Origin of the sequence: Streptosporangium sp. NPDC087985, assembly GCF_044741965.1 — a bacterium.
Lineage (GTDB): Bacteria > Actinomycetota > Actinomycetes > Streptosporangiales > Streptosporangiaceae > Streptosporangium.
In genome coordinates this window covers 402,267-458,003 of sequence record NZ_JBIUTQ010000003.1, presented here as the reverse complement: position 1 = coordinate 458,003, position 55,737 = coordinate 402,267, and the positions used below count along the sequence as shown (strand labels likewise).

Genomic DNA, 55,737 nt, shown 5'->3' with positions numbered 1-55,737 from the left:
GTCTGGAAGCCCTCCCCCACCCAGCAGTTCGCCGCGCACTTCACCATGCGCCTGCTGGAGGAGGCCGGGCTGCCGCCGGGCGTCATCAACATGGTGACCGGCAACGGCGCCGCCGTCTCCGAGGTCGCCACGACCCACCCGGAGCTGGCCGGCATCCACTTCACCGGCTCCACCGCGACCTTCCAGCACCTGTGGTCCACGGTCGGCACCAACATCGCCTCCTACCGGTCCTACCCGCGCCTGGTCGGCGAGACCGGTGGCAAGGACTTCGTGCTGGCCCACCCCTCGGCCGACCCCGCGGTGCTGACCACCGCGCTGGTCCGCGGCGCGTTCGAGTACCAGGGGCAGAAGTGCTCGGCGGCGTCGCGCGCCTACGTGCCGCGCTCGGTCTGGTCGCAGATCCGTGACGACCTCGTCGCCACCGCCGAGTCGCTGACCATCGGCGACGTCGCCGCCGACCTGTCCACCTTCATGGGCGCGGTCATCGACGACCGGGCGTTCGCCAAGCACAAGGCCGCGATCGACCGGGCCCGGGGGCTCGACTCGATCAACGTGCTGACCGGCTCCTACGACGACTCCACCGGCTACTTCGTGAAGCCGACCATCCTGGAGTCGGCCGACCCGACCGACGAGATCTTCGTCAAGGAGTACTTCGGGCCGATCCTCGGCGTGCACGTCTACGACGACGCGGACTTCGACTCGGTGCTCGACCAGATGGAGAGCGTCTCGCCGTACGCGCTGACCGGCTCGATCATCGCCCAGGACCGCTACGCGATCGCCTCGGCGTCGGAGCGGCTGCGCTTCGCCGCGGGCAACTTCTACGTCAACGACAAGCCCACCGGCGCGGTCGTCGGCCAGCAGCCCTTCGGCGGCGCCCGCGCCTCGGGCACCAACGACAAGGCCGGCTCGATCTTCAACCTGATCCGCTGGGTGAACGCCCGCACGATCAAGGAGACCTTCGTCCCCCCGACCGACCACCGCTACCCGCACATGGGCTGACATCCCTCAGAGCGGGTGGCAGCAGCCCATCTCGAAAGCTCGGCCGTTCGCACGGCAGCGGCACATAACCCGCAGATGAACGGCGATGCCCGGGTCTCGCATTCGAGACCCGGGCATCGCTCGTCACCGACGTCAGATCAGAAGTCGTTCGGCGAGTTCACGCCACTGACGCAGGGGTGGGGTCTGTGGTGTGGCCGTGACAACGAAGAGGCTCACATGGTCGGCTCCGGCCTCCAGGTGCTCCTCGACGCGGTGTGCGATGGCATCGGCGGACCCGCGACTCACCAGCGCGTTGACAAGCCGGTCGTCGAGGGAGTCGACGTTCTCGAATCTCAGGTCGTGCAGCAGTGCACGACGGTTGGGGAGGAGCGCGGCGGCATAGGAGCGGGCCAGGTCGGCGGTGGCGGAACGGTCCGGGTCCAGGACGACGAGCTGGGTGACGGCCAGCAGCGCATCCGGACCGAGCAGTGCCCTGGCGGTCCTGGTGTGCTCGACCGGCATGCCCAGTGGGTGCGCCCCCCAGGCCCGCTCGCGGGCGAGGGCGAGCAGATCCGGACCCAGCGCGGCGAGCACCCGACGTGGCGCGGCAGGCGAGCCGGGCGGCCCGAACGGGGCGGCGTCCATCGTGTCGAGGTAGCCGCGCATGGTCTCCCGCGGAGGGCCGAAGCGATGGCCGCGGACGTCTTCGGCGAGGCTGGGGTGACTCTCCCAGAGCCCGAGCAGGAAGCGCCCGGGGAACGCCTCATCGAGGGTGCGTTGCGCGGCCGCGGTGCTCACCGCGTCGCGCGCGTAGATGTCGGCGGTGCCGGCGGCCACCACGATCCGCCGGGTGGCCGCCAGCAGGATCCCGGCCTGTGCCATGGCCTCCCGCCCTGCCGTCTCGGGGAACCAGAGTGTCCCGTAACCGGAGTCCTCGATCGCTACCGCCGCCTCGCGGAGGGTGGCCGCGGGGTAGCTGTCGAAATCTCCCGCCCAGATCCCGATGTGCCCGAGATCGAATCCATGGCCGTTCATACGTCCTGCCGAGCGTCGAAGAAGGCTTCGATCTGAGCGGCACCGGTCCGGTCGAGCCAGGTGTGCAGGTCCATCAGGCCGGGGTGGATTCGCCGCGCCGCAGCGATGTCGGCCCGCCAGCCGAGCGTGTTGAGCCACTCGTAGGCGAAGGCGAACTCCTCGCCGACCTGCCGGATCGTCTCGATCGGGAGCCGCACGTACGGCACGGGCCGCCCGATCGCCCCCCCGATGGCCTCGGCGATCCGCCGTGGGGTCACCTCGTCACCGGCCAGGTCGATCGCACTGCCGATCCACTCGTCCGGGCGGGCGAAGGCCAGGGCGGCGAACACGCCGACGTCGTCGACGGCCATGATCTGCTGCGGCACGTCCGGCTCGAACGCGGTGGTCACCGTGCCCTCGTGCAGGTGGTAGCCGCCGGTGTAGTTCTCCATGAAGGAGACCGTCCGCAGGATGGTCGCAGGCAGGCCGAGCTTGGCGATGTGCCGCTCGATCCGCCACTTGCTCACGACGTTGCGCGGCAGCACCTCTTCGTCGTGGCGGCCCGCGCCGGCGACGGAGGTGAAGACGAAGTGCCGGATGCCTGCGGCGCGAGCCGCTTCGGCCACGTTGACGCCCCAGCGGACCTCATCCTCGGCCGTGAAGTCCGGTGGGGTGCCGGGTGAGCCCACGGTGGGCTGGACGCTGAACATGCCGTAGGCGCCCTCGGCTGCCGCGACCAGAGAACCAAGGACCTCCATATCAGCGCGTACGAGCTCGGCTCCCGCCGCGGCCAGGGCCTGCGCCGACGCGCTGTCCGGATCGCGGGTCAGCGCCCGCACCTGCCAGCCGCCGTCGAGCAGGTGCGCCGTCACGACCCGCCCCTGCAGGCCAGTCGAGCCCACCACCACAACAGTCTTTCCCATATACGTACCTCTCCTGAAGAGTGCCATCCACATAAACGGGGAGGCCCTCCACTTATTTTCGGCTAACATATGGGGGGCTACCCCGTTTAGCAAGCCGAGTGGAGATCCAGTGCCTCAAGAAGGTCGCCCGATGCGCGCCGACGCGCGCCGCAACCACGACCGGATCCTCGTCGCGGCCGGCGCGGCCATCGCTCAGCACGGAGCCGAGGCGTCCCTGGAGGAGATCGCCCGACACGCCGGCGTCGGCTCCGCCACCTTGCACCGGCACTTCCCCTCCCGTCAGGCGCTGCTGGAGGCCGTCTTCCGCGACCGGGTGGAGACCCTCTGCGCGAAGGCGTCCGAGCTGACCGCCGACCTCGATCCCGGCCCTGCCCTGTTCACCTGGCTCCGCGCCGTGGGCACACATGCCGCGTCCAACCGCGGCCTGGCCGCGTCGCTGATGCGCGGCGCCTACGACGGCGACCCGACGCTGGGCGCCACCTGCCACACGATGATCGTGAAGGCCGGCGGCGAGCTGCTGGAGCATGCTCGCCAGGCGCACACCATCCGCCCCGACGTCGCCATCATCGATCTGCTCAAACTCGTCAGCGCCATCTCGCTGGCCACCGAGCAGGAGCCCGGTGGTGCGGCCGAGGCCGACCGGCTGCTCGCACTCGCCATCGACGGCGTGCGCCCTCATGAAGGACCTCACACCCACAGCGAGCGGTGAGCCCGCGTTCGTCCTGCGGTGACTGCCGTCCCCCCGACCGACCACCGCTACCCGCACATGGGCTGACATGCCACGGACCAGGTGGCAGCAGCCTGATCCGAAGAAGCTCGGTCACTCCGAAAGCGGCACCGAATAACCACTGCGACGAATGATGTCTGGGCTTTCACAAAGGCTCAGGCATCACCCGTTCCAGCCGCGCTGAGGACGGTTGGAAGAATGGCCGGATGTTCACCGAGAGCGCCATCGCCGTATCCACCGAACCCGCCGTCGACCTGTTCGTCGCGCAGACCCCCGGCCCCGCCGATCGCACCCTGCTGGTGATCCACGGAGGCCCCGACTGGGACCACACCTACCTGCGCGAGCCCCTCGCCGAACTCGCCGACCGGCACCGGGTGGTCCTGCCGGACCTGCGCGGCTGCGGACGCTCCACCCGCGGCCTCGCCGACGACCAGTACACCCCCGCCGCAGCCACCGATGATCTCATCGTCCTGCTGGACACGCTGGGCGTCTCACAGGCCGACGTCCTCGGCTTCTCCTACGGCGGCCTGATCGCCCAGCGCCTGACCCTGGCCGCACCCAAGCGAGTCCGACGCCTGGTGATCGCCTCCAGCAGCGTTCTGCCGGTGCCTCCCGACGCCTTCGACGGCTGGAGCGAACGCGAGGAACGACTCGCCGCCGAAGTCGCCGCGTGGTCCGACCCCGACCTGTCAGGCCCCGACCTCACCCGCGCGGCGGCGTTCGCCTCGGCGGCGGCGAACGTCTGGCGCCCGGACGTCCTGCCCGCCTACCTGGAGCGCCTGGCGGGCGTCCACTTCTCCGCCGAGTGGATGCGTCCCCTGCAGACTGGAACCCTGCCCGCCGCCCGTCACCAGGATACGATCCAGCGGCTCGTCGCCCTCGACATTCCGCTGCTCCTACTCCACGGCCGACAGGACATGACCTTCCCCGCGGCCCTGGCCGAAGACGCCGCGCGACTGATCCCTACTGCCCGCGCCGTGGTGATCGAGGAAGCGGGCCACATGACCCACATCGACCAGCCCCGCATATGGCTCGACACCATCGCGGACTTCCTGTCCTGATCGACCTACCGGATAACGTGCACGAGTCATGTACCGGTCGACGACACATTCACCCAGGTCGCCGATCCCCGTTGTGGATCGCTCTACCGGATAATGGCCTATTATCCGGTAGGTTGGCGACGAGAGCGGAATTGTCGGTACCCATTGCGACACTCAACCTGTCCGATAACAAGACGTAGTTGCACGGCTACGAGCAGCAGGCGAGGCGACGACCGACGACGGCGAGCACCCCAGCTACTTCAGCCCCTCGGTCCTGGCCGACGAGGTCCGGCTGGCCCGGTGGCAGTTCGAGCGCGCCGAGGCGGCCGGCATGTTGCCCAAACCGGGACACGCCCGCGGTTGGTTGCCCGACCAGCTTGACGAGATGCGCCAACTGGTGCCCACGATCGTCAAGAAGGTCGGCGCCGAGCACCCGATCGGCGCCGACCGGTGCGCGGATCGGCTCGGCGAGCGCCTTGGCCTGGACGTCGAGCCCGCCGACATCAGCACCCTCGCCGAGGCGGGCCACCTGGCCGTGGCCGACGTGTTCGAGAAGAAGGGCCGCTCCTACGACCTGTACGCACTGGCGGACATCGACGCCTTGACTCCCGGGCAGGTGCGGCTGGTGATCGAGAAGCGGGCCGCGTGGGCTGGACCGGTCGCTGTCCCTCGACGAAGCCGCGGAATCGCTGGGCTGGCACTACCGCGAGCTAGCCGGGCGTCCCGTCGCGCTCGCTTCGTCGGGCGAGGCGCTGGGCTTGCCCGTTGTGCACATCGCTGACCCACTCCCAGCCAGGCTTAGCCGATGGGCCGACCCGCGGGTCACTGGGAACATGGCCCTCACGCAAGGCGAGCACGTACGCCCGATCCCGCTCGATCCGTGCGTGTACCTCATCAGCTCCGCCGACTGATCCGTGGCCAGGGACAACGACATCGACATCGTCTGCCACACCCTCCAGCAGCCGCAGCGCGGCGAGGTAGTCCTCGATCGGGTCAGCGGTGCCGTTCAAGTCGAGCATCGGAATCAAGACATCAGAGAGCATGTCGCCGGCGACGAGAACCCCGCGTTCTTCGATGAACAGCGCCGCATGGCCCGGTGCATGCGCTTGATGCTCGATGATCCGGACTTGAGGGCCATCCCACGGAATCCGCGCCGTCTCAGCGGGCAGGGCTGTGATGAGGCCGTACAGGTCCAGCGGGACCTGCTCGGCGATGCCCGTCGGTTCCAGGTGGGCGGTTATCTCGGCCTTCGCACCCGGGTCGGACAGCTGATCCCGGACAGTGGCCGCGCAGCGCGCCGTGCCGTAACGAGGGGCCGCGCCGAGCTGGGCGTGCCAGAGTAGGTGATCCCAATCCGGATGCGTCGAGAAGCCCGCCACAACGGTCTGGCCCAAATGGAACAGGTCGCTCGCGAGGCAGGCCATTTCGTGGTCCTGCACCCCGGGGTCGATAAGCAACACGCCGGCGCGGCCTTGCACGACAACGGCGTTGCTCTGCACGAACTCGCTCTCGTGGACCAGCACGCCCTCCGCGACCTGCCTCAGCACGGTGGCCCCTTCCGCTTGTGATTTGCAACCGCTCGTCGAGACGGTAGTACCTGGCGGTGGTAGATTGCAAGCACTATGGGCGAAGCGAATGAGCTGCGGTCGGAGTGCCCGATCAACGCCGCCATCGAGGTGTTCGGGGATCGCTGGAGCCTGATCGTCCTCCGCGACATCGTCTTCGGAGACCGCCGCTATTTCCGAGAGCTGCAGGCCAACTCAATCGAGGGGATCGCCTCAAATATTCTCGCCGACCGACTCAAGCGACTCGTCAAGTCGGGACTGCTCACCCGCGAGGACACACGACCCGGCCAGCGGGCACGCTACAGCCTGACCGAACCCGCGATCCAACTCGTACCCGTGTTCGCGCAGCTGGGCAGCTGGGGACTTCGCCACCGACCCACGAGCAGCGCGCTGAACGCTCGCGCCGTGCTGCTTGAACAAGGCGGCCCCGCGCTCTGGCAAGAGTTCATGGACGAGCTTCGCCGCGAGCACCTTGGCTCCAAACTCCCAGCGCGATCACCGAGTGTTCGCGAGCGCCTGAACGCGGCCTACCTCGCTGCCACCAACTCCTCGTAGCTGCCAGGCCGTCGGCCATGGCCCAAGGCGCCAACCGACGTCGCCCGAGATGATGTCTCACATAGGAACGGCATACGGGACACTCCGCGCGGCCGCCCGAGTGCGCAAGATTCGTGTCGATGTCCTAAGTCGTGTGCACGGCTGTCGCGGAACCTTGGTTTTGAGAGTGGCCGCTCGGCCCGTCAGGCGGAGGGTCCGCCGGGGAACAGGGCGCGCGGTTCGAGGTCCAGCCGAGTGGTCGGCACCGCGTCGGGTGGGTCCAGGTCGAGCACGAGGTCGCCGAGCCGGCGAATGGTATGCGTGATGTACGGGGTGATGGTGGCCAGGTCATCGTGGTCGACCGGGTGCCCCTCGGTGGCCAGCGCGTTCGCCGCGTCGATGATGTCCAGCGCGGTGGATTGAACTCCTCCCCGGCCTGAAGGCCGGAGACTCTCCCGTCGCATCGCGGTCAAGCGGCGCGCGGGGGTTGACGCTTCACCGACCGGGTAACCCCGAGGTCTCCACGTCCTGACACCGGCGTTCCGACGGCGTTGTTGATATTGATCGCGGCGTTGGTATCGGCATGGCCGACCCAACCGCACACGGGGTTGGTACAGGCGAACACGGTTCTGTCGCGGCCGGCCGCATCACGGTGACCGCATCGGTGGCACGTCTGTGAGGTGCCCGGGGCGGGAACCTTGACGACCTGTCCGCCCCGGTCGGCACTCTTGTATTCGAGCAGGGTGACGGTCCGGCCCCACGCCTCGCCGCTGATCGACCGGTTCAGCCCCGCCTTCTGTGCGACGTTCACGCCGGGGCCTCGACCGTGCCCTTGGCCGAGCGGACCATGTTCGTAATCTTCAGGTTCTCCACCTTGATCACGCTGAAGGCGTCGGCGAGTTCGGTGGTGGTCTGGTGCTGCCAGTCGACGGCTCGGCGCTTGGCTCTCGCGCGCAGCCGGGCGATCTGATCGTAGGTACGCTGCTCCCGCCCCGAGGGGCGGGTCTTCTTCGGCCGGGCCGCACGCCGGCGAGCCGACGTCTTCTCCAGCCGGCGCAGGTGTTCTTTCTCCCCCTGCGTGAGCCAGGGTGCGTGCTCACGCATCGTGCCGTCCGACAGGGCCAGCGCGACGGTGAGGCCCCGGTCGATCCCGACCGTGTGGCCCGGGTGCGCGGCCGGAGCCGGCGCGAGGAGAATTTGGGTACGGAACACCACCTGCCAGCCGTGAGCATCCTTGACCAGCCGCGCTCCCGTGATCTGTCCGGCGGGGCCGCCCCTGGTGAGGCCGGGCAGGTCCTTGGTCCAGCGAAACCGCACCCGCCCGACCTTGGGCAGATTGAGCGCGCCCCAGCGCCGGTTGACCCGCTTGATCTGCAGATCGCGGGCTTAGGGGACGTCCACGGCCAACCGGGACCGCACCCGGCCCTTGAACGTGGGCCGCCGGGCGGGGTGGTCGGGGTTGAAGAAATTCGCCCACGCCTGCCGATACGTCTTCAACACCGCCTGGGCGGCCTGGGCGGGCAGTTGTCCCATCCAGTCGATCTCGCGGCGGGCTGTCCGGATCGCCGCGTCGCAGTCCTTGACCGTCGCGAACCGGCCCTGGCGGAAGGTGAAGTACTCATGCAGCAGGTCCAACGAGGCAGCTCGCTGACCCTCATCAAGAAACACGGAGAATCAGCGGACGGTTTCTATGCCTAGACTGGCCACTTGCGGAACCAGGCGGATGGGAGAGCGGCAGTGGCGATGAGCGCCTTCGACGACCCACCCGCCGAGGTGCTGACCGAGGCTGCTGCGGTGTTCGGGCTGCTGGCCTCGCCCGCGCGGTTGCACATCGTGTGGGTCCTGGCGCAGAGCGAGTGCGACGTGAGCGGGCTGGCCGAGCGGGTGGGCGGCGCGCTTCCCGCGGTCAGCCAGCACCTGGCGAAGCTGAAGCTGGCCGGGCTGGTGCGGTCGCGCCGCGAGGGGCGCCGCGTGGTCTACCTGGTCGACGACCAGGACATCGTGACCATGGTCCAGTGGCTGATGGGACGGCTGGCAGAGCGGGTCGGCCGCCCCGAGGCGGTGGGGCGCTTCCGTGGTCTGGGCGCCTGAGGCCCAGGCATCCCCGCCGCGGGATCTGCGGGGCGACGGGCTGCCTGATCGCCTTTCCCCCGCCCATATCTCCGGGCTCACTCTTCTGGAGGTGCTGCGCCTGCTGGAAAGCGGGCCGCGAGGGCTGACGGAGGCGCGGGCCGAGGAGCGCCTGCTGCTGTACGGCGAGAACAGCATCGCCGCTCAGCGGCCGGCCTCCTGGCCCCGGCGGCTGGCCCATAGTTTCCGGGACCCCTTCACGTTGGTGCTGCTCTGCCTCGGGCTGGTTTCGGCGATCATCGCCTCGTGGGGTACGGCCTGCGTCATCATGATGCTGGTCGTGGTCAGCTGCGTGTTGAGGTCCAACGGGGAATACCGGGCAGACCGTTCGACGGCGGCGCTGCGCAGGCTGGTGGCCACCACGGCGACGGTGCAGCGGCGACTCGACGAGCACAGCCCACCCCTGGACAGGGAGATTCCCGTCGACCAGCTGGTGCCAGGCGACGTGATCAAGCTCGGGCCCGGCGACCTGGTCCCTGCCGATCTGCGGCTGCTGCGATCCAGCGGCCTGACAGTCCACCAGGCGGCGCTGACCGGCGAGTCCGTCCCCGTGGCCAAGCGAGCGGTCGACGTTCCCGAGGGCGAAGAGCAGGGTCACCTGTGCTGGCAGGGCAGCAGCGTGGCCTCCGGGAGCGCCCTCGCGGTAATCGTGGCCACCGGTGCCGGCACCCGCTTCGTCGGTGCCCATCAGACGACCGTACGCAGACTGTCGGCCTTCGACCGCTCGGTGAACGGGATCTCCTGGATCCTGGTCCGGCTGATGCTGCTCATCCCGCCGCTCGCCCTCGTGGCCAACACCGTCTTCCACGGTCGTGGTCTGGAGGCCATGCCGTTCGCCGCCGCCGTGGCGGTCGGTCTGACGCCCGAGATGCTGCCCGTCATCGTCACCACGGCGCTGGCCAGGGGGGCCGCCGCCCTCGCGCGGGGCCGAGGCGTGATCGTCAAACGGTTGCCCGCCCTGCATGATCTCGGCGCGGTCGACGTTCTGTGTATGGACAAGACCGGCACCCTCACGCAGGACCGGCCCGTGTTCGACTGCTCCCTGGACCCGGCGGGCCGACCGGATCCCGAGGTGCTGCGCTGGGCGGCCGTCAGCAGCTTCTGGACGCTCCAGCTCGCTGACCTTCCCACACCTGACGCTCTGGACGAGGCGATCCTCCAGGCCGAGCCGGATCTCGGCGACTACGAGGGCGTGGACGTCCTGCCGTTCGATCCGCTGTGCCGCATCTCCTGCGCGGTCGTGCGGCATCCGGCCCGCCCTGCCACGCACGTTGTGGTGGTCAAGGGGGCCGTCGAGGACGTGCTGGAACGTTGCACCCGAACGCGGGAGGCCGACTTCGATCCGGCGGCCAGGCAGCGTGTGCGGGAGCTTGCCGAGCGGCTGTCCGGGAACGGACTGCGGGTGCTCGCCGTCGGGCTGGCCGAGCGGCCCGCTTCCCACCGCCCCGTCGACGAGCATGAACTGACCTTCGTCGGTTTCGTCGGGCTGCTCGACGGGCTCGCGCCCGATGCCGCGGACGCGCTGACCGATCTCGCTGGGCGCGGAGTCGCGATCAAGATTCTCACCGGTGACCATCCGTCCACCGCAGCCCGCGTCTGCCAGGACCTGGGTCTCGACCCGGGCGCGGTTGTCACCGCGGGGAGCCTCGACGGTCTCAACGACGAGGCTCTGGCCGACCTCGCCCGCCAGACGACCGTCTTCGCCCGCTGCACGCCCGCGCACAAGGCCCGGCTGGTGCGGGCCCTGCGGGCAGGCGGGCACACGACCGGCTTCCTCGGCGACGGCGTGAACGATCTGCCCGCCATGCAGGCCGCCGATGTCGGCATCTGCCCACGCGACGCGGTGGACGTGACGCGCGAGGCCGCCGACGTGGTGCTGGCCACCAAGGACCTCACGGCCATCGACCAGGCGATCGTGGTCGGACGGCGCAGCACCGGCAACATCGCCACGTACCTGCGGGTCGTCCTGTCCTCCAACTTCGGCAACGTCATCGCGATGCTCGGAGCCGGGCTGCTGCTGCCCTTCCTGCCCATGCTTCCCGCCCAGGTGCTGGTGCAGAACCTCTGCTTCGACGCCGCCCAGCTGGCGTTCGCCTTCGACCGGGCCGACCCCGCCCTCATGCGCCGTCCCGCTCAGCTGCGGCCACGCGGCATCCTGCGCTTCATCGCCGCCTTCGGTCTGCTCAACACGACCGCTGACCTGGCCACGTTCGCCATATTGCAGTGGGTCGTGCCCGAGGCTGCCCAGGTGGGCGGCCAGGAGGCCTTCCACACGGGCTGGTTCATCGAGAACCTGCTCACCCAGGCTCTGATCATGCTGTTGCTCCGGCCGCACTGGCAGGTGTCACGGCCGCTGTGGGCGGCGACGGGCGCGCTGGCCGCCGTGGGCCTGCTTCTGCCGCTCTCGCCGCTGGCTCCCGCGCTCGGCCTGACCACTCTGCCCGTCACGTACTACCTGCTCCTCATGATCGTAATGACGGTGTACGGCGGGGTGCTCGTGGTGCTCAGCCGTACGAGAGATTGGAGCGGAGATCGTCGTCGGCCGAGCGGGCCTCACCGCTGAGAGTCGAGGGCGGCGCGGTGGGGGCGGGGCTGTTCACGCACGTCGTGCCCAGGGCGACTGTGATGCCGGGTTGTGGTGAGTGCGCTCATGCTTATCTCTCCTCCGGACGATCGCCGCCAGTTGTATAGTTGCGCAATGTAGCAACCGTTGTGGCGGGAGGTGGACATGCGGACAGCGGCTCACCCTCGTGGCGGGACGCAGCGGATGGTTACTGTCATGCTGTGGGCACTGATGTGCCTGCTCGACCTCTACGAGTTGACGCTGACCGGCTTCTAACCGGCGCAGGAGCCGGAAAGCCGGCCGGTCTTGGACACCGGTGCGCAGGTAGGGGCTGAGGGGGGCGCGGCGCCACCTTCGGCTGGATCGAGTCGGCGACGTCGCGAGGCCAGGATCCGGCCATGAAAGAGTACGGCGAAGAGGACACGATCGAGAGGGCACGGCTCGGTGCAGAGCATGCATGCAGAAGTAAAGGCAGGCCACTCACTGATCCGCAGGGTCATCGTGCCACTGGTCTCCCTGACCCTCGCGGCGGTGCTCATCTCGTTTCTGCCGAGCATCGCGGGCACCACCTGGGGGCAGCTCTACGACCGGTTCGCGCAGGTCGGCTGGGGCACGGTGGCCGTACTGACGGCCCTGTGGGCTGCCGGGCTCTGGGCGTACACGTTCGTACTCAGCGCCTCGCTTCCCGGGCTGAGCAAGTGGCGGGCACTGCTGATCAACTGCGTCGGCAGCGGTGTCAGCAACGTGCTCCCGTTCGGTGGCGCCGTGGGCGTGGCCATGACGTTCGCGATGACGACGACGTGGGGTTTCAAGCGCCAGCCGGTGGTGGTGTCGACGGTGGTGACGGGCGTGTGGAACATGCTCTCGCGCTTCCTGCTGCCCGCCGTAGGGCTTATCTGCCTGCTCGGTGCCGGACAGGTGCCTGACCACCGGCTGGCCGTGGCCGCCGGCACCGGTGGCGCCCTGCTGCTCGGAATCGTGGCGCTCCTGTCCGCAGCGCTCTACCGCGAGCACGTGGCCGACCTGCTCGGCCGGGGTATGGACCGGGTGATCGGGGCGTTGCCGATCAAACGGAAGCGACGTATGCGGGAGCTGCTGCTCGACCTGCGCCACTCCACGATCGAGATCACTCGCACCAGGTGGCCGCGGCTCACGCTCGGCATGATCGCCTACATGGGACTGCAGTGTGTGCTGTTCATCGGCTGCCTGCAGGCCACCGGCAGCGAGATCGCAATCCCCGAGGCGATCGCCGCGTTCGCGGTCAACCGGGTGCTGACCACGGCTGTGATCACGCCTGGGGGTTCCGGGATCAGCGAGTCGGCCACCGTGCTGGCACTCCTCGGTTTCGGCGTGGCCCCGGCGGCGGCCACGGCCTCCGTGCTGCTGTTCTGGATATTCGCTCACCTGATCGAGATCCCGGTGGGCTGGCTGGCCTGGACCGTATGGTCGCTGACCACCTGGAAGCGGCCGTGAAGCCTCGTCAGGTGCTGACGCTCGCTACCAAGTCAGCCACCTTCTTGATAAATTACTTGCGCAAGTCGGCATGTGTTTGGTGGCGGTACGGCCTGCGGGCAGTGCTGGTGCCGTAGAGGCAAGGGGAGGCACAGCGGATGTTCAGTGGTGGGCTCAGTCCAACACATTGGCTGATCGTCGCGGTGGTGGTGGTCCTGCTGTTCGGATCAAAGAAACTGCCCGACACGGCCAGATCCCTTGGCCGGTCGCTGCGGATCTTCAAGGCGGAGACGACCAAGCTGCACGAGCCGGAACCGTCGATCGAGGAGCAGGCCCGGGAACTGGAGGATCGGGCGGCGCAACTGCGTGCGCAGGGCGCGGAGCAGCGGAATCAGCAGAAAATTCAGGGGCCGGATCGAGCGCAATGATCCGTGCGGCTTCTTCTGCGTTGACACGATCTTCTTCAAGACCATGAGCGGCTCCTCAGCCTCCGGGCCTCCGGGATCCGCGGCACCGTCCGCGCAGGGCGGGATCGGTGCTCCATGCCCAGGACCCCGGTGATTCGCCGATTCCGTCGCTGCCCGGCTCAGGAACAGAAGTCCGAGATGGTGTCGGTGAGGATGCCGGTCAGGAGGTGCAGGGAGGCGATGTCGGCCCATTCGGTGGCGGCGTGGGCTCCTGCGCCATCGACGCCGATGAGCAGGCAGGGGATTCCGGCGCGGTCCAGGAGGGCGCAGTCGGTCCAGAAGGGTTCGGCACGGATGATGGGCGGATGCCCGAGCGCCCGCTCCGCGTGGCGGAGCACGGTGCGCACGACGGGTGAGTGCGGGTCGGCTTCGAACGGCTCGCGATGCAGGCCGGGGTGCAGGTGGTAGCGGAAGCCGGGGACCGTGGCGGTGAGGTCGTCGAGGATGCCGGTGAGTTCTGCCTGCACGGTCTGGGCGTTCTCACCGGGGACGGTACGGCGCTCGATGGTGATCTGGCAGCGTGCCGGGTAGGTCGAGGCTTCCTCACCGCCGTGGATGACGGAGGCGTGCACGGTGCCGGTGCCCAGTAGCGCGTGTGGCGGGGCTTGAGCGAGGTGGTGCCCCCAGGCCTCGAGGGCGACGAGGAAGTGGCCGGCCTTCGCGATGGCGTCGATGCCCAGCTCGGGGCGTGATCCGTGGGCGGCGCGGCCTTCGATGACCACGTCGAACCAGGCGAAGCCCTTGTGGGCGAGTGTCACTTCGAGGTGGCTCGGCTCGGTGACGATGGCCGCGTCGGCGGTGAAGGAGTCCAGCACCTCCTCGGTCCCGGAACTGGCGTGTTCCTCGTCGGCGACGCAGGCCAGGATGATGTCGCCGCGGAGCGGCCCTCGCTCGACGGCGCGAGCCGCGGCCGTCAGCATGGCCGCGACACCGCTCTTCATGTCGAAGGCGCCCCGCCCGAAGATCTTTCCGTCGTGTGTCCGTGGATCGAGCGGGTCGCCGTCGTAGTCGGCGAGACTGACGGTGTCGAGGTGCCCGTTGAGCATCAGCGACCTTCCGCCACCCGTACCGCGGGCTACGGCGACGATCGACGGGCGGCCGGGGCGCTTTTCCAGGCGGTGGATTTCGAATCCGCGCGTGGTGAGCCATGCGCCGCAGAAATCGGCGATCGCGGTCTCACCCGCGCCCCCCGGCACGAGACCGGGGTTGACGGAGTCGATGGCGATGAGACGGGCGAGAAGCCGGACAGGGTCTTCGCTGGCTGAGGGCACGGTGTCCTTCTGTTCAATTCTGGTCGGCGAGGCGCAGCAGGGTCGTGGCCAGGACGTCGATGCCGTGCGCGCAGGCCTCGGGCGTGGAGTACTCGCGCGGGTTGTGGCTGATGCCGTCGTACTCGCCCCGCACGAAGATCATGGCGGTGGGGCAGAGCACGGCGATCTCCTGGGCGTCGTGGCCCGCTCCCGACAGCAGGGAGATGTGGGCGAGGCCGTGGTCGTCGGCGGCACGGGCGATGACCTTCTGCACGGTGTCGTCGAAGGGGACGTAGGCGGTCTTGGCCATCCGGCGGGTGGAGATGCTCAGGCCGTTCTCTTCCAGCGTGCGGAGGAAGGCCGCAAGGTCCTGCTCGGCGCGGGCCATGTGAGTGTCGTCGGGGTTGCGCAGGTCGACGGTCAGCTCCGCGCGGGCCGGGACGATGTTGGTCAGGTCCGGATGGACGGCCAGGTATCCGACGGTGGCGCGCAGGTCATCGTAGGAGCCGGAATCGACCATGGCGCGCAGATGGACGATGATCTGGGCCGCAGCCAGTCCGGCGTCGGCGCGTAGTTCGGTGGGAGTGGTGCCGGCGTGGGCGGCGCGGCCGTGGATGATGATCTCCTGCCAGGAGATGCCCTGGACGCCGGTGACGACGCCGATCTCGACCCCGGCCTGGGCCAGGACGGGGCCCTGCTCGATGTGGCATTCCACATAGGCGTGCGGCGGATCGAGCCGCTCACCGGCCAGGCCGACGAAGCCGGTGCGGGCCAGTTCGGCGCCGAGGGTGGCGCCGTCGCGGTCGGTCAGGGCGTGGGCGTAGTCCAGGGTCAGGCGGTTGGCGGCGACCGCGCTGCCGAGCATGTCGGTGCCGAAGCGGACGCCCTCCTCCTCGGTGAAGACCGCGACCTCGATCGGGCGGCGGGTGGTGATGCCGCGCTCGTTGAGCGTGCGGAGCACCTCGATGCCACCCAGGACACCCAGGCAGCCGTCGAACGCACCCGCGGTGGCGACGCTGTCGATGTGCGAGCCGGTCAGCACGGGCCGGGCCTCGGGGTCGGCGCCGTCCCGACGCCCGTAGATGTTGCCCATCTTGTCGATGCGCACGGTCAGTCCGGCCTGCTCCATCCAGGAGATGACCAGGCGCCGTCCGGCCGCGTCGGCGTCGGTCAGCGCCAGGCGGTTCACCCCACGCAGCCCGGTGCGTTCATCGTCGTAGGCGCCGATCTCGGCCAGGTCCATCAGGGACCGCCACAGGCGGTCGCGGTTGACCGTGATGATGTCGGTCATGTTGTCTCCTCCAGGGCGTGCGGGTTGGCGGCGGCGCCTTCGGTGCTCAGCAGGACGATGATCGTGTGGGATCCAACGTCCAGGGCGGCACGGCGCTCGGCGTTTCCGGTGCCGGTCAGCGCGGCCCGGACGCCGGCCAGGGAGGCGGCGCCGCAGGGGCCGGAGGACACGCCGAGGGTCGCCAGGTCGCGGACCGCGGCGGCGCTGTCGGCATCGGTGACCGCCACCGCGGCGTCCAGACCGTCACGCAGGTACGGCCAGGCAAGACTGGAGAGCGTGCCGCAGTTCAGACCCGCCATGGTCGTGACACCGGTCTCCACGCTGACCGGCCGCCGCCGGGTCAGGCTCGCCAGAACGCAGGCCGCGGTGTCGGGCTCCACTGACAGCAGGGCGGGGGCCGGCGGGCGGCTGCGGTAGTGCGTGACGGCGGCCTGGGCCAGCGAACCCACCCCTGCCGGGACGACGACCAGCCCGGGCGAGCCGGCATCACTCAACTGCGCGTCGATCTCGGCGAAGAGGGTGGAATAGCCCTCGACGATCCAGCCGGGGATCTGCTCGTAGCCGGGCCAGGCCATGTCCTGGACGAGCACGGCATCCGGCTCGTCCGCGGCTGTGGCCGCCTGCCGTACGGTCTCGTCATAGCTCCCGCGGATCCGCGTCACCCGCGCGCCTTCGGCGGTGATGGCGGCGACGGCCGACCCGTGCACGCCGTCGGGGACGAAGATGTGGGCGCGGTGCCCAAGTAAGCGGGCCATCCGGGCCACGGCGCGGCCGTGGTTACCGTCGGTGGCGGTGACCAGCCGTACGCGGGCTTCGGGCGGTCGCCGCGACAGGGCCCGGTGGATCGCCCAGGAGGCGCCCAGTGCCTTGAACGCGGGCAGGTCCAGGCGGGAGGACTCGTCCTTGACGAACACCCGGCCGACACCGAGATCCCCGGCGAGGGCGGGAAGTTCGGTCAGCGGGGTGGGCCCGTAGCCGGGCAGGCCCGCGTGGAAGTCCCGCACGCCGGCCGGAGCTGGAGCGCAGGTCCAGAGCCGGGCCGCAGGTCGCGTGAACCACGGCGGACCGCTCGGTGCACCGGTAGAAGGGATCACCATCACACACCCAAGGTGCCATCCCACCCTATCTTCGATCCAGCGAATGTTTTCGACTAGTATTCATCAGGAAAACCGACTGATAGAGGGCCCGTGTTCGACCTGCACCGGCTGCGCCTGCTGCGCGAGCTCAAGCACCGCGGCACGCTCGCGGCGGTCGCCGCAGCCCTGTCCTACAGCCCTTCCACGGTCTCCCAGCAACTGTCATTACTGGAATCGGAGGCCGGTGTCCCGCTCCTGGAGCCCGTGGGCCGACGCGTGCGGCTCACCCCGCAAGCCGAGATCCTCGTCGCCCATACCGAGGCGGTCCTGGAACGGCTGGAGCAGGCCGAGGCCGACATCGCCACCTCCCTGACCGATCTGACCGGCACCCTGCATGTCGCCTCCTTCCAGACCGCGGCCCTGTCCCTGCTGCCGACCGCGCTGACCCTGCTGCGCGACGCCCACCCCCGCCTGCGGGTCCAGGTCACCCAGATGGAGCCGGAACGGGCGCTGCCGGCGCTGTTAGCCCGCGACTTCGACCTGGTCATCGCCGAGGAGTACCCGGGCAACCCGAACACCAGGCCCGCCGAACTGGAGCAGGAGGACCTGCGCGAGGACCTGTTGCGGCTGGCCCAGCCCCAGGCCGCGGCCCCGGCTGGCCCACGGGATGCGCTGCGGGCACTGGCCGACCAGCCGTGGGTCATGGAACCGGAGGGCACCGCCGCCCGGCACTGGTCGATGACCCTGTGCCGCAACGCGGGCTTCGAACCCGACGTGCGGTTCGAGTCCACCGACATCCTCTTCCACGTGCGGCTGGTCGAGCAGGGCCACGCCGCCGCACTGCTCCCCGACCTCGTGTGGTGCGGTCGCCCGCCGACCGTCGCCTTGAGCCCGCTCCCGCGCGGCTGGCAGGCACGCCGGATCTTCACCGCCGTGCGCCGCGGGCGCAGCGGGCATCCCGCCGTCCAGGTCTGCCGGCAAGCCCTCCGGCAGGCGGATCACTCGCCGTGAGATCCCGCCCATGAGAACCCGCGAAGCGGGTCAGTGTGTTGCCTGTGATGCTCAGGGATGGCTGCGGTCAGGCACCGCCCGCGACGGGGATGACGACGATGGGGCAGACCGCGTGGTGGAGCAGCGAGTGGCTCACCGACCCGAGGAGCATCCCGGCGACGCCGCCGCGCCCGCGGGACCCCACCACCAGTAGACCGGCCCGGGTGGAGGCTCTCCTCAACACATCCACCGGATGCCCCCGCTCGATGCGCTCCACGAGTTTGACGTCGGGATAGCGCTCCCTCTGGCCCGTGACCACCTCGGCCAGCAGGAGCCGTCTCGCGCCGGCCTTGTCGATCGCGGCCGGCATGACCTCGGACCTGAAGCCGGCGACGGGTTCACCCCAGGCGTGCACGGCGTGCAGTTCGGCGCCGCGCAGATCGGCCTCGGCGAAGGCGAACTCGATCGCCGCCGCGCAGCCTGGCGAGCCGTCGACACCGACGACCACCTCGTTGCGCGGCTGTGCGCGCCCTTCGCGGACGACGACCACGGGGCAGGTCGCCTGACCGGACACACCCAGCGCGACCGAGCCGAGCAGCAGCCCCCGGAAACCGTCCAGCCCGTGGCTGCCGACCACCAGAAGCTCCGCGTCCTTCGAGGCCCTGATCAGGCTGAGCCGGGGGTCTCCCCACAGCAGTTCGGTCTCCACCTCGATCCGGGGCATCTGGCTGTGAGCCCGCCTCAGTGCGTCCGCCAGCACGGACGTGGCGCTCTCACGCACCAGACGGCCCGCGTACGCGTAGGGGGCGTCCTCTGGCGCTTTGTAAGCCCAGGTGGGCACAGCGTTCACGATGCGCACTCCGGCACCACGCATATCGGCTTCGCGCATCGCCCAGTTCACAGCCCTCAGACCGGCTCGCGAACCGTCGACCCCAATCACGATCATGCCGTCCTCCTTCCTCCGGCTCCATCCCGGGGCGGGTACCGGGGCACCCCGTTGATGGGCCCTCACATCAGCGCGCCGGCGTGTCACGGCCCGGGATGGAGCCGCACCGCGGTGACCTTGTACTCGGGGCATGACGTCACGGTGTCCGCGTGGCCGGAGGTGAGGGTGTTCACCCCGCTGGACGGGAAGTGGAAGGCACAGAAGACCTGCCCGGGTGCCATGTCGCCGCTGAGCCGGGCGATCAGCGTGGCCCGGCCGTGGCGGCTCTCCACCGTGACCGGGTGACCGTCGCCGAGACCGTACCTGGCCGCGTCGGCGGGGTGGAGGTCGAGCCAGTCGGCGCTGTCCAGCCGGATGTTGCCCGTGCGGCGGGTCATGCTGCCGGAGTTGTAGTGCGCCCAGCGCCGCCCGGTGACCAGGATCAGGGGGTAGTGGTCGTCCGGCTCCTCACCCGGCGGGAGGTAGGGGCAGGCGGCGAGGTGGGCCAGCCCGTCAGGTGTGGCGAACCGCTCCCGGTAGAGCGTGGCCTCCCCGGAACTGCCGGGGTCCGGGCAGGGCCACGGGACGGCGCCCTCCCGGTCCAGGCGTTCATGGGACAGCCCCGCGAAGAGTGGCGTCACCCGGCCGCATTCGGCCAGCGCCTCGGCCGGCGTCCGGCAGCCCAGGTCCACGCCGAGCGCCGAGGCGAGGGCGTGTACGGCCGCGAAGTCGGTCATGGCCTCTCCCGGCGGGTCCAGCGCGGGACGCACCCGTTGGAACCGGCGGTCGAAGTTGACGAACGTGCCGTCTTTCTCCAGCCAGGACGCGACCGGCAGCACGACGTCGGCACGGCGTGCGGTCTCGGACAGGAACAGTTCCTGGCAGACGACGAGCGGGCAGGCGTCCAGAGCCTCGGCGACCCGGGTGGCGTCCGGGTCGGTGGCGCAGACGTCTTCCCCCACGATCCACAGCGCCCGTAGCGCTCCCGCGCGGGCGGCCGCGAACATCTCCGGGATGCGCATCCCGGGCCGGTCCGGGACCGGCACCCCCCAGACGTCGGCGGCCCTGGCCCGGGCGGCCGGATCGGTCACCTTCCCGTACCCGGGCAGGACGTCGGGTAGCGCGCCCATGTCGGAGGCGCCCTGGACGTTGTTCTGGCCGCGTAGCGGGTTCACCCCGAAGCCGCGGCCGGTCCCGACCGCACCGCACAGGATCGCCAGATTGGCCAGGGCACGCACCCCGTCAGTGCCGTGAAGGTGCTCGGTGACGCCCAGCCCGTAGACGATCGCCGGCCGCTCGGCCCGCCCGTAGAGCCGGGCGGCGGCGGCCACCTCCTCGGCCGGGACGCCGGTGAGGGCGGCCACCCGGTCCGGTGGGTAGTCGGCGAGCAGCGCGGTGAGCTCCGGCAGGCCGTCGGCTCGGCGGAGCAGGAACTCCTCGTCGATCAGGCCCTCAGCAAGCAACATGTGCGCCAGCCCGTGGAACAGAGCGACGTTGGTGCCGGGGCGGGGCCGCAGGTGCACGTCGGCGTAGCGTGCCAGCCCGACGGCCCGCGGGTCGGCGACGATCAGCCGCGTCCCGCGCAGGACCCGCTGGAGCAACCGCGCGCCGACCACCGGGTGGGCCTCGACCGGGTTCGCGCCTACCAGCAGCAGGCAGTCGGCCCTCTCGACGTCGTCGAAGGTATCGGTGCCTCCGGACAGGCCGAACGAGGCGGTCAGCCCGGCGGCCGAAGGGGCATGGCAGAGCCGGGAGCAGTTGTCGATGTTGTTGGTGCCGATGGCGACCCGCATGAACTTCTGGACCAGGTAGTTCTCCTCGTTGGTGGCTCTCGCCGAGGAGATCGCGGCCACCGCGTCGGGACCGCCCGCGGCGACGGCGGCCCGCAGGCCGCGGGCGACGTGGTCGAGTGCCTCCGCCCAGGTCACCGGCTCCAGGCGGCCGTCGCGGCGCAGCAACGGCCGGGTGAGCCGTTCCGGTGAACGGAGGAAGCCGTGGGCGAAGCGGCCCTTGACGCAGGCATGCCCGCGGTTGACCGGGCCCTCGTGGTCCGGCAGGACGGCCGCCACGTGGCCGTCTCGGGTGAGCACCTCCAGGGAGCAGCCGACACCGCAGTAGCCGCATGTGGTACGGGTGCGCGTGGGAACCGCCGTCCCGCCGAGCGGCAGTCCAGGCTCGGTGAGCGCCCCGGTGGGGCAGGTGTCGACGCAGCCGCCGCAGGCGACGCAGTCGGAGTCGGCCCACGCCCCGCCCGTACCGGGGGCGACCACCGTGTCGGCGCCCCGGCCGACCAGGGTGAGGGCGAATGTGCCCTGGACATCGGCGCACATGCGCACGCACCGACCGCAGGCGATGCACAGATCCCGGTCGAGACGGACATAGGGGTGGGTCTCGTCGCGGCCTCGGCCACCACGCCCCCGGGCGGTCTCCGGCGCGATCCCCAGCGAGTGGCAGAGGCGGGCCAGCTCGCCACCGTCCGCGCCGCCGTCCAGAGCGTAGGGCGGCAGGGCCGCGACGATCAGTTCCACGGCGTCGCGACGCAGCGCTCGCAGCTCGCCGTCGGCCACCTCGATCACGGCTCCGTCGACGGCCGGGCTCACGCACGCGGCCACCACGTTCCCACCGGATCTCACCAGGCAGGTACGGCAGGAGCCCGCCGGGGCCAGACGGTCGTCGTGGCACAGCGTGGGCAGCTCGACGCCGGCCGAGCGCACGGCGGTGAGCAGCGAGGCCCCGTCTTCCAGCCGGACGGTGACACCGTCGACGTCGACCCTCACGGATCCCACCTCCTGAGCCGGTCCCCGTAGGCGCGGGCGACGCTGCGCACCGCGGCGGGTACCCGCCGTCCGAAGGCGCACAGACTGGCCTGACCCATCACCCGGAGCAGCCGCGCGTACTCCTCGCCGGGCGGCGCATCGGCCGAGGCGAGCTCCAGTCCCCGGCGGGAACCGACCCGGCAGGGCGAGCAGGCCCCGCAGCTCTCGGCCTCGGCGAACTCCCACACATGCCGCAGCACCTCCTCCGGTTCCACACGCTGGTCGAAGGCGACGAAACCGGCGTGCCCGAGCGCGGCGCCACAGCTCGCCAGCCCGGCCTCGGTCAGCGGCACGTCCAGCCGGCCGGGGGCGAGGAAGCCTCCCAGCGGGCCGCCCACCTGCAGAACGCTCAACTCCGCCCCCTCGCGCAGGCCGCCGCCCAGCTCGGTGACGATGCGGAGCACCGACGTGCCGATTTCGACCTCGTAACAGCCGGGCCGGGCGAACCGCTCAGACAGGCAGACCAGCTTCGTACCGGTCTCGGCCCGGGTGCCGCGGCGGGCGTACGCGGCCCCGCCTCGCCGCACGATCCACGGGACGGCGGCGAGCGTCTCGACATTGTTGACCACGGTCGGGGCGTCCCACAGTCCCCGCTGTGTCGGATAGGGCGGGCGTGGCCGCGCGCACCCGCGGTCCCCTTCCAGTCCGGCGATGAGAGCGGTCTCCTCGCCGGCGACGTAGGAACCGGCGCCCTCCACCACCTGGATGTCAAGGTCGACGTCGCTGCCATGGACCCTCCGGCCCAGATGCCCCTCCGCATACGCGCGGTCCACCGCGGCCCGCATCCGGGCCAGTGCCCGCGGATACTCCGAGCGCACCAGCACCACGGCGCGGCCGGCCCCGCAGGCGTAGCAGGCCAGCGCCAGCCCCTCCAGCACCCGTTCCGGGTCGTCCTCCATCAGCAGCCGGTCGGCGTAGGAGCCTGGATCACCCTCGTCTCCGTTGGCCACCACCACGGTGTCGGGCGAGCCACCCGCGGCGGCCCACTTGGCGGCCACCGGGAATCCGGCCCCGCCCCGGCCCCGCAGTCCGGAGGTCGTCACCTCGGCATGGACCTGCTCTCGGCTGCGGGTGTTCACGGTTTCGGGCCACACCTGCCAGGCGGTTTCCCCGGCGACGACACCGGCGAGCACGACCGGGTCACCGGTGACGTCGGCGGCCGGGATCGAGGGTGCCCGTGGCAGCGCCCGGCCGGAGAGCTGGGCGGCGACGGCCGGGCCGGTGCAGGGCGTGTCGCCGTCGAGGCAGGCGGGGCTCGCGTAGCAGTAGCCGAGGCAGCGGACACCCTGCAGCGAGACCTCGGCCTGCGGGTCGACGCCGTTCACCACGACACCGAGCGCGTTCTCGACCTCGGCGAGGTGCCGGCCCGCGCGGGCGGCGAAGCAGGCCGCGGCGGTACAGACCCGCACGTGACGGCGGCCGTGCCGGGCGGCGAGGTCGGCATAGAACGTGGCCGGCCCCAGCCCCGCGGCCGCCGGCAGGCCGAACTGCCCGGCCACCGCAGGCGCCCACGCCTCCGGTCCATCCGGCGAACCGGCAGCGGCCCCGGCCAGGGCCTCTGTCAATCGGACACCGGGACGTCCGCACCGGTTGGCCAGCGCGCGGAAGGCATCCAGACGGCCGGCCGAACTCATAGTCCCATCTTGAACCTGCCCACCCGCCTCCTCAGTATCCATAGGCCTGCCCAGGAAGGACCTTTGGTCCTTCTCTACCGTTTCTCGACCCTCGACCCTGAAAGCACGGGGAGCGCCCGGACTACCTGAGGGGATGGGACCTCCGTCTCTGTCGGCTCCGCCGTACGGCATCGACAGTGGGGAGGGCGGAGGACCCCGGCGCCGGGGCCGGCACCCGGCGACGGTACGGAAGTCCCCCCACCTCAGGACCTCCTGCCCTATCCAGCCGGAAGGGTTCGGACCAGGTTGAAAGGACGAGCTGACGGGAGGCGATCGTCATGATCACTCTGAGTATCATCAAGGCCGACACCGGAGGGTTCGTCGGTCACTCCGCCGTGCACCCGGACATGATGGCCGAAGCCCACCGTGAGATCGACCGGGCGATGGCTGCCGGGCTCATCATCGACGGGCGCGTCGCCAGTTGTGGCGACGACATCTCCCTCATCATGACCCACACCTACGGCACCGACGCGGGGCTGATCCACTCCTTCGCCTGGGACACCTTTCAGGCCACCACCCACATCGCGGAGGGACTCGGCCTGTACGGCGCGGGCCAGGACCTGCTGTCGGACGCCTTCTCCGGCAATCTGCGGGGCATGGGTCCCGGTTATGCCGAGCTGGAGTTCGAGGAACGCCCCTCCGAACCGATCCTGTGCTTCCTGGCCGACAAGACCGAACCGGGGGCCTGGAACCTGCCGCTGTACAAGATGTTCGCCGATCCCTTCAACACCGCCGGTCTGGTCATCGACGAGAAGATGCATGCCGGCTTCGGCTTCGAGGTCTACGACCTGTACGAGGAGAAGCGCATCGTCTTCGACTGCCCTGCCGATCTCTACGACATGCTGATGTACCTTGGCGCCCCGGCTCGCTACGTGGTTCACAGCGTCCGTTCCAAGACCCTCGGCGAGACCGCGGCCGCGACCAGTACCCAGCGGCTGTCTCTCATCGCCGGCAAGTACGTCGGCAAGGACGACCCCGTGATGATCGTCCGCTGCCAGTCGGGCCTGCCCGCCGTCGGCGAGGTGCTGGAACCCTTCGCCTTCCCGTACGCGGTCGCCGGGTGCATGCGCGGCTCACACCACGCACCGCTCCTGCCGGTCTCGGTCGAACACGCGCACCCGTCCCGGTTCGACGGCCCACCACGCGTGGTCGCCCTGGGCTTCCAGCTCCACGACGGCAAACTGATCGGCCCGCGCGACATGTTCGCCGACCCGGCTTTCGATCGCGCACGCGAACAGGCCAACGAGATCATGGACTACTTCCGCCGCCACGGTCCGTTCGAACCACACCGGCTGCCGCTGTCCGACCTGGAGTACACCACCATGCCCTCCCTCGCCAAGCGCCTCGCGAGCCGCTGGACCTCGATGACCACCGAGGTCGCGATGCCTGTCACATGACGGTGCGGCCGATCGACCGGCGATATCAATCGGGCAGCACGGCACGACGGCTGCGAGATCCCGGCCCGGGAGGCCTGCCTCGCCGCCCGGCACGGGGTCGGATCAGTGACAGAGCAGGCCGAACGCGAAAACCGCGGCACTGACAACGGCGATCAGGGCCTCCGCCTTCGGCAGGGAGACGCGTGCCAGCCGTACGACCAGCAGGTTGACCGCCGAGTGGAGGGGGACAGTGGCCAGGAGCAGCCAGGGCTGCCAGGCCAGCAGAAGGGTGAAGCCGATGTGCAGCAGGCTCACGCTGATCCGTTCCAGCACGGCCCACAGCGGTCCGTCGGGACGCAGCATGCCCTGGGCCTCCAGCAGCCGGCGGGCCTCCAGGGACTTCTCGTCCGTCTTGCCCAGCAGGGAGCGGATGAACAGGGCGCTGACCATGGTGTAGACGATCTCGATCGCGGCCCAGCCGTACCCGGCCCACAGCACCTCGGGGAAGCCGGAGACCAGCAGCAGGACCAGCAGTAGCCGGACGATCTCCTCGCAGGGACCCGAGGCCGCCCCGATGATGGTCGTGGCCCGTTCCCGGGGGAGCTTGGCGACCACGGCGGCGATCGGGCCGCGGAGCACGAGCGCGGCCAGCCAGCCGCCCGCGCCCAGGGCGACCGCGTCCCAGCGGGGGGCGCCGGCCCACAGCGTCAGCGCCGCCGCGAGCAGGACCGCGACGGCGGCCAAGGCGGGCAGCGTCCACAGGGTGGACCGGTGCAGACTCTGGGTGGTGGTTGATTCGATACGTGCCATGGGGATCACTTCTGCTCGGACAGTGGCATGACGACGCGCGCGAACACGCGGCGGCGCCTGTCGGGGGCGGGGGGTTTTTCGGCCGCCTCTGTCACCAGCTTGTTCAGCGTGGTCATGAAGGCGAGAAACTCCTCGTCGGTCAGGTTGACCGTGGAGGTGCGGTAGCCGACGCCGTCGGCCATCAGGTCGATGCCGGGACGGCCCAGGTAGCGGGCGAACTCGCCCTGGAGCGTGGCCAGAAAGGTCGCGAAGTAACGCAGGTGGTCCTCGGGGGTGGCGCCCTCCAGGTCCGTGCCGGTCAGCTCGGCGGAGGCGTCGGGCAACGCGAACACCCGCTCCACCGCGCCCCGGACCCGTCGTTCCTCGACGACCCGCAGCACCTCGGCGGCGGCCAGCGTGCCCAGATGCCGGTACAGCGTCGCCTGCGGCACATCCGGGAGCAGCGCGGCGAGGTCGCGGACCGTCAGGGTCCGCCGTCCGATGAACGCCTGCAGAATGCGCAGCCGTACCGGGTGGAGGACCACTTCAGCTCTTCTCACAATCAAGAACGATAACGATCTCAACTATGAGAATGCAAATCCGGTTCTACCGGAATGTGTCAGCTGCCAAGCCGGTCACGCGGAAGGCCCGATCCACAGCCGATTTCAGCAGGATGGCCATGCCGGCGGTCCCGGGCGTACGCCCGGGACCCGGGTAGGTCCGGGACCCGGGTAGGTCCGGTCTGGAAGGCGTCGACGACGTTCTCACGTGCGTCACCCGTGGAGGCAGGGTGAGCCACACCACTGGTGACTCACCTGCTCACGACCTGTGCCGCAGTGCCCTGGCCTCGGCTTCGGCGGCGTCCATCTCGGCGGCCTCCTCCGGAGTGGGGGCGGTGCCGCCGAGGTGGCGGGGCTGCCACCAGGCGCCCGGGGGGATCTCCGGGTAGGTCCGCTGGGCCTCGTCCAGCAGCGCGGCCATGCGTTCGCGCAGGTCGGCGGTTACCGCGTCGTAGTCGTCACCGCGTTTGGCGTACAGCGGCTCGCCGACCAGGATGGTGATCGGCACGTGCCGCTGGAGCAGCTTCCTGGGACGGCCCTTGGTCCACAGCCGCTGGGTGCCCCACAGGGCGATCGGGATCATCGGCACCTTCGCGCCCACGGCCATCCGGACCGCGCCGTTCTTGATCTCCTTGATGGTGAAGGACTGGCTGATCGTGGCCTCGGCGAACACGCCAACGATCTCACCGGCCCTGAGCGACTTCAGCGCCGCGCCGAACGCCGCGGCACCCGCGGCGCGGTCCACCGGGATGTGGTGCATACCGCGCATCAGCGGGCCGGAGATCTTGTGGTCGAAGACCTCCTTCTTCGCCATGAAACGGACCAGGCGCTTGGCCGGCAGCGCGGTCAGACCGGCGAAGATGAAATCGAGATAGCTGATGTGATTGCTGACCAGCACCGCTCCGCCGGTCCGCGGGATCCGCTCGGCGCCCTCAATGCGGATCTTCAGGTCCAGGGCGCGGAACAGGGTCCGCGCAGCCCCGATGACCGGGGGGTACACGATCTCAGCCATGGCTGAACCGTACCTCAGCCCCTCGACGGGATTCGACCGGCGGCACCGCGACCGCACCGGGCGCTCCCCTGGGGAGCCGGTCCGGCTGGGCCGGTCCGTCCCGATGGGCGGGCCGGTGAGGCGCCCCGGTCAGCCGAGCACAGCGTCCAGGAGCAGGGATCCGGCACCGAGCAGTGCCGTGTCGGGACCCGCACGCGTGACGGCGATCTCCAGGTCGCGGGTGGCCAGGGGCAGGCACCGCCCGTAGACGGCGGCGCGGATGGACGAGATGAGCGGCTCGGCCGCGGACAGGCTGCCGCCGACCACGATGGCGTCGGGGTTAAAGAAGTTCACCAGGACGGTGAGCACCTCGCCGATGAGCCGGCCGGCGTTCCTGACCAGGGCGGTGGCCTCGGGCACTCCGTCGTTGACGGCGGTGACGACGTCAACGGGCCGCCGTACGGCGATGCCCTGGTCGGCCAGGGCGCTCATCAGCGCCGCCCCGCTGGCGTAGGCCTCCAGGCAGTCGGGGTGGCCGCAGGAGCATACGACGGAGGAGTCGGACCTGACCCGGACGTGGCTGATGTCGCCGGCCGCGCCCCTCCCCCGGTGCAGCCGACCGTCGACGATCACGCCGCACCCTATGCCGCTGCCGGCTTTCAGCACCATGAGGTTGTCGCAGCCGGGCCACGCGTGGGCCTCGCCGACGGCCATGAGGTTGGCGTCGTTCTCGACGAGCACCGGCAGGTCGTAGTGGGCGCCGAGATACTCGGCGACGGGGAAGTTGTTCCAGCCGGGCATGCGCGAGGGGGAGACCACACGGCCACTGGCGGGGTCGACGGGCCCGGGAATGCCGGCGCCGACCCCGCGCAGGGGGACGCCGGGCGGTCCATGGGTCAGCAGCAGCTCGTCGAACGAGGCCGCCATCCAGTCGAGGGTCGCCTCCGGGCCCAGCGCGATGTCGCAGGGGCGTTCCTCGACGACCAGCGGGGTGCCGCTGAGGTCGAGCAGGGCGAGACGGGCGTGGTGGGCTCCGAGGTCGGCCACCGCGAGCAGCCCGGCGGTGGGGCTGACCCGCAGCCGTCGTGGCCGCCTCCCGCCGCGGGAGGTTCCGGACCCCTCCTCCACGAGCAGCCCGGCGCCGATCAGCTCCTCGACCCGCAGGGAGACGCTCGACGCGGCCAGGCCGGAGAGGCGGGCCAGTTCGGCACGCGACTCGGCGTGGCCGGTGGCGACGAGGCGCAGGAGCTCGCCCTGGCCCCCCCGCACGGGCAACCTCTCTTTGCCTGACATGAACAGAGGAATACCACGTCTGTACTTACTACAGCAATGTGTTGACTTCAACCAGAATCATCCGTTACGTTCCGGTTTATCTTCGATTTCGAAGGAAGATGGCAATGATTCAGGTACAAGGGCTGAACAAATGGTTCGGCGATCATCATGTGCTGCGCGACATCGACCTTGAGGTGGCGCAGGGCGAGGTCGTCGTGGTGATCGGCCCCTCGGGGTCCGGCAAGTCCACGCTGTGCCGCTGCCTGAACCGGCTGGAGAGCGCGGGTTCGGGCGACATCCTCATCGACGGCGTCCCGGCCCCCGTAGAGGGCCGCGAACTGGCCCGCCTCCGGGCCGACGTCGGCATGGTCTTCCAGTCGTTCAACCTCTTCCAGCACAAGAGCGTGCTGGAGAACGTCATGCTCGCGCCGGTGAAGGTGCGCGGCGTCAGCCGTACCGAGGCGGAGCGGACCGCGCGGGAGCTGTTGGCGCGCGTCGGCATCGCCGAGCAGGCCGGCAAGCTTCCCGCCCAGCTCTCCGGCGGTCAGCAGCAGCGGGCCGCCATCGCCCGCGCGCTCGCCATGCGCCCCAAGGTGATGCTCTTCGACGAGCCCACCTCGGCGCTGGACCCCGAGATGGTCGGCGAGGTCCTGGACGTGATGGTCCAGCTCGCCGCCGACGGCATGACCATGGTCGTCGTCACCCACGAGATGGGTTTCGCCCGCAGGGCCGCCGACCGGGTGGTCTTCATGGACGACGGCCAGATCGTCGAGACGGCCGAGCCGGACGCCTTCTTCGAAGCTCCCAAGACGGACCGGGCCAGGGACTTCCTGGCCAAAGTACTCACTCACTGATCACAAAGGATGGTGGGCCCCGATGGTGTCCATGAAGCGGATGGCCGCTGTCGCCGCCGTGGCGATGATCGGCCTCTCGGCCTGTTCCGGCACGGACTCGGGCGCCTCGGCGGTGCCGGGCGAGGCCAAGGGGACCGGTGACCTGATTGCCAAGGCGCCGGTGGCGGCCGCCGCCGACATCCTGCCCGGCTCCACGATGGAGAAGATCAAGCAGCGCGGCGAGCTGATCGTCGGCGGGTCTCTCGACGCCCCGCTGCTGTCGCAGCAGAACCCGACGACCGGCGAGGTCGAGGGGTTCGACGCGGACATGGGCAAGGCGCTCGCCAAGTACATCATCGGCGAGCCCAAGGTGAAGATCGTCAACTCGGCCTCGGAGACCCGTGAGGCGCTGCTGAGCAACGGCACCGTGGACGTGGTCTTCCAGACCTACACGATCACGCCGGAACGGGCCGAGCAGGTCGCCTTCGCCGGGCCGTACTACTCCTCGGGCCTGTCCCTCGCGGTCAGGAAGGGTACGGCTGGCATCGTCAAGCCGGAGGACCTGAACGGCAAGACCGTCATCGCCGGAGCCAACACCCCGGCCATCTCGGCGATCAAGAAGCTCGCGCCGCAGGCGAAGATCGTGACGTTCGGCAGCGACCCCGAGTGCATGCAGGCGCTCAAGCAGGAGCGCGGCGACGCCTACGTCCAGGACGAGATGCTGCTGGTCGCCAACGCCCAGAAGGACCCGTCGGTCCAGGTCGTCGGAGCGCCGTTCACGACCGACCCGTACGGCATCGGCCTCAAGCACGGCGACGAGCAGTTCAAGACGTTCGTCAACGACTGGCTGAAGAAGATCCAGGCCGACGGCACCTGGCAGCAGACCTGGAAGAACTCCCTCGGCACGGTCGTCAAGGGCGAGGCTCCCACCCCGCCGCAGATCGGATCGGTTCCGGGCTCCTGATGTCGGCGATCCTGGATCACCTGCCCGAGTTCTGGCAGGGCCTGGTCGTCACCCTCCAGATGACCGCGGCGTCGTTCGCCGGCGCCGCGGTCATGGGGGTGGTGATCACGGCCATGCGGGTCAGCCCGGTCGGCGTACTGCGCGGGATCGGCACGGCCTACGTGGAGACCTTCCAGAACCTGCCCCTGCTGGTGCTGCTGGTGCTCGCCGTCTTCGGCCTGCCGGAGATCGGGATCAAGGCCGACCTGCTGGTGACGGCCATCGTGGTCATCGCGCTCTACCAGGCCGCCTACATCGCCGAGGCGCTGCGCTCGGGTGTCAACGCCGTCTCGGCCGGGCAGGGTGAGGCGGCCCGCGCGCTCGGGCTGAGCTTCGGCCAGTCCCTGCGCCACGTGATCCTGCCGCAGGCGCTGCGCACGGTGATCCAGCCGCTGGGCAACGTCTTCATCGCGCTGACGATGAGCACCTCGCTCGCGGCCGCGGTCGGTGTGGTCGACCTGACCGCCGCGGCCAACCGGGTGAACCTGACGGAGGCCCAGCCCATCCCGATCTTCGTCGGGGCGGGCCTGGCCTACGCGCTGATCGCCGCCTGTGCCGGATTCGTCACCGGGCGGCTCGAACGACGGCTGGTGATGGTCCGTTGAGCAGCCTGCTCTTCGACGAGCCCGGGCCGCGGGCCCGCCGCAGGATCCGCGTCGCGACCGTGGTTGGTGCGGTCGCGGTGCTGGGCCTGCTGGCGCTGGCCGTACGCCAGTTCGCCGCCGCCGGCCAGCTCGACGCCGACCGCTGGCAGCCGTACGCGACGTGGCCGATGTGGCGCTACCTGCTCGACGGGCTCTGGTCCACCGTGCTGGCGGCGGTCGTCTCGGCCGTACTCGCGATGGCGGCCGGACTGGCGCTGGCCCTCGGGCGGCTGTCGCGGCGTCGCTGGGTGCGCGCGCCCGCCGCCACGTACGTGGAGGTCGTGCGGACCATCCCGGCGCTGCTGCTGGTCTACATAGTGCTGTTCGCGCTGCCCCGCTACGGGCTGGACCTGCCACTGTTCTGGAAGCTCGTGGTGCCGCTGGCGGTCTCGAACGCGGCGGCGTTCGCGGAGATCTTCCGGGCCGGGATCCTGTCCGTCGAGCGCGGCCAGAGCGAGGCGGGCCTGGCGGTCGGGCTGACCCACGGTCGGACGATGCGCATGATCGTGCTCCCGCAGGCGGCCCGGCGCGTGCTGCCCTCGATCGTCAGCCAGTCGGTCGGCCTGCTGAAGGACACCTCGCTGGGCTTCGTGGTCAGCTACGCCGAACTGCTCTACAGCGGCAAGGTCCTGGCGACCTACAACGGCCTGCTCATCCAGACCTACATCGTCGTCGCGCTGATCTACCTGGTGGTCAACGCGTCGCTGTCCAAACTCGCCCGTACCCTCGAAGCCCGCCAGCGGCGAACCCGCCAATCACGAAGGAGAATCACCCGTGCCTGAACTGGTCCCGCCCGCCGGGGGAGGTTCCGGATTCGTCCCGCTCGCCGAGGTGGTGCGCTCCGGATTCACCGAGAGCGTGCACTTCGGGAGCGCCGTCGGTCTCGCGCCCGACGGCGGCGCGGTGGTCACCCGCGGCCCGGTCGGCGCGCCGGTGCTGCCGCGCTCGTCGGCCAAGCCGTTCCAGGCGCTCGCGTGCCTGCTGTCCGGAGCCGATCTGCGCGGCCCGCGCCTGGCCATCGCCGCCGGCAGCCACACGGGTGAGGACTTCCACGTGCGGCTGGTCGCCGAGATGCTCGGCGAGGCGGGGCTGGGATTCGACGCCCTCGGCTGCCCCGCCGACTGGCCGGAGGACGAGGCCACCCGGCACGCGCTGATCCGGGGCGGCCTGACCGCCTCCCGGGAGCGGATGAACTGCTCCGGCAAGCACGCCGCGATGCTCACCGCGTCGGTGGCCTCGGGCTGGGCGGTCGACTCCTACCTCGACGCCGGCCATCCCCTGCAGCGACGGGTCCAGGACGTGGTCGAGGAGCTGTCGGGAGAGAAGACGGCCCACGTCGCCGTCGACGGATGCGGCGCGCCGCTGTTCGGGCTGTCGCTGACCGGGCTGGCGCGGGCCGTACAGGGCCTGGTCCTGGCCGCGCCCGGCACGGCGCCGCGGGCGGTCGCCGACGCGATGCGCGAGCATCCCGAGTACGTCGGCGGGACCGGACACATCAACACCTCGCTGATGCGGGCGCTGCCGGGGGCGGTGGCAAAGGGCGGGGCCGAGGGCGTGCTCGTCGTCGCGCTCGCCACCGGGCACGCGGCGGCGGTCAAGGTCATCGACGGGAGTCCGAGAGCCACGACCGCGATCGCGCTGGCCACGCTCCGGGCGGCGGGGGGCGAGGTCACCTCTGCCGAGGAGTTCGCGCGTGTTCCGGTGCTGGGCGGGGGCGTCCCGGTCGGCGAAATCCACACTTTGGGGGATAAATGAGCCTTACCTATGAGATCTGCATTGACAGTACGGCAGGCGCGCTGGCGGCCGAGCAGGCCGGAGCGCACCGGGTCGAGCTGTGCTCGGCCCTCTTCGAGGGCGGCCTGACCCCGACCCTCGGCACCGTCGAGGCGACCCTCACGGCGGTCTCGTCGATCCGCGTCCACGTGATCGTCCGCCCCCGGGGCGGGGACTTCATATACGACGGGTACGAGATCGCGGCCATGGAGCGCGACGTGGCCGCCATCCGGGACGCGGGCGCGCAGGGCGTGGTGATCGGAGTGCTGACGCCGTCGGGCGAGGTGGACGTCGAGGTGGCCAAGCGGCTCATCGCCGCGGCCGGGGATCTCTCGGTCACCTTCCACCGGGCCTTCGACATGACCGCCGACCCTTTCGCCGCCCTCGACACGCTCACCTCGCTGGGCGTCGACCGGGTGCTCACCTCCGGCCAGGACACCACGGCGCTGGAGGGCGCGCCGCTGATCGCCTCCCTGGTCGAGCGGGCGGGTGACGGCCTGATCGTCATGCCCGGCGGCGGCATCACCCCCCGCAACGTGAGCCGCGTGGTCGAGGCGACCGGGGTCAAGGAGATCCACTTCGCCGCTCTCGTGGACGCTCCCAGCCCCGCCGTCCACCGCAACCCCCACCCGTTCATGGGTGGTGAGCTGCGCCGCCCCGAGTACGCCCGCCTGGTCACCTCACCGGGCCTGGTCTCCGAGGTGATCGCCTCCTCCGGAGCCTGAAAGGCCGCGGGCTCACACGCCGGTGGGCATGGTCTCCAGCTCGCCGCGGCTCTCCCGCTCCAAGTGCAGCGGCTGCAGCGCGGAGGTCCTGGTGATCCAGCACAGGGCGTCGTAACGGTCGCCCATCGTGCTGGGCACGTAGTTACGCCGCTCCCGTATCGGGTCGTACACCACGCCGATGGCGCGATGTCCCAGCCGGGTGGTCAGCCAGTGGGCGTCCGGCTGGTCGGAGAAGACGAACAGCGCCCGGTGGTCCAGATCGGTCTCCATACTGCAGAGCAGCCCTTCGAGGGTGTCCCTGGGCGGCGGAGGCACCGACATGACCTCCATGGACGCCCCCCACCGCGGAGCCGCGATCACCTCGCCGTAGGCGGTGGCGAAGCCGACCAGCACGACGCCGTCCGGGCCGTGCCGCTCCCTGGCGAGCTGGCCGAGGTTGACGATCCCGCCCCGCGCCATCTCGGTGGCCCTCGCATCGCCGATGTGGGTGTTGTGGGCCCACACGACCACCTTCGCGTCCTCGCCGTGGAAGTGCAGCAGCCGGTCCAGGGTGTCGGCCATATGGGTGTCGCGGACGTTCCATGACTCCGCGCCGCCATTGATCATGGACCGGTAGTAGCGCGCGGCGGCCACCGCCACCTCGGCGTTCTGCCAGATGTTCAGCCTCTCGACCGGATCGTTGGAGTCGGCGGAGACCGCCTGCCGTATCCGGCTCAGCAGCGTGGCCACCTCCTCCTCACACCCCTCGGGCACCAGCCGGGTGCTCCGGGCGTACGCCTGCGGGTCCTCGTTGTACGGCTCGAAGCACCGGTAGGCCTCAAGCGCGTGCTGCATGTAGTCGGGGTGGTACTCGTGCAGGTAGAGGACAATGGCCCGCAGCGACTCCCACAGGCTGTAGACGTCCAGGCCGTAGAAGCCCACCCGCTCCTCGGGCGGCAGGCTCGCATTGTGGCCCCGTAGCCACCGGCAGAAGTGCGCGGTCTCCAGGTTGGCCCACATCCAGGTCGGCCAGCGCCGGTAGGCGTCCAGCACCTCCTGCGGATCCTCCGGCGCGCCGTCCGCCAGCACGACCGAGCGGTTGACCTCCCAGCAGTCCGGCCAGTCCCCCTCCACCGCCACGAAGGAGAAGCCGCGCTCATCGATGAGCCGGCGGGTCAGCGCCGCCCGCCAGGCGTAGAACTCGTGGGTCCCGTGACTGGCCTCGCCGACCAGCACGCACCGGGCCTCGCCGATGCGGTCTATCAGCGGGTCGAGGTCGGCCACCTCCCCCAGCGGAAGGGCCATCCCCCGGACTTCATCCGTTTCATCCATGTGACATCCGTTCCAGCAGCTCGGGCTCCGGCCTCCCCCGGTGACGGGGAACGCGCAGCCGCGACATGCGTGTCGGCGGCGCCGTCCGGCGCGCTCGAAGCCCGTAGATCGGGAGGTGCCCTCTTCCGACTCGTTCCCGGTCCACGAAATTCAATCCCTGTTTGTGGAGGTTTATCGCTACTTACGAAGTTCGGCGCGGCAGCTCGCCAAGGGAAGGGAATGCCGTAGGTGAGGAAGTGGTTGCCTACTCGCTGGACGGCCACGTCGCGTGTGGGCCGAGTCCGGCGTTGCTGTTCACGCTCAACCCGCAAGGAGAACTTCCTCACGTGACGACGACAACGACCTCGGGGGGCGTCGGCCTCAGGTCGGAGCGCGGTCCTGTACTCGCCGCCATCATGCTCTGCACCGGTCTGGTGGCACTCGACAGCACGATCATCGCGACGGCGGTGCCGTCCGTCGTCAGCGACCTGGGAGGTTTCTCCCAGTTCCCCTGGCTCTTCTCGATCTATCTGCTCGCCCAGGCGGTGACCGTCCCCCTCTACGGCAAGCTCGCCGACCTTTTCGGGCGCAAGCCGGTGATGTTCTTCGGCATCGCCGTGTTCCTCCTGGGCTCGGTGCTGTGCGGGGCCGCCTGGAACATGCCGGCGCTCATCGTCTTCCGCGCCCTGCAGGGCATCGGTGCCGGAGCCGTACAGCCCATGAGCGTCACGATGGTGGGCGACCTCTACTCCGTCGAGGAACGCGCACGCGTGCAGGGGTACATCGCGAGCGTCTGGGGCGCCTCCTCCGTGATCGGGCCCACCCTCGGCGGCCTCTTCTCGGAGTATCTCTCGTGGCGCTGGATCTTCTTCATCAATCTGCCGCTCGGCGCCGTAGCCGCCTGGGTGCTCGCCCGGCGCTTCAAGGAGCGGGTGACCCGGAGCTCCCACCGGATCGACTACCTCGGAGCGACGTTGCTCATGGTCAGCTCCTCCCTGATCATCCTTGGCCTGCTCGAAGGCGGGGTGGCGTGGAGCTGGGGATCCGTTCCGAGCCTGCTCGTCTTCGCGGCCGGTGCCGTCACGGCGGTCGCGTTCGTCCTCGTGGAGCGCAGGGCAGCCGAGCCCATCCTGCCGCTGTGGGTGTTCCGTCACCGCACGCTCGCCGGTGGCAACCTCGTCGGGCTGAGCGTCGGCGCGCTCATGATCGGCCTCAGCTCGTACGTGCCGACCTACGCGGAGGGGGTCCTCGGCACCGGCGCCCTGGTCGCCGGCTTCGCCCTGGCCGCGCTCACCGTCGGCTGGCCCATCGCCGCGACCCTGTCGGGACGCGCCTACATGCGCATCGGCTTCCGTGACACGGCGCTCATCGGCAGCGGCCTGGTCGTGGCCGGCGCCCTCCTGTGCGCCCTGCTCACCCGGCACGCCCCGATAGGGGCGGTCGCCGGAGCGTGCTTCGTCGTCGGTGCCGGTCTGGGGCTCGTGTCGAGCCCGACGATGGTCGCCATCCAGTCCGTCGTCGGATGGGAGCGCCGCGGCGTCGTCACGGCGACCAACATGTTCTGCCGCTCCATCGGCAGCGCGGTCGGAGCCGCGGTTCTCGGAGCCATCGCCAACGCCACACTGGCCGACCGCTTCGCCCATCCACCGGCCTCGGTGGCCGGCCGGCTGCCCGACAGTGTCGACGCGACGAGCCTGGTGCTCGGTGGCCAGGGTCCGGGCGTGGAGTCAGCCGTGGCGTCCTTCATCCGCACGGCCCTCTACGATGCCACCCACAACATCTTCCTCGCGCTCGTCGTGGTGGCCGTGCTGATCGTGGGCGCCCTGCTGCTCATGCCCAGGCGTACCGAACAGCTCACGTTCAGCTGATGGAGCCACCGGCCGGCGTTCTCCGCAGGTCGGCGGGGCGAAACGGTCCGGGAAAACGTCGGTGCGATCTTCTAGGCTGGGCCCATGGCACGTGCTAACGACGCCGTGGCGTCCGCTCTGGAGGAGTACGCCGAGCTGTTCGCGATGACGGGGGGCGACCCGTTCCGGGTGCGCAGCTACCAGAAGGCGGCCAAGGCGATCGCCGGTTTCCCCGAGGACATCGCGACCACGGCGGTGCGGAGCGTGCCGGGGGTGGGCGAGGCGATCGCCAAGAAGGTCGAGGAATACCTGGAGAGGGGGAGCTTCCGCCAGCTCGACGACCTGCGCGGAAAGGTCCCCGACGGGGTGCGGAGGCTGACCAGGATCGCCTCGCTCGGACCGAAGAAGGCCGTCTTCCTCTTCCAGGAGCTCGGCATCGACTCCCCCGAGGCCCTCGCCGGAGCCATCGCGCAGGGGCGACTCAAGGGCCTGAGGGGCTTCGGCCCCAAGACCGAGGAGAACCTGCTCAAGGGCATCGAGCAGCTGGAGCAGACCAGCGCCAGGGTGCACGTCGGCGTGGCCATGGACCTGGCCGAGCGGATCATCGCCTCGCTGCCCGCCGAGCGGATCGCCTACGCCGGATCGCTGCGCCGGATGAAGGACACCATCGGCGACATCGACATCCTGGCGGTCGGCCCGGGGACCCTGATGGACGACTTCAAGAGCCGTCCATACGTCGCGGAGGTCATCGCCTCGGGCGAGAAGAAGACCTCGATCCACACCACCGAGGGCATCCAGGTCGACCTGCGCCTGGTTCCGGCCGAGTCGTGGGGCGCCGCGTTGCAGTATTTCACCGGTTCCAAGGAGCACAACGTGCACCTGCGTGAGATCACCGTGAAGAAGGGCTGGAAGCTCTCCGAATACGGCCTGTTCGACGGTGACCGGGTGATCGCGGCCGAGCGCGAGGAGGACATCTACCAGGCGCTCGGCATGCCGTGGATCCCCCCGACGCTGCGCGAGGACAGCGGAGAGATCACCGCCGCGCTCAGAGGCGAGCTGCCCGTGCTGGTCACCGTGGGCGACCTCCGGGGCGACCTGCACACCCACACCGACCTGACCGACGGCATCGCCTCCCTGGAGGACATGGTCGCGGCGGCCCGTGCGCGCGGCCACTCCTACTACGCGGTGACCGACCACGCGCCCGACCTGGCGATGCAGCGGATGACCCTGGACAAGGCACTGGAGCAGCGCGAGCGGCTGCGCCGGCTCCAGCCGGGCTATCCGGAGATGAGACTGCTGCACGGCACCGAGCTCAACATCGCCCCCGACGGCTCGGTCGACTGGCCGGCCGAGGTGCTGGCGGGTTTCGACGTGTGCGTGGCGAGCGTGCACTCGCACTTCACCCAGTCGCGCGAGGAGATGACCCGCCGGTTCATCACGGCGTGCGAGAACCCGCACGTGCACATCATCGGCCATCCCACCACCCGCAGGATCGGCAGGCGTCAGCCGGTGGACGCCGACTGGGACGCGGTGTTCCGCGCCGCCGCCCGCACCGACACCGCGATGGAGATCGATTCCTTCCCCGACCGCTCCGACCTACCTGCCGATCTGGTGCGTCTGGCGCGCCACCACGGTGTAACGTTCTCCATCGACAGCGACGCCCATGCGGTGCCCCACCTGGACAACCAGCGGTTCGGCGTGGGCATCGCCCAGCGCGCCTGGCTGACCGCCGACGACGTGATCAACACATGGCCGCTGGGGCGGCTGTTAGCCTTCTTGGGTCGCTGAGGGTTACAGAGGTTTCTCCCCCCTCCGTAAATTACATGTTTTTTTGGTAGGAAATATGTGTAGGCGGAGAAGGGGTGTCGAATGCTGCACGAGGACCTGAACGACGAGGCCGGCCACCAGCGTGCTCGCGCCGAGCGGCCCGCCGGGGACAGGTGCGACCGGCTCCGGCTCGCGGCCGTCGGCGGAGAGCCGGTCTCCGGGGAGGGCACCCGGGGGATCGTCAAGCCGCTGCTGCCGGAGACGTTCATCGCGCACGGGACCAGCGCCGAGATGCGCTGGGAGGCGATGCGCGACGTCGGCTACCACGTGCCCAACGACCGTTTCTTCGTGCGCAGCCACACCTCGACCCCGATCATCGACGCGGCGACCTGGCGGCTGGAACTGCACGGCACAGGGCTGCGCAACCCCCGGAGCTTCGGCTACAAGGAGCTCCTCGAACTCCCCGCGGTGACGATGGACGTGGCCATCGAGTGCGCGGGCAACGGCCGGAGCCTCTTCGCCACCCAGCAGGGCCAGAAGGTCTCCGGAACCCCCTGGCGGCTGGGCGGCATCGGGGTCGCCCGCTGGCGCGGGGTGCCGCTGGCCACGGTGCTGGAGCGGGCCGGGCTCACCCCTGACGCCGTCGACGTCATGCCGCGGGGACTCGATCCCGACTACGTGGCCGACGGGATCAACCTGGGCCGGGTGCGCCGCCCGATCCCGGTGTCCAAGGCGCTCAGGGACGTGATCCTCGCCTACGAGATGAACGACCGGCCGCTCCCGCCCGACCACGGCTATCCGGTGCGGCTGGTCGTCCCCTCCTGGATCGGCCTGGCCTCGATCAAGTGGGTGGGCGACATCGAGGTCTCCACCTCGCCGCTGACCTCACCGTGGAACACCGAGCTCTACCGGATGTTCGGCGCGGCCTACCCTCCGGAGGGCAGTGCCCCACTGACCGTCCGGGGAGTCAGGAGTGCCTTCGAACTGCCCTGGGAGGCCCGGCTCATCGCCAGGCGGACGCACCTGCTGTACGGGCGGGCCTGGTCGGGCAACGGCCGGATCGCCGGGGTGGAGGTGAGCTTCGACGACGGCGTCACCTGGCACCGCGCCCAGCTGCAGGGCCCGCAGATCGGCCCGGCCTGGACCCGCTGGCACATCACCTGGAACCCCCCGCAGACCGGCCCGCACGTCCTGCTCGCCCGGGCCACCGACGAGACCGGCGCGGTCCAGCAGATGCGCACCACCCCCAACGACCACGGCTATCTTTTCGACGCCGTCGTGCGCCATCCCGTGACGGTCGTGAGCGGGTAATCACCACCGCCGTCACCCCTGCCCCACCAATCACAGATCAATTCCGTACGCGACTCTTACTTCTCCGAACCGGCGTACGGGCTCCCTATACGACACTCTCATTACGGGTGACCAGGCAACATTCCATATCGAAATCCACGGCCGGGCCACCGGACTTCATCCAGAAAAATCCCCACGTCGCTCAGCGGAAACACGGCGGAAACAGACCCGGGCGATGATGGCCAGGTCCTTTCATATCCACCTTCCATCAGGAGCTCAATCGATGCGCCAGCTGACCGCACTCGACGCGCAGTTCCTGCACGCCGAATCAGCGACCACCGCGGCCCACGTCGCCGGGGTCGCGATTCTCGACCCGGCCTGGGCTCCCACGGGTCTCATCACACGCCAGGCACTGATCGAGCTGATGCGCGAGCGGTTGCATCTCGCCCCGGCGCTGAGCCTGCGCCTGACCGGCGTGCCGTTCGGCCTCGACCATCCGTACTGGACGGAGGTTGCCGATCTCGACGTCGCCGACCACATCTACGAGATAACCCTTGCCCTGCCCGGCGACGAGGCGCAACTCGCCAAGGAGATCGCCCGGCTCCACGAGCGCCGGCTGGACCGGACCCGTCCCCTCTGGGAGATGCATCTCATCCAGGGCCTGACGGGCGGCCGGGCCGCCCTCTACGCCAAGGTCCACCACTGCGCCATCGACGGCGTGTCGGGCGCGGACACCCTGGCGGCCCTGCTCGACCTCACCCCCGAGCCCCGGGTGGTCGAGTCACCCGCACCGCCTCCCGAGACCACGGTTCCCTCCCCCGCCGCCATGTTCGCCTCGGCTGTGACCCGGTCGATGACCCACCCCGTCAGAGCCCTGCGCTCACTGGTCAGGATGGTGGCCGACCTCGACACGATCCCGGTGGTCGCGGCTCTTCCTGGAGCCCGGGCGATGGCCGCGGCCACCCGGACGATCTGGATGGACTCCGGAGAGATGCCGGAGATGCCGTCCCTATCCGCACCGCGCACGCCTTTCAACGGCCCGATCAGCGCCAGGCGGCACTTCTCCTACGGCTCGATCCCGCTCGCCGACGTCAAGCAGGTCGCCAAGACCTTCGGAATCAGCGTCAACGACGTGGTCATGACCCTGTGCGCCTCGGCGCTGCGTTCCTGGCTGCACGAGCGTGACGCCCTGCCGGACCAGCCGCTGATCGCCGCCATCCCGGTGGCGGTCCGCACGTCGAGCGCGCAGGACACGGTCGGCAACCAGCTCTCCGTCATGATCGCCCCGATGCCGACCGACCTGGCCTGCCCTCTCGACCGGCTGCGGGTCATGGGGAAGACAATGCTCACGGCCAAGCGGCGCTTCGCCGGCTCCCCCGCCACCTGGCTGAGCGAGCTGTCCTCGATGTTTCCCGCGGCCGTCACCGCGCTGGCGACCTCCACCGTCTTCCGGCTGGCCTCGATCGTGCTGCCGCCGATCAATCTGATCATCTCGAACGTTCCGGGGCCGCAGCTCCCGCTGTACCTGTGCGGCGCCCGGGTGCTCGGCTACTACCCGATGTCGGTGCTGACCGACCTGAGCGGCGGGGTCAACATCACCTGCTTCTCCTACGACGGCTCGCTGAACTTCGGCATCCTCGCCTGTCCCGACCGGGTGGAGGACGTGTGGCGGCTGATGGGTCACCTGCAGGAGGCGATGGAGGAGCTGATGGAGCTGGCCGCCCCCGCTCCGAGCATGGAGGGCGTGGAGGGCATGGAGGCGGTCCCGGCCTGAACGGGGCTCACCCCAGGGCGTGGGCGATCAGCTCGGCGACCGCGTCGGGGTCGATGTGGTGACCGGTGAGCTGGCAGAGGTTCTCCTGGTAGAGCAGCACCGCGGCGAAGGTCACCGCGGCCACCTCCAGCCGGGCGGCGTCGCCGCGCGCCGTGGGCAGCGCCAGCTCCAGTGCGAAGCGTGCCCGCCGGATGATCTCGCTGTTCAGCCGGCCGAGCCGCTCACGGACCGAGCCGTGCGTGTCGACCTCGCGGAACAGGATGCGGCGCATCGCCGGGGACGCGCTGAGGGGCAGGCGGCGGGCCAGCCGCGACAGGGCGCCCGCGGCATCGCCAGGGACGGCCTCCACCTCGGGAGACTCCTCCACGTGCGTGCGCTCGTCGATCAGCGCGACCAGCACGTCGATCTTCTTCGAAAAGTAGTGGAAGACGAGGCCCTTGGGCACGCCGGCCAACCGGGCGATCTCCGCCGTGGGGGTCGCCTCGTAACCGCCCCCGGCGAACAGCTCCTCCGCGGCGTCGAGGATGCGCGTGCGCGCATCAAGGTCAGAGGTGTCGCGCGTGCGCCTGGACGTACCGGAGCGCTGCCTGAAGCTGCTCACAGTCCCGACCATAGCCTCTGACCGGGCCGGATGCCCATGCCGCTACGGAAAGAGTGCCGTATGCGGGCCGTCCAGGACGCGCGGGCACCGGGGAGGCCGGGGAAGTGCCCCGTTACCTGGCAAATAGAGTGAAGACCATGAGTCTTTCCGAGCTGAATCTCTTCCCTCTCTGCCTGGGCGGCAACGTATTCGGGTGGACCGCGGACCGTGACGCCTCGTTCGCCGTCCTGGACGCCTATGCCGAGGCGGGCGGCAACTTCATCGACACCGCCGACGTCTACTCCGCTTGGGCCCCCGGGCATTCCGGCGGGGAGTCGGAGACGATCATCGGCGAGTGGATGGCCTCCCGCGGCAACCGCGACCAGATCGTGGTGGCCACCAAGGTCGGCTCGCTCGACAGCCGTCCAGGGCTGTCGGAGGCCAACATCCGCGCGGCCGTCGAGGACTCGCTGCGGCGGCTCCAGACCGACCACATCGACCTGTACTGGGCGCACATCGACGACGCCGGGACTCCGCTGGAGGAGACCCTCGGTGCGTTCGACGCCCTGATCCGCGAGGGCAAGGTCCGTAACATCGGGGCCTCCAACTACGGTCCCGAGCGGCTGGCCGAGGCGCTGGCGATCTCCGACCGGGACGGCCTGGCCCGGTACGGCGTGCTGCAGCAGCGCTATAACCTGATGGAGCGCGACTACGAGGGCGCGCTGCGCGACGTGGTTCTCTCTGCGGGACTGACCAGCGCGCCGTACCACGGCCTGGCCAGCGGCTTCCTGACCGGCAAATACCAGCCGGGGGTCGAGGTGGACAGTCCTCGCGCGGAGCGGGCGTCGGCTTACCTGGCGACCGAACGCGGTCCCCGGGTGCTGGAGACCCTGGACAAGGTGGCCGCCTCCCACGGCGTCACCCCGCCCGCCGTCGCACTCGCCTGGCTGGCCGCCCAGCCCACGGTGGCCACGCCGATCGCCAGCGCCCGCAACGTCGAGCAGCTCACGCCGTTGCTCGCAGTCGCCGAGCTGACCCTGACCGACGACGAGCTGGCCATGCTGGACGAGGCGTCCCGCTGAAAGCGGTACGGCCGGGCAGCACGCCCGGCCGTACCCACCCGGGGCCGGGCCCGTAACCGCGGCCGTATCCCGCGCGGTCACCACGTCCGCAGGGGCCCGGCCGCACCACGGCCGGGCCCCTTCTCCGGTTCCGCTGAGGGGCGCCCGGTGCCGGGTGCCCCTCCCGGTGTCGGTTGACCGACCGGCTCAGTGCTGGGCGGCCTTCTCCGCGCCGATGCCGGTGAGGGAACGGACCTCGATCTCGGCGTACTTGCCGGCGTTGTACTCCTTGCTGAGCCGGGCCCCGATGAACCCGGCCAAGAAGCCGATCGGGATCGAGATGAGGCCGGGGTTGCTCAGCGGGAACCAGGCGAAGTCCGCGTCCGGGATCAGCGAGGTGGCGCTGCCCGACACGACCGGCGAGAAGATCACCAGGATCAGCGCGGAGACCAGGCCGCCATAGATGGCTGAGATCGCCCCTGCGGTGTTGAACCGCTTCCAGAACAGGCTGTAGAGGATCGCCGGCAGGTTTCCGGAGGCGGCGACCGCGAAGGCCAGCGCGACCAGGAAGGCCACGTTCTGCCCCTGCGCGAGGATGCCGAGCCCGATGGCGACCGCGCCGATCACGAAGGCGGCGATCCTGGCGACCAGGACCTCCTCCTTGTCGGTGACGTTGCCGCGCTTGAACACGTGGGCGTAGAGGTCATGGGCGAAGCTGGAGGAGGAGGCCAGCGTCAGACCGGCGACGACCGCCAGGATCGTGGCGAAGGCGACCGCCGCGATGATGGCCAGCAGGATCGTCCCCCCCACCTCGCCGAAGATGGCCGTGCCGACCGCCTCGGCGAGCTGCGGGGCGGCGGTATTGCCCGCCTTGTCCTGCGCCACGATCGCCTTGCCGCCGACCAGCGCCGCGGCGCCGAACCCCAGCACGAGGGTGAGCAGGTAGAAGACACCGATGATGCCGATGCCCCAGAGGACCGACTTCCGGGCCTCCTTCGCGGTGGGCACCGTGTAGAAGCGGATCAGGATATGCGGCAGGCCCGCGGTGCCGAGCACCAGCGCCAGGCCCAGGCTGATCAGGTCGAGTTTGCCCGCGATGCCCTGAGCCTCGGTGCCGTACTTCAGGCCCGGGTTGAGGAACGCGTCACCCTTGCCGCTCTGCGTGGCGGCGTCTCCGAGCAGACCGGAGAGGTTGAACCCGTACTTGCCGAGCACCAGCAGGGTGATCAGGGTCGCGCCGGTCATGAGCAGCACGGCCTTGACGATCTGCACCCAGGTGGTGCCCTTCATTCCGCCGACCACCACATAGACGATCATCAGCAGGCCGACGCCGACGATGGTGAGCGCCTTGCCGGTCGGCGAGGTGACGCCGAGCAGCAGGCCGACGAGCGCGCCCGCGCCGACCATCTGGGCCAGCAGGTAGAAGATCGACACGACGATGGTGGAGACACCCGCCGCGGTGCGGACCGGCCGGGGGCTCATCCGGAAGGCCAGGACGTCGGCCATGGTGAACTTACCGGAGTTACGCATCAGCTCGGCGACCAGCAGGAGCGCCACCAGCCAGGCGACCAGGAAGCCGATCGAGTAGAGGAAACCGTCGTATCCCGACAGGGCGATGATTCCGGCGATGCCCAGGAAACTCGCCGCCGACATGTAGTCGCCGCCGATCGCCAGGCCGTTCTGCGCGCCGCTGAAGGACCGGCCGCCGGCGTAGAAGTCGGTGGCATCCTTGTTGCTGCGGCTCGCCCGGAAAGTGATCCCCAGCGTTATCGCGACGAAGAGCAGGAACAGGATCGTGGACAGCGTCTGGTGGCTCATTCGGTCTTCCCCTCAACCTCGTGGCGGATCTCGTCGGCCACCGGGTCAAGCTTCTTCTCGGCGTATCGGGAGTAGGCCCAGGCGATCAGGAACGTCGACACGAACTGGAGAAGACCGAAGATCAGTGCCACGTTGATGTGGCCGAACACCTTGGTGCTCATGAAGTCACGTGCCCAAGCGGACAACACCACATAGAGCAGGTACCACGCCAGGAACGCCGCGGTCATCGGGAACGCCCAAGACCGGAAGCGCCGCTTCAGTTCCTGGAATCTCTCCTCACCCTGGATCTGTTCATAAACCGATGCGTCATGTTGCCTGGTGGTCACGGGACCTCCCACGGATGTGATCTGGATCACGGCTAACGTAGGAGGGGAAGGTACCCCGCGAGGAGGTCCAGAGGCGGACTCTTCGCCCAGGCGGCTCCGGGTCGCGGCCAGTTGAACATGGCCTGCGCTGAAAGGTCCGTTCTGTACGCTGAACGGTCCACCGCCGCGCCCCCTCCCCTGCGCTGCCGGTGACGGCGACGGCGACGATGTCCGGGCCACCGGCATCGGCGTGTCGGTGCGGCTCCGCGGGGAGCCTGAGGCGATGATCGACGGTCTGCGCATTCGACCGAGGGGAAGAGTGGAAACCATGGAGGAAGAGACGGCCAGGCTGGCGGGCCTGCTGTACGAGATCGGACTGCTCAAGCGTTACAAGCGCACAGGCTGGCTGGTCGCGGGCGTGCGCGACCCCGAGAGCATCGCCGACCACTCGTTCCGGACAGCGGTCATCGCGAGTGTGATCGCGGCTCTGGAGGGCGGGAATCCCGAACGCGCCGCCTTCATGAGCCTGTTCCACGACTCCCAGGAGACACGGATCACGGATATCCCCTACCTTGCCAAGCGCTACCTCAAGGCGGCGTCCAACGAGGAGGTGACCGCCGAGCAGATGCGCGGTATCCCCTCTCCCATCGCGGACGCCATCACCGGCGCGGTCGGCGAGTACGAGGAGAAGACCAGCCTGGACGCACAGTGCGCCCGGGACGCCGACAAGCTGGAATGTCTCATCCAGGCTGTCGAGTATCGCGAGCAGGGCCACCAGAACGTCCAGCCGTGGATCGACAGCTCCCTGGCCGCCCTGCAGACCGCCACGGCGAAACGCCTCGCTGACGAGGCCCTCCGTACCGGCTCGCTGGAATGGCTGGGCCACGTCCTCAACGGAGACCAGACCATCTGAGACCCGCCGTGACGTCCCGGCGCGGGATCAAAGCGCTTCCGCGTACACCCAGTTGCCCGCATGGCGGACGAAGCGGCTGTGCTCGTCCAGCTGTCCGGCGTTCCCATGTTCGAGATAGTGGGCGCGGAAGCGCACGGTGCCCTCGGTGTGGAAGGCACTGCCGCCGGTCGTCTCAAGGATCTCCAGGCGTACCCACCGCAGCGCCCTGTCGAGATCGACGCGCGGCGGGCGCGTTGCCGGGTGCCAGGTACGGAGGAGGTATCCGTCGTCACCGACGCTGAAAGCGCTGAACCGTGAGCGCATGAGCAGCTCCGCGGTGGGCGCGACGGCCTCTCCCCGGTGCAGCCGCCCGCAGCAGTCCCGGTAGGACGCGGGCAACCCGCACGGGCACGGAACGGCAGCGGCAGGAAGGCTTCGAGATCGTGAGTTACGTCGGGACACACCCCCATTGTGCCTGGTGACGATGCCCGTATCCGGTCATGGACCTCCAGGACGGTCCCCTTGCCCGGAACCCAGCAGCCTCCCGCGATCGACATCCGCCGCCGTATCCGGGACGCACCTGGGTCTTCACCGAGCCGGGGAGATCCATCCTCACTGGGGTTGTGAACTGTTGATTGCTTCATCAGTGTTTATCGGTTCTTCTCTGGATTCTTCCGTCCGGTGGGGTGAGTGGTCGGCCCTTGGGTCAGCGGGGTGCCGAAGGGGCCCGCGGGCGGTGCCGGGATGCGGTGCGGGTTTTTCCGCCGGTCCGGTGGCTGTCGATCACCTCCTGAAGATGAGCTCACCGTTATTGGTTGACAGCGGTGAGTAAAGAGCGGGATGGGGGGTGGGGTGGTGCGGGTCCATCAGGCCTACCGCTACGCCCTGGACCCCACCCCCGAGCAGGCCGTGGCGCTGGCCTCGCACTGCGGGGCGGCCCGGTATGCGTTCAACTGGGGTCTGGGCCGGGTCAAGGCGGCCTTGGAGCAGCGGGAGGCCGAGAAGACCTACGGCGTTGCCGCCGAGCTGCTGGCCGAGGTGCCGTGGTCGCTGTACGGCCTGCGCAAGGTGTGGAACGCCACCAAGGACGCGGTCGCGCCGTGGTGGGCGGGAGCACTCCACGGAGGCCTACAACACCGGCCTGGGCGGTCTGGCGCGGGCGTTGAAGAACTGGTCGGCCTCCCGTCAGGGCACCCGCAAAGGACCGAAGGTCGGGTTTCCCAGGTTCAAGTCCAAGCACCGCACCACGCCGTCGTGCCGGTTCACCACCGGCACCCTCCGGGTCGAGGCCGACCGCCGCCACGTCACCCTGCCCCGGCTGGGCACCCTCCGTACCTGCGAGTCGACCCGGAAGCTGGCCCGGCATCTGGAGCGGGGCACTGGGCGGATGCTGTCGGCCACCGTCCGCCTGCAGGGCGGCCTCTGGTCGGTGACGCTCCCCGCCTCAGCAACCCGATCCCCTTGTGATCGACTGGTCCGACCTGCAGTTCTGATCAATCTCGAAGGTCAGATATCCGTCGTCGTCGAGTGTGCCGAGGTCCCCGGTGTGCAGCCAGCACCAAGCCGACCGCCGCCTGCTGGATCTCCTCAAGTCCCACGGACCGTTCCCAATCAATCGATTGACAGGTAGTCAACGACCCCCTCCTGAGGGAGAGGGCTTGAGGTGCGGTAATGCACCTTGAAGCCCCGCGTTGACCAGCCCCAGCCATCAGCTCAGGGAGGTGCATTTTTGATGGCTACGTTGAATACAAGATCGCAGACCGACCTTGGGGTGCTTCCTCAGCCCCAAGCTCTGGAATCCGTGGGAGCAGACACGCCCGAGGGTGGGCACGAAACGGCTCACGGACACCGCCGCCAGGCGGTACCTGGTGTTCAACCTGGGCGAGGGGAGATCGAGCGGACCGGCACCCGGTCTGCTCGGCGTCACCCCGAGGACGCTTCGACGTCTGAGGGAGCCAACCGTGAGGTTCACCCCGTCGTGTTTGTCCTGGACAGGCACGGCCACCCGCTCGACCCCTGCCATCCCGCCCGTGCCCGTCGCCTGCTGGCAGCCGGGCGGGCGGTCGTGGCCCGTCACACCCCGTTCGTCATCCGTCTCAAGGACCGCGACGCGGCGACCTCGACCGTCGAAGGCGTGCAGGTCGGCATCGACCCTGGCAGCAAGCACACCGGCCTGGCGGTGTTCACCGAGCGCGACGGGAGCCGGACCGGCAGGTACGCGCTCCAGCTCGACCACCGAGGCGCGGCGATCCGCGACCAGCTCACCGCCCGCTCGCAGTATCGACGTCGGCGCCGCAGTAAAAACCTGCGTTACCGCGCCCCCCGGTTCCTCAACCGCACCAAGCCGAAGGGGTGGCTGGCGCCGTCGCTGCGCCACCGCCTCGACACCACCCTGTCGTGGGTGGTGCGGCTCACCCGGTGGGCGCCGGTGCGGGCCGTGCACGTGGAACGGGTCTCCTTCGACACCCACGCCCTGTCGGCCGGGCGACCGCTCCAAGGGGCGCAGTACCAGCGGAGCACCCTCGCCGGGTACGAGGTCCGCGAATACCTGCTGGCCAAGGGCAACCGCAGGTGCGCCTACTGCGGTAAGCAGGACGTGCCGTTGAACCTCGACCACATCCACCCGCGTTCCCGGGGCGGCTCCGACCGGATCAGCAACCTGACCCTGGCGTGCATCCCGTGTAACCAGGCCAAGAACGCCACCCCGGTGGAGGAGTTCCTGAAGGGCCGGCCCGCGCTGCTGGCGAAGATCCTCCGGCAGGCGAAGGCTCCGCTGCGCGACGCCGCCGCCGTCAACGCCACCCGGTGGGCGCTGTGGCGGGCCCTGAAGGCCACCGGCCTGCCCGTTCACCCCGCCTCCGGCGGCCGCACGAAGTGGAACCGCTCCCGCACCGGCGCCGCCAAGTCCCACACGTTGGACGCGTTGCACGTCGGCGAACTGGAGACCGTCACCGCCTGGCCGTCGACGGTCTTGGTGGTCAAGGCGGCCGGGCGCGGCACCTACTGCCGTACCCGTACCGACCGCTACGGTTTTCCCCGGCTGCGGCTGCCCCGGACCAAGCAGGTCAAGGGGTTCGCCACCGGCGACCTGGTCCGCGCCATCGTACCCAGCGGCAAGAAGACCGGTGTCCACCGCGGCCGCGTCGCGGTCCGCAGCACCGGCAGTTTCAACATCACCACCCGGCACGGCACGGTGCAGGGCATCCACCACCGCCACGTCCGCCTGCTCCAGCGAGCCGACGGCTACGGCTACACCCCCCACCCAGAAGTACGGCACCGAGCCGCGTTTCCTCCCGGCCCTGAAGGACCGGGTCTCCACGCTGGAGGTAATTGATGAACCACGGCGGCACCGTCCCGTCAAGACCGTTTCGCGCGGGATGACGGGAAGTGGTTCTTCGCCGTGTCCTCTCTCCTGGCCGCGGGTTTTCCGCCGTCACGGCCCGGAGCCGGCAGGCCGCTCCCGGCGGAAGGCGCGCCGGTAGCCGGTGGGAGTCACTCCGATGTGGATGCTGAAATGCCGGCGCAGATTGGCCGCGGAACCCAGTCCGCTGTGCTCGCCGACCTGGTCCATCGACAGATCGGTTGTTTCGAGCAGACGCCGCGCACGGATGAGGCGCTGGTTGAGCAGCCACTGTAACGGCGTGGTGCCGGTCGCGGCGTGAAAGCGCCGAGCGAACGTCCGTGAGCTCATCCCGGCCCGACGGGCCAGTCCGTCCACGGTCAGCTGCTGGTCGAGACGGGTGCCGGCCCACTGCAGCACCGGCCCGAGACTGTCGTCATCGGTCTCCGGCATGCAGAGGTCGACGTACTGCGACTGGCCGCCGACGCGGTGCGCGGGCATCACCATCCGGCGGGCGACCTGGTTGGAGACCTCCGCGCCGAGATCCTTACGCACGATGTGCAGGCACAGGTCCAGCGCCGCACCTCTGCCCGCGCTGGTCAGCACGTCGCCGTCGTCCACATAGAGCACCGACGCGTCCACCCGCACCTCCGGGTGCAGCAGGGAGAGCGTGCCCGCGTACAACCAGTGAGTGGCCGCCCGTCTGCCGTCGAGGAGTCCGGCAGCGGCCAGGGCGAAGGCTCCGGTACACAGTGAGACGATGCGCGCCCCCGCGGCTCCGGCCTCGCGGAGAGCCTCGATCAGCGCCTGGGGAACGGGCATGCCGGACTGCACACACGCGTACGGCAGGGCCGGGACGATCACGGTGTCCGCCCTGGCCAGGGCGTCCAGACCGTGGGTCGCGTGCTGGAGGAAGCCGAACTCGCTCCGGGTGCCGGCCGGGTCCGCCGCGCACCGTCGCAACTCGTACCAGGGCTCGGCGAGGTCGGTCCGTTCCGGGCCGAACACCTCGCAGGCGATGGCCACTTCGAACAGGGGCATGTCGTCGACCAGGGCCAGTGCGACGGAACCAGCGCTCACCGCCCCAGCGTATGGCAGGAAATTTGCGAACAGTGGCACTCCTGCCACTCGCCGGGAACTTCTGGCGTTGGCATCGTTCAGGGCATGAACGTCATCGAACTCAGGCAGTACACCTTGCGCCCCGGACAGCGGGACCTTCTGATCGACCTGTTCGACCTGGAGTTCGTGGAGAGCCAGGAAGCCCTGGGAGCGCGTGTCGTCGGACAGTTCCGCGATGAGGACAATCCCAACCGTTTCGTATGGATCCGCGGCTTCTCGACCATGCAGGCTCGACGCGAGGCGCTGACCGCGTTCTACGTCGAGGGCGAGGTCTGGAAGGCACACGGACCCGCTGCCAACGCCACCATGCTGGACTCCTCGGACGTCCTCCTCCTCCGTCCGGCCGGCCCGCACTCCGGATTCCCGGAGCCGGCCTCAGCCCGGCCGCCGAAGGGCGCACATACTCTTCCTTCCTCCCGTGTGGTGGCAACGATCTATCACCTGGACGCGCCGGCCGATGAGGAGTTCATCCGTTTCTTTTCCGATCGCGTGGCACCTCTGATGGCTGAGACGGCCGGGCCGCCTCTGGCCGGCTTTCAGACCGAGCACGCCGAGAACACGTTTCCCCGGCTGCCCGTCAGGACCGGAGAGAATGTCTTCGTCTGGTTCTCCTCGTTCGCCGACTCCGATCACCATCGCGAGCACACCGAGCGGCTGGCGCAGTCGGCGGAGTGGAACGAGAGCGTGCTGCCCGAGCTGTCGGCGCGGCTGAGCGCTCCACCCCGGCACCTGAGGCTGGCCCCCACGGCAAGGTCACAGCTGCGCTGACACCGGAAGATCGGCGCCCAGGTCCGCTCAGGAGGAGCGGGGGCGCCAGTCTCCCCGGTTGAGGTCGAGGGTCTCGGGGGTGTGCAGGCGGACCATGGTCCGGGCCACGCCGGCCGGGATGCGGGCCGGGGTGAGCAGGGAGACCACGACCATGACGGCGAAGGCGACCGGCACCGTCCAGGCGGCCGGCTGGGCGAGCAGGGCTCCGGTCAGGCCGGTGTACGGTCCCCCCACGATGGTCGTCAGGACCGCGCCGCAGGCCAGTCCGCCCCCGACGAGCAGCCCGGCCATCGCACCGGTGGAGGTCAGCCGCCGCCACCAGATGCCCAGCACCAGCAGCGGGCAGAAGGAGGACGCGGCCACCGCGAACGCCAGCCCCACCACGTCGGCGACCGGCAGTGAGCGGGCCGAGGTGGCCAGGGCGAGCGGCACGGTCACCGCCAGCAGGGCCGCCTTACGGAACGAGCGCACCCCGCCCCTGAGGATGTCCTGCCCGATGACACCCGCCACCGAGACCGTCAGCCCGGAGGAGGTGGACAGGAACGCCGCGAACGCCCCCGCCGTCACCAGTGCGGTCAGCAGGTCCCCTGCCACTCCCCCCACCAGCCGGCCCGGCAACGTCAGCACCACCATGTCGCTGCCCTGCAGCTCCGGGAGGTAGATCCGGCCCAGCGTGCCGTAGATCGCGGGCAGCAGGTAGAAGGCGCCGAGCAGCGACAGGACCACCAGTGTCGTACGGCGCGCGGCACGGCCGTCGGGGTTGGTGTAGAAACGGACCAGCACGTGCGGCAGCCCCATGGTGCCCAGGAACGTCGCCAGGATCAGCGAGTAGGTCGAGTAGAGGCCGTACTCCCTGCCGCTGGCCAGCGGCAGTGCCCAGGTGGCCGCGTCCCGCGCGCTCAGCCCGGGCGCGCCACCCGAGCGCCAGGCCAGCAGCAGGAACACCAACGGCACGGCCAGCGCGGTCAGCTTGAGCCAGTACTGGAAGGCCTGCACGAACGTGATGGACCGCATGCCACCGGACATCACGTTCACCACGACCACAGCCGCCACCAACAGCCCCCCGGCCCAGTCCGGGGCACCCGTGATGGCCCTCAGCACCAGGCCGGCGCTCTGGAACTGCGGCATGAGATACAGCCAGCCGATCAGTACGACCAGCACGCCGGCCAGACGGCGGACGGCCATCGACTCCAGCCGCGCCTCGGCGAAGTCGGGCAACGTGTAGGCGCCCGAGCGGCGCAGCGGCGCGGAGACCAGGACGAGCAACACCAGGTAGCCGCCGGTCCAGCCCACCGGCAGCCAGAGCATGTCGGCGCCGTAGGTGAGAATCAGCCCTGCGATGCCCAGGAAACTCGCCGCCGACAGGTACTCCCCGCCGATGGCGGAGGCGTTCCACAGCGGAGAGACCGTGCGGGAGGCCACGTAGAAGTCGGAGGTCGTGCGCGACAGCCGGATGCCGAACGCCCCGATCAGCACCGCCGCCAGAACCACCAGCACGACCGCGATCACGTCATACACGGTGTTCATCGGGCCCGGTCCACCAGTTCGGAGAAGTGACGCTCGTTCCGTTCCGCCTGCCGTACGTAGAGCCAGGCGCCGATCACGAACGCGGGGTAGATCAGACCGGCCAGTACCACCCAGGGCAGGGGGATTCCGAGCAGTCCCACCTCGCGCAGCTCCGGCACGAGCAGGAACAGCACCGGCAGACCGCCGACCACACAGCCAAGCACGGTGCAGACGAACAGAGCCAGCCGGAACTGGGTGCGGATCAGCGAGCCCATGTAGACCTCGCCCAGCCGGGTCTGTTCGTCGATCTCGCGGGTCACCGGATAGCGGGGGTGGCGGGTGGCGGTGGTGCGCGGACTGGTGACGACCTCACGGCGCGGCCGGTCGGTCTCCTTCCTCGGCCGTTCCAGCGCGCGGGCGAGCCGGTCGATCTCCTTGCGCGCCCGCTCCCCCCTTTCGGTCTCCTTGCGCGGCCGTTCCACCGCGCGGGCGAGGCGGTCGGCCATCCGGCGCCGCGGCTCCGCCTCTCCCCGGGTTTCGGGCTCCCGGCTCTCCCGGCTCTCCCCGCTCTCCCGGCTCATTCGGGGCGCCCCTTGCGTGCCCGGCGGACCAGCAGGTCGCGCAGCTCGCGGGTATGGCGGCGGCTGACCGGAATCTCGGTCTCGCCGATGCGGACCACGCAGCGGCCAGAGTCGATGTGCAGCTCGTCGATGTGCTTGACCGCGACCAGGTGGCTGCGGTGCACCCGGACGAATCCGGCCGAGGACCAGCGCTCCTCCAGCGTGGCCAGCGAGATGCGTACCAGGTGGCTGCCCGTCGCGGTGTGCAGGCGCGCGTAGTCACCCTGCGCCTCGACGTAGCGGACCTCGGTGCTGGCCACGAATCTGGTGACGCCGCCGAGCTCCACCGGGATGGTGCCGGGGTCGGTACGGCCCGCAACGTCGTTCTCCGTGAACTCGGCCGAGACGCACACCCGCCGGATGGCCTCGGCCAGCCGTTCCGGCCGGACCGGTTTGAGCAGGTAGTCCTCCGCCTTGATCTCGAAGGCGTCCACGGCGTGTTCCTCGTAGGCGGTGACGAACACCACCCGGGGCGGATTGGCGAACTGCGACAGCAGCCTGCCGAGCACCACCCCGTCCAGGCCGCGCATCCGGATGTCGAGAAAGACCGCGTCGATCGGCCGTCCCTCGGCGATCGCCCGGTCCAGAGCCCGCAGCGCGGCAGCCCCGTCCCTGGCGAGGGAGACCTCGCCGATGCGAGGGTCGTCACGCAGCAGGTAGGCCAGGTCCTCCAGCGCAGGGAGCTCGTCGTCCACCGCCAGGACACGCAGGCCGGTCACGGTCACTCCTCCAGTTCGCGCACGAGGGAATCCCTAGAGGGTGATCAATCAGGCATCAGGTGTCAACAGTTCCGGATCCTTCAAGGGCGTCGATCAGTACCGTCAGTGCGCGGAGACGCCCGAGCGATACTTCGGCAGGCGGACGCTGACCTTGGTCCCCGCTCCCTTACCGGTCTCGACCACCAGCCCGTACTCGTCGCCGTAGACCTGGCGCAGCCGTTCGTCCACGTTGGCCAGGCCCACTCCCCCGCCTCCGGAGCGCTCGTCGGCGTCGCCGGCCAGGATGCGGCGCAGGCGGTCGGGCTCCATGCCGACGCCGTCGTCCTCGACGCTGATCCGGCACTCGGCGCCCGCGTCCTCGGCGGTGATCGAGATGCGCCCGGTACCGGTCTTGCTCTCCAGACCGTGCTGGACGGCGTTCTCCACCAGCGGCTGCAGGCACAGGAACGGCACGGCGACCGGGAGCACCTCCGGGGCGATCCGCAGCGTCACGTGGAGCTGGTCGCCGAAACGGGCGCGCTCCAGGGTGAGGTAGCGGTCGATGGAGCGCAGTTCCTCGGCCAGCGTGGTGAACTCGCCGTGCCTCCGGAAGGAGTAGCGGGTGAAGTCGGCGAAGTCCAGCAGCAGTTCGCGAGACCGGTCGGGGTCGGAGCGGACGAAGCTCGCGATGGTCGTGAGCGAGTTGTAGATGAAGTGCGGAGAGATCTGCGCGCGTAGCGCCCGGACCTCGGCCTCCATCAGCCTCGTCCGGGACCGGTCGAGTTCGGCCAGTTCCAGTTGGGAGTCCACCCAGCTCGCGACCTCGTGGGTGGCCCGCACCAGGCCCGCCGAGGCGTGCCCGCCGTAGGCGGCCAGCGAGCCGACCACCCGGCCGTCGGTGGTCAGCGGCACCACGACCGCGAACCTGATCGGGCACTCGGGCAGATCGCACGAGACGACTTCGGGGCCGAGGACCTGGGTCCGGCCACCCGCGAGGGTCTTGGCGGCATGGGTGAACGCCTCCCTGGCGTGATGGTCGCCCTCACCGTCATAGACCAGCAGCCGTTCCTCGTCGGTGATCGCCAGCGCCGGGGAGCCGAGCAGCTCCCGCAGATACCGGGAGGCCTTCTGGGTGCCGGCCTCGGTCAGCCCGGCCCGTAGCGGCGGTGCGGCGAGCGAGGCGGTGTGCAGGGTCTCGAACGTGGCCCGCTCGGCCGGGCTGGTGCCCAGCTCCCGCCTGCCGCGTAGCACTCGCCACAGGACCAGGGCGGGGACACCCACCAGGGCGGCGATCAGCAGCAGGGTGACAAGGGGTTCCACGTCCCGGACCCTATCCGTCCAGATCCGCGGGCGTCTCCTCGACGGACTGGACCCCGGAGGCTCGGTGGCTCAGCGGTCGGGTCCGAGGGCCGCGCGGATGCGGAGGGCGTAGGCCTCGGCCTCGGCGGGGTCGCCGTAGGTGGTGCGGGGCCAGAAGAAGCCGCGCAGGCCGTCCTTGTGGTTGCGGGGGACGACGTGGACGTGCAGGTGCGGGACGCTCTGGCTGATCCGGTTGTTCATCGCGACGAACGTGCCGCCTGCCTCCAGGCCCTGCTCGACGGCGGCGGCGACGGACCGGACCCGTTCGAAGAAGGGGCCGACCGCCGGCACCGGCAGGTCGGGGAGCGTCTCCACGTGGGTCC

54 protein-coding genes (2 of these 54 running past the window's edge) are annotated in these 55,737 nt (G+C 69.9%); 26 read left to right on the top strand and 28 right to left on the bottom strand.

Annotated features, from left to right (window positions below; all coding sequences use genetic code 11):
* A protein-coding gene (gene pruA / locus ACIN94_RS10935; RefSeq protein ID WP_400702868.1) for an L-glutamate gamma-semialdehyde dehydrogenase crosses the window boundary here: on the top strand, positions 1 to 999 show its 3' portion. It extends 627 nt beyond the left edge of the window; the window shows 999 of its 1,626 coding nt (coding positions 628-1,626); its start codon lies beyond the left edge, outside the window; its stop codon occupies positions 997 to 999.
* 132 nt (positions 1,000 to 1,131) lie between these two features.
* Here pruA and ACIN94_RS10930 read toward each other — a convergent pair whose 3' ends face one another.
* Both ACIN94_RS10930 and ACIN94_RS10925 read right to left on the bottom strand, forming a co-directional pair.
* Complete coding sequence (locus ACIN94_RS10930; protein ID WP_400702865.1) at positions 1,132 to 2,013, bottom strand: TIGR03620 family F420-dependent LLM class oxidoreductase; 882 nt, start codon at positions 2,011 to 2,013, stop codon at positions 1,132 to 1,134.
* Complete coding sequence (locus tag ACIN94_RS10925) at positions 2,010 to 2,915, bottom strand: NmrA/HSCARG family protein (RefSeq protein ID WP_400702862.1); 906 nt, start codon at positions 2,913 to 2,915, stop codon at positions 2,010 to 2,012. The genes ACIN94_RS10930 and ACIN94_RS10925 overlap by 4 nt, the downstream gene beginning before the upstream one ends.
* A 130-nt stretch (positions 2,916 to 3,045) precedes the next feature.
* On the opposite strand from ACIN94_RS10925, the gene ACIN94_RS10920 reads away from it, so the two are divergent.
* The 3 genes from ACIN94_RS10920 to ACIN94_RS10910 all read left to right on the top strand — a co-directional run bounded on the left by ACIN94_RS10920 (position 3,046) and on the right by ACIN94_RS10910 (position 5,463).
* A complete protein-coding gene (locus ACIN94_RS10920) occupies positions 3,046 to 3,624 on the top strand; it encodes a TetR/AcrR family transcriptional regulator (protein ID WP_400702859.1) in 579 nt (192 codons plus the stop codon).
* Between the two features lie 224 nt (positions 3,625 to 3,848).
* Complete coding sequence (locus ACIN94_RS10915; protein ID WP_400702856.1) at positions 3,849 to 4,703, top strand: alpha/beta fold hydrolase; 855 nt, start codon at positions 3,849 to 3,851, stop codon at positions 4,701 to 4,703.
* Between the two features lie 310 nt (positions 4,704 to 5,013).
* Positions 5,014 to 5,463: a hypothetical protein gene (locus tag ACIN94_RS10910; RefSeq protein WP_400702853.1), complete on the top strand. Its 450-nt coding sequence runs from the start codon at positions 5,014 to 5,016 to the stop codon at positions 5,461 to 5,463.
* On the opposite strand, the gene ACIN94_RS10905 is transcribed toward ACIN94_RS10910, so the two are convergent.
* Complete coding sequence (locus ACIN94_RS10905) at positions 5,393 to 6,229, bottom strand: MBL fold metallo-hydrolase (RefSeq protein WP_400702850.1); 837 nt, start codon at positions 6,227 to 6,229, stop codon at positions 5,393 to 5,395. The two genes, ACIN94_RS10910 and ACIN94_RS10905, sit on opposite strands and share 71 nt — an antisense overlap.
* Before the next feature lie 75 nt (positions 6,230 to 6,304).
* On the opposite strand from ACIN94_RS10905, the gene ACIN94_RS10900 reads away from it, so the two are divergent.
* Complete coding sequence (locus tag ACIN94_RS10900; protein ID WP_400702847.1) at positions 6,305 to 6,802, top strand: winged helix-turn-helix transcriptional regulator; 498 nt, start codon at positions 6,305 to 6,307, stop codon at positions 6,800 to 6,802.
* 182 nt (positions 6,803 to 6,984) lie between these two features.
* Here ACIN94_RS10900 and ACIN94_RS10895 read toward each other — a convergent pair whose 3' ends face one another.
* The 4 genes from ACIN94_RS10895 to ACIN94_RS10880 form a co-directional block, all read right to left on the bottom strand.
* Complete coding sequence (locus ACIN94_RS10895; protein WP_400702844.1) at positions 6,985 to 7,245, bottom strand: hypothetical protein; 261 nt, start codon at positions 7,243 to 7,245, stop codon at positions 6,985 to 6,987.
* Positions 7,246 to 7,250: 5 nt separating this feature from the next.
* Positions 7,251 to 7,592 carry a zinc ribbon domain-containing protein gene (locus tag ACIN94_RS10890; protein WP_400702842.1) on the bottom strand — a complete coding sequence of 114 codons (342 nt, stop codon included), beginning with the start codon at positions 7,590 to 7,592 and terminating at the stop codon, positions 7,251 to 7,253.
* Entirely contained in the window at positions 7,589 to 8,098 is a 510-nt protein-coding gene (locus ACIN94_RS10885; RefSeq protein ID WP_400702839.1) for a transposase, read from the bottom strand. Before ACIN94_RS10885 ends, ACIN94_RS10890 begins: the two co-directional genes overlap by 4 nt.
* A 69-nt stretch (positions 8,099 to 8,167) precedes the next feature.
* On the bottom strand, positions 8,168 to 8,416 hold the full coding sequence (locus tag ACIN94_RS10880; protein ID WP_400702836.1) for a hypothetical protein: 249 nt from the start codon (positions 8,414 to 8,416) through the stop codon (positions 8,168 to 8,170).
* 108 nt (positions 8,417 to 8,524) lie between these two features.
* On the opposite strand from ACIN94_RS10880, the gene ACIN94_RS10875 reads away from it, so the two are divergent.
* The 4 genes from ACIN94_RS10875 to tatA all read left to right on the top strand — a co-directional run bounded on the left by ACIN94_RS10875 (position 8,525) and on the right by tatA (position 13,354).
* Positions 8,525 to 8,872 carry an ArsR/SmtB family transcription factor gene (locus tag ACIN94_RS10875; protein ID WP_400703057.1) on the top strand — a complete coding sequence of 116 codons (348 nt, stop codon included), beginning with the start codon at positions 8,525 to 8,527 and terminating at the stop codon, positions 8,870 to 8,872.
* Positions 8,856 to 11,474, top strand: coding sequence for a magnesium-translocating P-type ATPase (gene mgtA, locus ACIN94_RS10870; RefSeq protein WP_400702833.1), 2,619 nt, complete (start codon positions 8,856 to 8,858; stop codon positions 11,472 to 11,474). The genes ACIN94_RS10875 and mgtA overlap by 17 nt, the downstream gene beginning before the upstream one ends.
* 453 nt (positions 11,475 to 11,927) lie before the next feature.
* Complete coding sequence (locus tag ACIN94_RS10865) at positions 11,928 to 12,947, top strand: YbhN family protein (protein WP_400702830.1); 1,020 nt, start codon at positions 11,928 to 11,930, stop codon at positions 12,945 to 12,947.
* Between the two features lie 137 nt (positions 12,948 to 13,084).
* Positions 13,085 to 13,354: a Sec-independent protein translocase subunit TatA gene (tatA, locus tag ACIN94_RS10860; RefSeq protein WP_400702827.1), complete on the top strand. Its 270-nt coding sequence runs from the start codon at positions 13,085 to 13,087 to the stop codon at positions 13,352 to 13,354.
* A 158-nt stretch (positions 13,355 to 13,512) separates the two neighbouring features.
* Here tatA and ACIN94_RS10855 read toward each other — a convergent pair whose 3' ends face one another.
* Genes ACIN94_RS10855 through ACIN94_RS10845 form a run of 3 tightly spaced genes read right to left on the bottom strand, consistent with a single transcriptional unit; the run spans position 13,513 to position 16,938 of the window.
* The gene (locus tag ACIN94_RS10855; RefSeq protein ID WP_400702824.1) at positions 13,513 to 14,664 is read right to left on the bottom strand and encodes an ArgE/DapE family deacylase; all 1,152 of its coding nucleotides are present in this window, start codon (positions 14,662 to 14,664) and stop codon (positions 13,513 to 13,515) included.
* Positions 14,665 to 14,677: 13 nt separating this feature from the next.
* Positions 14,678 to 15,934, bottom strand: coding sequence for a M20 family metallo-hydrolase (locus ACIN94_RS10850; protein ID WP_400702822.1), 1,257 nt, complete (start codon positions 15,932 to 15,934; stop codon positions 14,678 to 14,680).
* Positions 15,931 to 16,938 (bottom strand): diaminopropionate ammonia-lyase, encoded by a 1,008-nt coding sequence (locus ACIN94_RS10845; protein WP_400702820.1) that lies wholly within the window; start codon positions 16,936 to 16,938, stop codon positions 15,931 to 15,933. The genes ACIN94_RS10850 and ACIN94_RS10845 overlap by 4 nt, the downstream gene beginning before the upstream one ends.
* Positions 16,939 to 17,121: 183 nt before the next feature.
* Between ACIN94_RS10845 and ACIN94_RS10840 the strand changes: the two genes are divergently transcribed.
* A complete protein-coding gene (locus ACIN94_RS10840) occupies positions 17,122 to 18,021 on the top strand; it encodes a LysR substrate-binding domain-containing protein (protein ID WP_400702817.1) in 900 nt (299 codons plus the stop codon).
* Positions 18,022 to 18,088: 67 nt separating this feature from the next.
* On the opposite strand, the gene ACIN94_RS10835 is transcribed toward ACIN94_RS10840, so the two are convergent.
* From ACIN94_RS10835 to ACIN94_RS10825, 3 genes are all read right to left on the bottom strand, one after another.
* Complete coding sequence (locus ACIN94_RS10835) at positions 18,089 to 18,946, bottom strand: universal stress protein (protein ID WP_400702814.1); 858 nt, start codon at positions 18,944 to 18,946, stop codon at positions 18,089 to 18,091.
* Positions 18,947 to 19,029: 83 nt separating this feature from the next.
* Positions 19,030 to 21,702, bottom strand: coding sequence for a formate dehydrogenase subunit alpha (gene fdhF / locus ACIN94_RS10830; protein WP_400702811.1), 2,673 nt, complete (start codon positions 21,700 to 21,702; stop codon positions 19,030 to 19,032).
* Positions 21,699 to 23,375, bottom strand: a complete 1,677-nt coding sequence (locus ACIN94_RS10825; protein WP_400702808.1) for an NAD(P)H-dependent oxidoreductase subunit E — start codon at positions 23,373 to 23,375, stop codon at positions 21,699 to 21,701. Before ACIN94_RS10825 ends, fdhF begins: the two co-directional genes overlap by 4 nt.
* A gap of 317 nt (positions 23,376 to 23,692) precedes the next feature.
* On the opposite strand from ACIN94_RS10825, the gene fbp reads away from it, so the two are divergent.
* Positions 23,693 to 24,811, top strand: a complete 1,119-nt coding sequence (gene fbp / locus ACIN94_RS10820) for a fructose-1,6-bisphosphate aldolase/phosphatase (protein ID WP_400702805.1) — start codon at positions 23,693 to 23,695, stop codon at positions 24,809 to 24,811.
* Between the two features lie 102 nt (positions 24,812 to 24,913).
* On the opposite strand, the gene ACIN94_RS10815 is transcribed toward fbp, so the two are convergent.
* The 4 genes from ACIN94_RS10815 to ACIN94_RS10800 form a co-directional block, all read right to left on the bottom strand.
* Positions 24,914 to 25,600 carry a hypothetical protein gene (locus ACIN94_RS10815; protein ID WP_400702802.1) on the bottom strand — a complete coding sequence of 229 codons (687 nt, stop codon included), beginning with the start codon at positions 25,598 to 25,600 and terminating at the stop codon, positions 24,914 to 24,916.
* Positions 25,601 to 25,605: 5 nt separating this feature from the next.
* The gene (locus ACIN94_RS10810) at positions 25,606 to 26,139 is read right to left on the bottom strand and encodes a helix-turn-helix domain-containing protein (protein ID WP_400702799.1); all 534 of its coding nucleotides are present in this window, start codon (positions 26,137 to 26,139) and stop codon (positions 25,606 to 25,608) included.
* A 259-nt stretch (positions 26,140 to 26,398) separates the two neighbouring features.
* Positions 26,399 to 27,151, bottom strand: coding sequence for a lysophospholipid acyltransferase family protein (locus tag ACIN94_RS10805; RefSeq protein WP_400702796.1), 753 nt, complete (start codon positions 27,149 to 27,151; stop codon positions 26,399 to 26,401).
* 129 nt (positions 27,152 to 27,280) lie between these two features.
* Positions 27,281 to 28,423 carry an ROK family protein gene (locus tag ACIN94_RS10800; RefSeq protein ID WP_400702793.1) on the bottom strand — a complete coding sequence of 381 codons (1,143 nt, stop codon included), beginning with the start codon at positions 28,421 to 28,423 and terminating at the stop codon, positions 27,281 to 27,283.
* Between the two features lie 104 nt (positions 28,424 to 28,527).
* On the opposite strand from ACIN94_RS10800, the gene ACIN94_RS10795 reads away from it, so the two are divergent.
* Genes ACIN94_RS10795 through ACIN94_RS10770 form a run of 6 tightly spaced genes read left to right on the top strand, consistent with a single transcriptional unit; the run spans position 28,528 to position 33,380 of the window.
* On the top strand, positions 28,528 to 29,256 hold the full coding sequence (locus ACIN94_RS10795) for an amino acid ABC transporter ATP-binding protein (RefSeq protein ID WP_400702790.1): 729 nt from the start codon (positions 28,528 to 28,530) through the stop codon (positions 29,254 to 29,256).
* A 22-nt stretch (positions 29,257 to 29,278) separates the two neighbouring features.
* Positions 29,279 to 30,199 (top strand): glutamate ABC transporter substrate-binding protein, encoded by a 921-nt coding sequence (locus tag ACIN94_RS10790; RefSeq protein ID WP_400702787.1) that lies wholly within the window; start codon positions 29,279 to 29,281, stop codon positions 30,197 to 30,199.
* A complete protein-coding gene (locus ACIN94_RS10785) occupies positions 30,199 to 30,843 on the top strand; it encodes an amino acid ABC transporter permease (protein WP_400702784.1) in 645 nt (214 codons plus the stop codon). The genes ACIN94_RS10790 and ACIN94_RS10785 overlap by 1 nt, the downstream gene beginning before the upstream one ends.
* Positions 30,840 to 31,664, top strand: a complete 825-nt coding sequence (locus ACIN94_RS10780; protein WP_400702781.1) for an amino acid ABC transporter permease — start codon at positions 30,840 to 30,842, stop codon at positions 31,662 to 31,664. The genes ACIN94_RS10785 and ACIN94_RS10780 overlap by 4 nt, the downstream gene beginning before the upstream one ends.
* Positions 31,657 to 32,637, top strand: coding sequence for an asparaginase (locus tag ACIN94_RS10775; RefSeq protein WP_400702778.1), 981 nt, complete (start codon positions 31,657 to 31,659; stop codon positions 32,635 to 32,637). The genes ACIN94_RS10780 and ACIN94_RS10775 overlap by 8 nt, the downstream gene beginning before the upstream one ends.
* Positions 32,634 to 33,380, top strand: coding sequence for a copper homeostasis protein CutC (locus ACIN94_RS10770; RefSeq protein ID WP_400702775.1), 747 nt, complete (start codon positions 32,634 to 32,636; stop codon positions 33,378 to 33,380). Before ACIN94_RS10775 ends, ACIN94_RS10770 begins: the two co-directional genes overlap by 4 nt.
* A 12-nt stretch (positions 33,381 to 33,392) precedes the next feature.
* On the opposite strand, the gene ACIN94_RS10765 is transcribed toward ACIN94_RS10770, so the two are convergent.
* Positions 33,393 to 34,691, bottom strand: coding sequence for an erythromycin esterase family protein (locus tag ACIN94_RS10765; RefSeq protein ID WP_400702772.1), 1,299 nt, complete (start codon positions 34,689 to 34,691; stop codon positions 33,393 to 33,395).
* A gap of 326 nt (positions 34,692 to 35,017) precedes the next feature.
* On the opposite strand from ACIN94_RS10765, the gene ACIN94_RS10760 reads away from it, so the two are divergent.
* The 4 genes from ACIN94_RS10760 (at position 35,018) to ACIN94_RS10745 (ending at position 41,348) form a co-directional block, all read left to right on the top strand.
* The gene (locus tag ACIN94_RS10760) at positions 35,018 to 36,538 is read left to right on the top strand and encodes an MDR family MFS transporter (protein WP_400702769.1); all 1,521 of its coding nucleotides are present in this window, start codon (positions 35,018 to 35,020) and stop codon (positions 36,536 to 36,538) included.
* An 84-nt stretch (positions 36,539 to 36,622) separates the two neighbouring features.
* Entirely contained in the window at positions 36,623 to 38,305 is a 1,683-nt protein-coding gene (gene polX / locus ACIN94_RS10755; RefSeq protein WP_400702766.1) for a DNA polymerase/3'-5' exonuclease PolX, read from the top strand.
* Between the two features lie 81 nt (positions 38,306 to 38,386).
* A complete protein-coding gene (locus tag ACIN94_RS10750; RefSeq protein ID WP_400702763.1) occupies positions 38,387 to 39,595 on the top strand; it encodes a sulfite oxidase in 1,209 nt (402 codons plus the stop codon).
* A gap of 262 nt (positions 39,596 to 39,857) precedes the next feature.
* Positions 39,858 to 41,348, top strand: a complete 1,491-nt coding sequence (locus ACIN94_RS10745; protein WP_400702760.1) for a wax ester/triacylglycerol synthase family O-acyltransferase — start codon at positions 39,858 to 39,860, stop codon at positions 41,346 to 41,348.
* A 7-nt stretch (positions 41,349 to 41,355) separates the two neighbouring features.
* Here the strand turns inward: ACIN94_RS10745 and ACIN94_RS10740 are convergent, their stop codons facing one another.
* The gene (locus ACIN94_RS10740; protein WP_400702757.1) at positions 41,356 to 41,949 is read right to left on the bottom strand and encodes a TetR/AcrR family transcriptional regulator; all 594 of its coding nucleotides are present in this window, start codon (positions 41,947 to 41,949) and stop codon (positions 41,356 to 41,358) included.
* 137 nt (positions 41,950 to 42,086) lie between these two features.
* Between ACIN94_RS10740 and ACIN94_RS10735 the strand changes: the two genes are divergently transcribed.
* On the top strand, positions 42,087 to 43,010 hold the full coding sequence (locus ACIN94_RS10735) for an aldo/keto reductase (RefSeq protein ID WP_400702754.1): 924 nt from the start codon (positions 42,087 to 42,089) through the stop codon (positions 43,008 to 43,010).
* Positions 43,011 to 43,196: 186 nt separating this feature from the next.
* Here the strand turns inward: ACIN94_RS10735 and ACIN94_RS10730 are convergent, their stop codons facing one another.
* The gene (locus tag ACIN94_RS10730) at positions 43,197 to 44,807 is read right to left on the bottom strand and encodes a cation acetate symporter (RefSeq protein ID WP_400702751.1); all 1,611 of its coding nucleotides are present in this window, start codon (positions 44,805 to 44,807) and stop codon (positions 43,197 to 43,199) included.
* The gene (locus tag ACIN94_RS10725) at positions 44,804 to 45,358 is read right to left on the bottom strand and encodes a DUF485 domain-containing protein (protein WP_400703054.1); all 555 of its coding nucleotides are present in this window, start codon (positions 45,356 to 45,358) and stop codon (positions 44,804 to 44,806) included. Before ACIN94_RS10725 ends, ACIN94_RS10730 begins: the two co-directional genes overlap by 4 nt.
* Positions 45,359 to 45,440: 82 nt before the next feature.
* Between ACIN94_RS10725 and ACIN94_RS10720 the strand changes: the two genes are divergently transcribed.
* Positions 45,441 to 46,025, top strand: a complete 585-nt coding sequence (locus ACIN94_RS10720; protein WP_400702748.1) for an HD family hydrolase — start codon at positions 45,441 to 45,443, stop codon at positions 46,023 to 46,025.
* Between the two features lie 27 nt (positions 46,026 to 46,052).
* Here ACIN94_RS10720 and ACIN94_RS10715 read toward each other — a convergent pair whose 3' ends face one another.
* Positions 46,053 to 46,466 (bottom strand): YchJ family protein, encoded by a 414-nt coding sequence (locus ACIN94_RS10715; protein WP_400702745.1) that lies wholly within the window; start codon positions 46,464 to 46,466, stop codon positions 46,053 to 46,055.
* Positions 46,467 to 46,859: 393 nt separating this feature from the next.
* Between ACIN94_RS10715 and ACIN94_RS10710 the strand changes: the two genes are divergently transcribed.
* Positions 46,860 to 47,471, top strand: a complete 612-nt coding sequence (locus ACIN94_RS10710) for a helix-turn-helix domain-containing protein (protein ID WP_400702742.1) — start codon at positions 46,860 to 46,862, stop codon at positions 47,469 to 47,471.
* A 511-nt stretch (positions 47,472 to 47,982) separates the two neighbouring features.
* Positions 47,983 to 49,338 carry an RNA-guided endonuclease IscB gene (gene iscB, locus ACIN94_RS10705; RefSeq protein WP_400702739.1) on the top strand — a complete coding sequence of 452 codons (1,356 nt, stop codon included), beginning with the start codon at positions 47,983 to 47,985 and terminating at the stop codon, positions 49,336 to 49,338.
* A gap of 99 nt (positions 49,339 to 49,437) precedes the next feature.
* Here the strand turns inward: iscB and ACIN94_RS10700 are convergent, their stop codons facing one another.
* Positions 49,438 to 50,424, bottom strand: a complete 987-nt coding sequence (locus ACIN94_RS10700) for a helix-turn-helix domain-containing protein (protein WP_400702736.1) — start codon at positions 50,422 to 50,424, stop codon at positions 49,438 to 49,440.
* An 84-nt stretch (positions 50,425 to 50,508) separates the two neighbouring features.
* On the opposite strand from ACIN94_RS10700, the gene ACIN94_RS10695 reads away from it, so the two are divergent.
* A complete protein-coding gene (locus ACIN94_RS10695; protein WP_400702733.1) occupies positions 50,509 to 51,231 on the top strand; it encodes an NIPSNAP family protein in 723 nt (240 codons plus the stop codon).
* 27 nt (positions 51,232 to 51,258) lie between these two features.
* Here ACIN94_RS10695 and ACIN94_RS10690 read toward each other — a convergent pair whose 3' ends face one another.
* From ACIN94_RS10690 to ACIN94_RS10670, 5 genes are all read right to left on the bottom strand, one after another.
* A complete protein-coding gene (locus ACIN94_RS10690; RefSeq protein WP_400702730.1) occupies positions 51,259 to 52,758 on the bottom strand; it encodes a cation acetate symporter in 1,500 nt (499 codons plus the stop codon).
* Positions 52,755 to 53,318 carry a hypothetical protein gene (locus tag ACIN94_RS10685; protein WP_400702727.1) on the bottom strand — a complete coding sequence of 188 codons (564 nt, stop codon included), beginning with the start codon at positions 53,316 to 53,318 and terminating at the stop codon, positions 52,755 to 52,757. Before ACIN94_RS10685 ends, ACIN94_RS10690 begins: the two co-directional genes overlap by 4 nt.
* Complete coding sequence (locus ACIN94_RS10680; protein ID WP_400702724.1) at positions 53,315 to 54,076, bottom strand: LytR/AlgR family response regulator transcription factor; 762 nt, start codon at positions 54,074 to 54,076, stop codon at positions 53,315 to 53,317. The genes ACIN94_RS10685 and ACIN94_RS10680 overlap by 4 nt, the downstream gene beginning before the upstream one ends.
* 102 nt (positions 54,077 to 54,178) lie before the next feature.
* A complete protein-coding gene (locus tag ACIN94_RS10675) occupies positions 54,179 to 55,375 on the bottom strand; it encodes a sensor histidine kinase (RefSeq protein WP_400702721.1) in 1,197 nt (398 codons plus the stop codon).
* Between the two features lie 69 nt (positions 55,376 to 55,444).
* Positions 55,445 to 55,737: the 3' portion of an HIT family protein gene (locus ACIN94_RS10670; RefSeq protein WP_400702718.1), read on the bottom strand. It continues 136 nt past the right edge of the window; the window shows 293 of its 429 coding nt (coding positions 137-429); the start codon falls outside the window, past its right edge; the stop codon is at positions 55,445 to 55,447.

What these genes read in the sequence shown, in the direction of transcription:
- ACIN94_RS10930 (WP_400702865.1), bottom strand. Translation starts at nt 2,013, where the DNA reads ATGAACGGCCATGGATTCGATCTCGGGCACATCGGGATCTGGGCGGGA.
- ACIN94_RS10925 (WP_400702862.1), bottom strand. Translation starts at nt 2,915, where the DNA reads ATGGGAAAGACTGTTGTGGTGGTGGGCTCGACTGGCCTGCAGGGGCGG.
- ACIN94_RS10920 (WP_400702859.1), top strand. Translation starts at nt 3,046, where the DNA reads ATGCGCGCCGACGCGCGCCGCAACCACGACCGGATCCTCGTCGCGGCC.
- ACIN94_RS10915 (WP_400702856.1), top strand. Translation starts at nt 3,849, where the DNA reads ATGTTCACCGAGAGCGCCATCGCCGTATCCACCGAACCCGCCGTCGAC.
- ACIN94_RS10910 (WP_400702853.1), top strand. Translation starts at nt 5,014, where the DNA reads ATGTTGCCCAAACCGGGACACGCCCGCGGTTGGTTGCCCGACCAGCTT.
- ACIN94_RS10900 (WP_400702847.1), top strand. Translation starts at nt 6,305, where the DNA reads ATGGGCGAAGCGAATGAGCTGCGGTCGGAGTGCCCGATCAACGCCGCC.
- ACIN94_RS10895 (WP_400702844.1), bottom strand. Translation starts at nt 7,245, where the DNA reads ATGCGACGGGAGAGTCTCCGGCCTTCAGGCCGGGGAGGAGTTCAATCC.
- ACIN94_RS10875 (WP_400703057.1), top strand. Translation starts at nt 8,525, where the DNA reads ATGAGCGCCTTCGACGACCCACCCGCCGAGGTGCTGACCGAGGCTGCT.
- ACIN94_RS10865 (WP_400702830.1), top strand. Translation starts at nt 11,928, where the DNA reads ATGCATGCAGAAGTAAAGGCAGGCCACTCACTGATCCGCAGGGTCATC.
- tatA (WP_400702827.1), top strand. Translation starts at nt 13,085, where the DNA reads ATGTTCAGTGGTGGGCTCAGTCCAACACATTGGCTGATCGTCGCGGTG.
- ACIN94_RS10850 (WP_400702822.1), bottom strand. Translation starts at nt 15,934, where the DNA reads ATGACCGACATCATCACGGTCAACCGCGACCGCCTGTGGCGGTCCCTG.
- ACIN94_RS10835 (WP_400702814.1), bottom strand. Translation starts at nt 18,946, where the DNA reads ATGATCGTGATTGGGGTCGACGGTTCGCGAGCCGGTCTGAGGGCTGTG.
- ACIN94_RS10825 (WP_400702808.1), bottom strand. Translation starts at nt 23,375, where the DNA reads ATGAGTTCGGCCGGCCGTCTGGATGCCTTCCGCGCGCTGGCCAACCGG.
- fbp (WP_400702805.1), top strand. Translation starts at nt 23,693, where the DNA reads ATGATCACTCTGAGTATCATCAAGGCCGACACCGGAGGGTTCGTCGGT.
- ACIN94_RS10815 (WP_400702802.1), bottom strand. Translation starts at nt 25,600, where the DNA reads ATGGCACGTATCGAATCAACCACCACCCAGAGTCTGCACCGGTCCACC.
- ACIN94_RS10805 (WP_400702796.1), bottom strand. Translation starts at nt 27,151, where the DNA reads ATGGCTGAGATCGTGTACCCCCCGGTCATCGGGGCTGCGCGGACCCTG.
- ACIN94_RS10800 (WP_400702793.1), bottom strand. Translation starts at nt 28,423, where the DNA reads ATGTCAGGCAAAGAGAGGTTGCCCGTGCGGGGGGGCCAGGGCGAGCTC.
- ACIN94_RS10795 (WP_400702790.1), top strand. Translation starts at nt 28,528, where the DNA reads ATGATTCAGGTACAAGGGCTGAACAAATGGTTCGGCGATCATCATGTG.
- ACIN94_RS10790 (WP_400702787.1), top strand. Translation starts at nt 29,279, where the DNA reads ATGGTGTCCATGAAGCGGATGGCCGCTGTCGCCGCCGTGGCGATGATC.
- ACIN94_RS10785 (WP_400702784.1), top strand. Translation starts at nt 30,199, where the DNA reads ATGTCGGCGATCCTGGATCACCTGCCCGAGTTCTGGCAGGGCCTGGTC.
- ACIN94_RS10770 (WP_400702775.1), top strand. Translation starts at nt 32,634, where the DNA reads ATGAGCCTTACCTATGAGATCTGCATTGACAGTACGGCAGGCGCGCTG.
- ACIN94_RS10765 (WP_400702772.1), bottom strand. Translation starts at nt 34,691, where the DNA reads ATGGATGAAACGGATGAAGTCCGGGGGATGGCCCTTCCGCTGGGGGAG.
- polX (WP_400702766.1), top strand. Translation starts at nt 36,623, where the DNA reads ATGGCACGTGCTAACGACGCCGTGGCGTCCGCTCTGGAGGAGTACGCC.
- ACIN94_RS10750 (WP_400702763.1), top strand. Translation starts at nt 38,387, where the DNA reads ATGCTGCACGAGGACCTGAACGACGAGGCCGGCCACCAGCGTGCTCGC.
- ACIN94_RS10745 (WP_400702760.1), top strand. Translation starts at nt 39,858, where the DNA reads ATGCGCCAGCTGACCGCACTCGACGCGCAGTTCCTGCACGCCGAATCA.
- ACIN94_RS10735 (WP_400702754.1), top strand. Translation starts at nt 42,087, where the DNA reads ATGAGTCTTTCCGAGCTGAATCTCTTCCCTCTCTGCCTGGGCGGCAAC.
- ACIN94_RS10730 (WP_400702751.1), bottom strand. Translation starts at nt 44,807, where the DNA reads ATGAGCCACCAGACGCTGTCCACGATCCTGTTCCTGCTCTTCGTCGCG.
- ACIN94_RS10725 (WP_400703054.1), bottom strand. Translation starts at nt 45,358, where the DNA reads ATGCCGGTGGCCCGGACATCGTCGCCGTCGCCGTCACCGGCAGCGCAG.
- ACIN94_RS10720 (WP_400702748.1), top strand. Translation starts at nt 45,441, where the DNA reads ATGGAGGAAGAGACGGCCAGGCTGGCGGGCCTGCTGTACGAGATCGGA.
- ACIN94_RS10695 (WP_400702733.1), top strand. Translation starts at nt 50,509, where the DNA reads ATGAACGTCATCGAACTCAGGCAGTACACCTTGCGCCCCGGACAGCGG.
- ACIN94_RS10690 (WP_400702730.1), bottom strand. Translation starts at nt 52,758, where the DNA reads ATGAACACCGTGTATGACGTGATCGCGGTCGTGCTGGTGGTTCTGGCG.
- ACIN94_RS10685 (WP_400702727.1), bottom strand. Translation starts at nt 53,318, where the DNA reads ATGAGCCGGGAGAGCGGGGAGAGCCGGGAGAGCCGGGAGCCCGAAACC.